The following is a 42,239-nucleotide window of genomic DNA, read 5'->3' on the forward strand; positions in this document are numbered from 1 at the left end:
TAGTTAGGTAGTTTATTCATGACATTTCGCATGTGGAATACGCGTGATTTCAATGTACGGCCAAACATTTCGGATAAGTAGCCTTCAGGCTCTCCCGCTCTCATGTATTCATTCACCACATCATGGTCAACTCGGCCGTAATTCTTGATGGCAGAGTACTCTTCACTGATCATCTTTTTTTCAGCTTTTATATGGTGCGTCGTTGTCCAATCCATCAAGTCATCCGCAATTTGTTGTTGCGCCTGATAGGAGAGTGAATCCCCTTTAAACTCAGGAAATCCCTCACTTTGTGCCGAAAAACTTGTCAATAAAGAGAGGCAAAGCACCCAAATTAATTTTTTCATTGCTTGGTCCTTAGCTTATGTACAAACGAGAGAGTGCCAAAATGACGCTTCTACTTCTTCGCCTGAATAGAGGTTATATTTCTGAGTGTTTTTGGCGGCAGATGCCTTTACCGTTTCCACGCCAATGTAGGTATGGTAAGAGGTTCGCTCTATCTGGGTGATTCGAAAGTGTGCATTTGGCGCAAATAGAACCTCTGCTTCTTTGCTGTATTCCGAAAGCCCAGCAATGGTGTGCCCCCCCTGATTGATCTTGACTTCAAACAGTACTCGCTTGAGCCTTTGCGGGGAGTTGGGATGCACTACCGAAAAGCGCTTAGCGACTTCTGGGAGAGTAGAGGTTGAAGTAAATGCGGGCTCGACTAACACGCCCCCCTCTTCGAGCTTGTTAAGGAGAGATAGTTTTACCCAAGTCCCTCTATAGGCGGTCCCTTTGTATTTTGGCAGCTTGCTGAGAGCCGATTTAACCGTCCGAATGTACCGCCTCGCATCCTACCCTGCGACACCCCATGTTGAGGTGTCAGTGGCTCTTAGGTAGTCATTAGCGGTCTGATAGCCAGAAATGGAAAAGTCTTCCACTGCTTCCTTTTCATTGGTCGTTATGAAGGAATAGCGCCAATCATTGGAAGCATTTGACCAGTCTTTGAAGTCTTCTGCTAGCTGGGTCACTTCCTCCTCTGAACGGTTTGGCTGTTTGAGCGCATCAAACGGTTGAGAGAAGGCCGTAAAACTCAGACAACAGAGCAGTAATAAAAAACGAGTATTCATAGTGTCCGCCCTTTATTGGTAGCTGTTAGGGCTTAAATCACATGGAATGCCGAAAGTGTTCTGATTGATGACGGCATACTTCAAAGCCCCAAACATATTGAGCTGTTGGCGAGTGACGGCGTCGTACCATTCTGAGATAGGTGAAATCCAATACAGGTCATCATCAGCTGCAACATCAAGCAGTGCGCTCTTAAGGTATGGGTAGTAAATCATGCAGCTAAGACCCGGTTTATCGGTAAAGTTTTCGTTTGTATTGCTTAACTTATCGAGTTTTTGATTGAGCTTAGACGTTGGATTAAAGATGGCATCGATAGAACGTTCAATGCGCGCATCGTAGCTATCAGGGATAATATCTGAAATCAGGTAGCGCATTAGGTGCACGGGTAACATCTCTGAGAACAGCGCGGTGACTTCACCTTCCCCTGATGCGTAGTGTCCAGTAGAGATATATTGAGAGTGGATGATCGACGTATAGCGCTGGAATTGACCCACTTGCGAATGTAGCCATTCAATACCGTTACTGTCTGAAACACTGATTGCTTCAGCAAGGCGAGTTTTTACGATCCCTTTCGCGAGTTGTAGCGTGTTGCCTTCCAGGTGAGCAAGATCCAGTGAGGACGATTTCAGTGCAGAATAAATCAGTGGCGCATTTTTTTGAAGATCAATGCTACCTGGGTAAGTGAAGCTGTAAAACTCGATGGTTCTCTAGCGCAGTGGTAATCAAGCCATCAAGCTTTTGATAGCGCTCCGAATGCACATAGGCGCCTTTGTCTGAGTAGTTTGCGTGCCAATTGTTGACGTAATGAAGCGACGCTTGTCGTGAAAGGTTCTCTTTTTGAAGGTAAGACAAGCTCCACCCAGCACATGCACTACCGCCACCACATTCACCTTCAAGCATTGCGCTTGAGTCCAGTAACCAGTGATAAACCTGTTGTTTGTCGAATTCAGCTTGCTGTTTCAGACGTTGTTGCGCAGAAAAGTCCAACAGTTGTTGTTCCAACCAACGCTCCTCTGCTTCGGCATTCCAACCATGATCAATTAGGTTACTAAGTGAATCGAAAAGCACGCGTTTTACTGCTTCTTTGCTTGGCGGCAAGATCTGAGCAATAACGGTATCTTCAGATGGAATAAATGGGCGAGTTTCTGCTGGCACCCAAGCGTACTCAACGCAACTCCTAAAGTTTGGGTCGCCTCCCAGAATGCCAATACGCACGCATTTTTCGTAACCACTTTGCAGGACGATCTCTTTGTTGCGTATTTCTTGTGTTGTTGCTGGGCGCCCCAGAATACTGCGTGTCATCTCGTCAATGGCGCTGCGCTCGGCTTGACCCTTGAAGAAATTATGCATGGTTTCTAACGAACCTGAACGGAATAGTCGCTCTATGGCGATGTCACCTTGTGTGAACATCTCTCTTTGCAGCTTACTCATCAGTAGATTGACATGATTATCTGCCGTTTCGATGATCTGTGTTTGAGCCGCAAGTGTGCGTGATTTGTTTGGTGCATTGAATGCTTGATTTTATTGAACCAACATCTTATTTTTAAACTGGTCTTACTTGTCTTTATTATTGCTTGGGCCCTGGCGTGTATGGGTTTGTATGTTGACCGTTACCCTTGGTTAAAGTGTGGCCATATATTTCTCTCGCTCTAAATAAATCATAAAATGAAGGTTTATTTAATTATATTTAAAATAATTGTACTGGTCTGATTTGTTGAATTCCGTAACGGTAGATGGGAAATAAATAAAGATATTTCTAATTAATATTATTCTATTTTCGTTTTTTTAAATTAATTGATGAGATGGGTTTATTCTAGGTAAAATAAGCTTTATATACTTGTGGTTCTTATTGCTTTAAATGAACCTCTCTATTTAGATCTAATTTTCTAAATTCTATGATCTATCAATTAATTCGGCCTTCTCCAAAAAACGCAGCCAGTTCGGCTGCGTTTGTTTTGGTTCTTTTGGCTGTGAGCCATGTCATGCTTGAGTTTAGCTAGTCAGCTCTAGAGAAGATCAGGAACAAAGTTAGCGATGATAGAGACATCGCTGAAGTTGCGATAGCCGCGCACCATGATGCTGAATTCACCCGAAGGTTTGTTCAATACACATTGTTCGTTGCTGCTATTCTGGTACGGGCGGCAGTCAAAGTCCGCTTTCGATACCACACTGTTATATTTGACATATAAGTCGGCATCGCCACTGCGAGGCCCAGTCATGGTTACGGTCAATTGCCCTGCGTAATCCGTCTTTACGGTAAAGAATTGCTCTTCACCATAACCTGCGGATAGTCCTTCAACAGGGACGTCATATTGAAGCTCTGTTGGACCAGCAACGGGCGAATCTAGGCTGGTTTCAACGAGATAAGCAATCGCCAATTTAGCGAACTTCGAGGCATGGGTTGCAGTCGGATCTGAGTTCTCAATCGTATCATGCTGCGTGTGGATGTGCGGGTTGTAATCGTTGAACATACTCTCGAACGGCATAGCTGCTGGGTAGCCAACATTGTGCCATGAGGCGTGATCGGAACAGGCATAACCACAACGGTCGAAACTGTAACTGATGTCGCTAGCATAGGTGTCAATCAACTCACTTAGGTAAGCCGTTAGGTTGCTGTCCGTGTAGTCGGTGATGAAGGTGATATCGTGTGCGGATCCGTTGTAGTTAGTCATGTCTAACTGAAGCACAGAGACAACATTTGCTTGTTCGTCTCTCAGAGTATTAGCCACATCTTGTGAACCACGCAGCCCCACTTCTTCTGCTGCATAGCCATAGAACTTGATGGTTTTGTCTGGTTGAATACCACTAGCTATCATCAAACGCAGCGATTCAGTAACGGTAGCAATCCCCGATGCATCATCGTCTGCTCCTGGAGATATTGTCCCTTCGCTCGTCCAAGAACCAACAGTTGAGTCGAGGTGTCCGCCAACGACAACGATCTCTTCTGGATACTTCGCGCCAAGTAAGGTTACTTCGACAGACTTTTGCGGGTACTCTGCGTGCGTGATTTGGCGTGCCGAAGCGTATGGCACATCTTTGATTTCCTTGTTCCAACGCTCTAGTAGCCAATCTGAAGCAGCAACACCCGTAGAAGTGGTATAAAAACGGTTGGTGAAGTTGGTTAGATTTTCGATGGTCGTAGCCATGTTGCTTGGCTCGACCTGAGCGAGCAAATCATTCACTGTATCTTGATGGCTGATCACCGGTTTTTCGAAGGTGCTCATTGTTAGTGGCATTGCTGAAGCTTTAAGCGCGCTTGCTTTGTCTTCGTGCACCATGTAGCCACCACAACGGTGAGTCTCTTCGTGCATATGGCTCGAGAGCGCAGCCAGTTGCTTCGCATTGATTTTTGCTACGACCGAGTGTTTGTTTCCGTTTACTGTAGGATAAACCGTTGCGCCGTGCTCCACTATAAGGTGCTGAGCGTCAGCATCGGTGGTTATCCAAACTTCTGAGTTTTCTGGTGGTGTAATACCTAGGGATGCGTAAGCCGTTGCGCTGCCAAATAGCGCCACTGCGAGAGTACTTTTTTGAATAGCCATTTGATGTCCTTTTTATCGTTTATATTGTTGTTTTTCTTATTGCTTTAGCTATGAGGGTTTTCATTACCCATATAGTCAAAGGGCTCCTTTCGGAGCCCTGAATTAACTATCGATTATTGTGTTTTGATGAAACGGTAGTGCTTGGTTTCTGAACAAACATCGCTTGAGGTACATACTTGGTACTCCACATCTACTGTGCCGTTGTGACGGAACTTATCAACGTATGAGTTGAAGTCTGTTGCACCAACATTTTTGCCATTACGCTTAATCACGAAGTAATCGTTAGTGTCGTAATCCCATGCGAGCTTGACGCGAGCTTTACCATTCGGGTTCTTGTTACCGAACTTCAGTTTTAGTGGGAAACCTTCCGCAGAGTCACCTTCAATCGTGATTGATTTGCTTGTTGATGTTGCAACGCCAGCGTCGTCAGTTACGGTCAGTGTTACCACGTAGTCGCCCGCTTCAGCGTAGGTGTAACGAGTTACTTCCCCCATTTGCGTGTTGCCATCGCCAAGGTTCCATTGATAAGAGACGATTTGGCCGTCGCTATCTGAGCTGGTGCTGCGAAGTTCGACTTCTTTACCAACCACAGAGTGCTCAAATGAAGCTACAGGTGGTACGTTATTGCCGCTTGCTTCATATGACGCTTTCAGGTTGGCACCTGTGTAATCTGAGTAGCCCAGAATGTTAACGGTGTAGCGACCTGCTGTTGGGTTCTCGATGACACAAATTTCATTGGTTACGCTTTCACTCTTACAGATGTTCTCTTGTGGGCTTGGTGCATAATCGAGACCGACATACATATCTGGATCACCCGTAGAAACAGCCAGATCAATCGTTAGTTTGTCTTGGCCTGCAGGTACTTCGATATCAAAGTAAGTCTTGGAACCTGTTTCACCAGCCACTGGTGCTTCAACACCATTTTCTAGACGCTGATATTCAGGCTCTGGCGGTAGTGGTGGCTCATCACATGGCGTCACTCCTACCAATGCGAATGCAGAAACTACGTCATCGGTATTGTAGCCAAGATCGGTCGCAGAGTTTTTCACGCCACAAGCACCTTGCCAGAAATCACTGTTTTCCGACCAGTAGATCTGGTTAGCCAATACGAACAACTCGAATGCTTTCTTCGTGTCCCAACCTTGTGTCGTTGCAAGATGGTAAAAGGCCTTGTTGAATACACCTGAACTGTAGTGCACGTTCAAGCCATCGTAGTATTCCGATGCGTTGTTGATTGATGAACCGTCACGTGATGGGTCATCCATGTAACGTAGAGCACCGTCACCTTTGAAGATATTACGACCGACCATCCAGTCGTTGGTGCCTTTCATGTAATATTCTGCAGCTTCGCCAGCGATGTCTGAGAAGGCTTCATTCATACCGCCAGATTGGTTTGCGTAGATCAGGCCTGAGTTTTGCTCAGTGAAACCGTGGCTCACCTCGTGGGCAGACACGTCTAAGCTCACAAGTGGGTAGAAGAAGCTTTCACCATCACCAAAGGTCATCGCTTTGCCGTCCCAGAATGCGTTCTCGTAGTTAGAGCCGTAGTGGACACGCATCATGAGTTTGAAAGAGAGTGGTGCTGTATCGAACCAGTTTTTATACATGTCGAAAACGATGTTACCGAAGTAATGAGCATCGTTCAGAGGAGAGTAGGCTCCGTTCACTTCTTTATGTTCGTTGCGTGGGCATTCGTAGCTGTAAACAGTATCACCTTCTGTTGCGCCATTTAAGTCAACCGTGACAACGTTGTCCGACTCCATAACACATTGAGTACCGTTTTCTTGTACATCAAGATAGTGATAGTCCGTACCATATTCGTACATACCTGTTTTTTCGTTACCACCAGGCCCTGTACCGATCTGTGCATGAGCAATACCTTCCCAGCGGTCGATGATTTCACCCGAGTGAGCATCTAGCATAGTGAATGGGCGCGAAGGTTTTTCGTTACCTTTCACAAGGTAAGAAACCACGTACACGAGGCGTGTCTTATCAGTTCCTTGGGCTCCAACACCTTGCTTCGACGTGCCTTGGTAGATAAACAGCTCATGTTGTACGTTGTCCAATGAGTTGCTAGCTACGTTCTGGGCTTGTAGGTCTTTACTTGCCAGCTCAACTGCTTGAGCGCTGTTGATGGACGGCTTAACGAAAGATCGCTCCAGAGTCGTGGTTTTTAAGTAGCGACCTTGAACAGTCTTAAGCGCACCACCTTGAACACTTTGGGTTGCGTTGAGGTAATGCCCCCATACTGGCGTCCCCCAAATGTTTTGTTGGATCTTAACTTTGTAGATACCACGCTTTTTCAGGTTAACTTCCTTAACCACCTTGAAGCTTGAGGCATTACTGACGCCTAGCTGAGTATTTAGCCCAGAGAAGCTAGTAAAATTGATCGGTTGATTAATGCTAACGGATTCACCCGCGTGCACTGATAAAGATAGAGTACTGGCTATAGCACTGGCTATAGCAACGGCAACTAAACGCTTTTTCATTTTCATTGTTATTTTCTCTTTCCATGTAAAATCCATGAAAACGTAACAAAAATATTACATTGAATTCACATTCTTCGGTCGGATTAATTAGTAGCATGGCAGAGTTCTATTTTATTCATGAAAGTTATATTTCTCGTATTTACAGGTGGTTATGATTTCTGTTTATTTTTCTATGTAATCATATATTTTTTTTATAAAATTATGATGGATTTATTAACTGCTATTTTTCGGAGTGAAATAAGACTATTGTGTGAATTGATCTGTGCCTCAATTAATTGAGTTCAAGCTGATAGAAGAGTAAATTGTTGAAATGCGTACGTTGTACTTTGCGAGGGTTTAGTGATTTTTAAAATGTTTTTGACGAAGCTCTTTTCTTTTAGACGCTTATTGCTTAAGTTGTCATTTATTTTTAATCGCGTTTTTTGAGGCGTTTTTTGGCACAGCGCTCAAAACGTCAGGAACAAAAAACCAGCGACGAATGTCACTGGTTTTGAAGATTCTTGCTTGGGTTAGCTTGCGTTTAAAGTTACGTAAGCTCTCGCAAACTACTGTTTTTTACCGCCAACTTGAACGTAGTCGATACCGATAATGCGGTTGATGATACCAAGGGCAGAGCTTGTGTCAGAGTTTGTTGAACGGATGGTATCAACACTTGCACCTTCAGGAACCAGTTCCATTGCACGATCTTGTGTATTACCAGGAATTTGGAAGCCTACGATGTTGAAGCTTTCAGCGTGCGCTGTGTACACCTCATCGTTGTGGGTAATACCTGAACAACCTGCAAGAGAGACAATACCTAAAACAACTAATAACTTTCTCATAAACATACCTTTAGAATAACTGGAATCTAGAGGGGCAGCCTTTGGTACTCATGACTCGTAACGCTTGTCGGAGCGGTTCTTCGCCGCACTCAAGTGACAAGCCATTAATAGTGACGCCAAGGTTATCTAGATTGAATAAATGGATAGGGAGACAACGTCTCCCAACCGATGTGAAAATTATTCCAGAGGTGTTTTGTCATTACTGTATGGCTTTGTCAGCTGCTTCATTACAGAGTGGGAAAGTGATAGTGAAGACCGCCCCTTTCAAACTTGGGCTTTGAGCGATTTGGACGGTTGCATTGTGTTGGGCGCAGATTTTATGGACGATAGATAATCCTAAGCCATGACCACTCTTAGCTTTGTTACGTGCTTTGTCGCCAACATAAAAGGGATCGAACAGGTGTGATCGGTGTTCTTCTGCAACGCCATCACCATTGTCATGTACCGCAATTTGTAGCTGATCTTGGTGTTTGGTTACTTCAATTGAAATCTGTGTGCGTGCAAATTTCATTGCGTTACGCACGAGGTTATCCAAAGCACGATTGAGCAGGGTTTCGTCGGCCACTATCGATTGCTCGTGTTCAGGTAAGCAAAGCTCAATATTGAGCGCGGTCTCTCTACTCCAGCGCGTCGTCGCGTGCTCGAGAAAGTCTTTTATTTCTAATGGCTGCTGTAGACTTTCGAGATCAGTGCTATCGAGCTTTGCATAATACAAGAGCTCATCAACCATCTTTTCCATCTCTTCCGTGTCTTCAACAATGCTCTCAATGGTTTTTTCTTGTTCTTCGTTTAACGGCGTGTCTTTCAGCATTTCAGCTTGCCACTGAATACGAAATATTGGTGTGCGCAGTTCATGAGCGACCGCATTGGTGAGCGATCGATTACTTTCAACTAAGCGGTGAATTCGATCGGCCATGAGGTTGAAGGACTTGTTCAATGAACCAATCGCAATGCCGCTTGAGGTTTCAGCGCGCGAAGAGAGGTCGCCTTCTGCAAAGCTGAGAGTGGCAGATTCAAGCTTCTTAACTCGGCGGAAGATGATCAGTACGTGGCATAAGCCATATAAGATAAAACTTCCTAAAAAGAACAACCAAACAAGATCATCCTCTAACTCTATCTTTTGCCTCACTATGGCTTCATTGTTGGGGAGGTAGTGATAAGTGTTGTTACTGTTTGCTAAGCGAAACCATAGGTCACGTTCGTCATCGTGAAAGATAAAGGTATTCGGGTTGGCAGTGAAAAATTCTGAAACGGGACCTGGTATTTCATCATCTGGACTGAAGGTCACCAGCTTATTTCGCGTTGTGTCGACAAACTGATTTATGGCTTGATGAGCAGCTTCAAGCCCTTGATTCTTTGCGATGTTTTCTATGAGTTGTTGATGGGCTGCCGCTTCATAATCTTGCAGTACATATTCGTAGTCAGTATTGAGCTGATAGACACTGATTTCATAGGCGATAATACCTGCCATAAAACAAACTAACAGCCCTACTAGGGACTCCAAATAGATACGTCGCATAATCGTTCTCTTTCATTACGCTCGTATTGAGCGAGGTTAGTGCCAAGCGGTGGAAACAAATAAGTAACCTTTACCGCGAATGGTCTGAATTTTTTCTGCTGGCGCATGGTCGTCACCCAGTATTTTTCTCAGGCGTACGACCTTGTTATCAATGGTTCGATCAATCCCGTCATACTCAATGCCGCGCAACGTTTGTGTTAAATAGTCACGTGATAGTGGTGTATCAGGGTTACTCGCTAATAGCCAAAGTAGGTCAAATTCACTGTCTGTAAGTGACAAAACCTCTCCCGCCAATTCGCACTTCTTGTAGGTGTTTTTCAACACCAGTTGATCGAACTGTAGGCTGTCTGAGTCTTCGACTGAAGAGGTATTAGTGTCTTGGCGGCGTAATAATGAACGAACTCTTGCAAGCAGAACTCTTGGTTTAATTGGTTTGGTGACATAGTCATCAGCCCCTGTCTCTAAGCTGGCGACATGATCAAAGTCGTCATCGCTAGCGGTGAGCATCAGAATTTTACCTTTGTAATGTGTACGCGTCTGTCGGCAGATTGTAAGTCCGTCGCTTACAGGAAGCATCAGGTCCAGTAATACAATGTCTGGTTGTTCAGTGAGGATAGTCTGTGCAGCGTTGCTGCCATCATCGAGTACTGAGACGTCAAAATCTTGCGCGATGAAGTAGTCTTGCAACATTCTTTGAAGCTTACAATCGTCTTCCACGATGATCATTCTAGGTTTTGTCATTCCATTATCAGCCTTATCGTGTGTTTAACTTAAGAGATTCCGTGAGTGCAATTATCTGATTAGGTAATCATAGTGGCATATTAGCTTGGAATGCTTCACGAAAAATACCTGATGCGAATGATTAAACACTTTATAAGTTAGTTCAATGCTGAATTGACATTTATAACAAAAATAAAAAACGACGTTCAAAAAGAATTACACTCTCATACATTCACGAGACAGATGTGTATGTCTTTAAACAATAGAATCATACCCATCAAAACATGATGGGAATAACTCAATGAACCACTATCGAAAGGCATTACTGGCGTTATCTTTGACTCTTTTAGCGGGCTGTAATTCAAGTTCCAGTTCGAATAAGCCTGCTACTAAAGCGCAAGCGAAACCTAAGGCTGATTACGTATTTTCATCGGCTAAGCTTGGTGAGTTGTATCAAGTGCGACAGGAGGTCCAAGAATCAATGAGGCTGACCTATGATGGTGTTCAGTATGAAAAAATTCTGTTTGCTGATGATATTAGTGATAAACAAAAAGTGGTTAGGCTTGCGGATAGCCTAGGTCAAAGTGTGGATCTGTACCTCCCTGATGCTGGAGCCGATGACTGTGTGATTTACCGCGAGGGTGATTTATTTGATAAATTTGATTGTGGTGCCGCTCGACGTTCAATTGGGAATGACAGCACGTTAATTAACATGACGACGAATACTAATAAAAAAGTCGAGCTTGAGTATCACAATGAACTGTTCCAATACGTGACTAGCTTAGGGTCTACAATTTTAAGTAAAGCTAAAAGTGGTAATAAGGTAACGATCACCACGTCGTTTGCTTTCAATGCTTTTTACCGCGATGTGCTCAATAAGACTGGCGCTGTTGACCGAATTCACTCGAGTCTGGGTGCATCAACTTATTCTCAGCTGTTTGATATTGTGAAATTATACCAAGGCAGTGAGATGACACTGAAGTTTACCAACCATATTGGTGGCAGTGTCGATGATGATATCAATATGTACACTGGTCGCATGATCCACAATAACAACATGACGACGATCGTCACGCCTATGGGTTCGGTGTTCTCTGGCGGCACGGACCTGTTTGCTGCAGGTAATCCACGAGTTTTGCAACGCGCTGATTCCACCAAAGCTATTGAACTTAATAAGCAGGTTGGTGTGCACAGTTGGGCTGAGGGTGATAAAACAGCCAAAGAATTCCCATACACCAATGAAAGCCATCGTAAGCAAGCGACCTACTTTAAAAAGGTAATGGGAGACAAAGGAATCGATTTTTATATCTTCACTTTAGATTCAGCTCCTGCTTCTGGTGAACACTGGGTGACTAAGGCCGACTCAGAAAAATACGGTTTCATAACCCGTATTGAGTAGCTTTGACTCGCATTAAAAATTAGGTGTGTATGTTGAAAGGTTGGTTGTGCTTTGTCATCACCAGCCTTTTTTGTTTTGAAATTGAAGGCGGTATCTCGTGAATTCAACGAGAAAACATGGATGTGAGTAAAAACCGCATTTATTCGCTAAGTAACAACTAATTTCTGCAGATTTAGTTTTTAGAAAGCACAATCACAGCACTTTGATGTAGATAAACTTAATATCCGCAAGCCTTACAAGCCGAAGACGATTATGCTTGGTGATGTAAGGAGCAATGTGAATGACTAATAAGGACGAACATTTATGCAGTTACTGGCTGGCACTCTGACACACTATGCTAATCCTCAAGCTCGCCCTGAATTGGAGTACTCAAGTGAGCAACTTGATATTCTAAGTGTTGCGCGCTCTGAGCAGGCAATTAAGGACATATCACAATGGCCGGGTTATTCCGTCACCCCTTTGCATGAATTGAATCGTATTTCTGCTGAGATCGGTGTAAACAAGTTTTGGTACAAAGATGAATCGCAGCGTTTTGGCCTAAAGAGTTTTAAAGCACTCGGTGGCGCTTATGCGGTTGCGCGTCAGCTTCAGGTTGAAATCGCTAATCGTTATGGGAAGAATCCAACCATCAGTGAGCTGCTCAACGGGGAATGGAAACCAGAAGTTGCTGAAATTGTTGTCAGCTGTGCGACAGACGGAAACCATGGGCGTTCAGTGGCATGGGGCGCCCAGATGTTTGGTTGTGGTTGTGTTATTTACATTCATCGCGATGTGTCGGAAGGCCGTAAGCAAGCGATGGAAGCGTTCGGTGCAAAAGTGGTCCGCATTACAGGTAATTACGATGAATCGGTTCGTTTGGCTGATTCTGAAGCCAAAGCGAAAAACCGCGTGATTGTGTCGGATACCTCTTATGAAGGTTACATGGAAATCCCGAAGGACGTGGCACTTGGCTACACAGTGATGTTGGCTGAAATTGTCGAGCAATTGGATGGTGAAATCCCCACTCATGTTTTCGTACAAGGTGGTGTGGGCGGTTTGGCATCTGCTGTCTGTGGTTACTTCTGGGATTTGTGGGGTGCTGAGCGTCCACGTTTTGTAATCGTAGAACCTGAGCAGGCCAACTGTTTGCAGAAGAGTGCTCAAGCGGGCAAGCCCGTTGTAGTTACCGGCGATCTAGAGACGCTGATGGCTGGGCTTGCCTGTGGTGAGGTTTCGAGCTTGGCATGGACGATTCTCCAAAATGGCGCCGATGATTTCATGACGCTGAGTGAAGAGGCGATCCCGCAAGCGATGCGCATGTTGGCAAGTGGCGAGAAAACGGGAGTAGTGATAGAAGGAGGTGAATCAGCAGTCCCAGGGTTTGCCGCAGTTATCATCGCTAAACAAGATCCGAACTTCGCTGAAAAACTGAATTTAACTCAAGACAGCCGAGTGCTAGTAATTGGTACGGAAGGGGCAACTGACCCGTATCTCTACCAACAAATCATCGACAATAAAATCTAATAACGAGAAGTACATAGTTAGCAGTTAAGAGCTAATCGCGCACAACTCACTTAAAAGAGTTTTCAGGTACCAGTGATATGAATGACACCTTGTTCAACAGTCATGATGATAGCCCTTCAGGCTCTGAGTCGTTCAAAACCAGCAATAACATGCCGTGGGTTATTAATATTCGAGACGAATGGGATCACCCTGAAGAACTGGTTGATATCAGTGATGCGTATACGTCATTCCCTACATGGGTAACAAGCAGCGGTGAAACTGATGGTGAATGGTATAAAGCACCGATCACTAACAAAGTTATATCAGCGACGGATGAGTAGGAGAGCACCATGAATAAGATCAGCAAATTAATCACCATGGCATCCTTCTTACTCATAGTCATTGCTTGTGGCGGCGGTGGAGGAGGTGGTAACACGAGTGCATCACCTGCACAGACACCAGATGCGACACCGTCTCCAACGCTTGCTCAACTGCCTGCTTCAGCAACCCAACCAGCCGCGATCAGTACGTCTGACATTGTGGCACCTGTTGGTTTCTAATTTGATATTGGGGAGAAGATCAGCTTGTCAATGGATTACACGGCAAAGACGGCAGGGGCTCTTCATTTGTACACTGAGTCAGTATTTGTCATGAGTAATAGTGAGGTTGTTGCGGAGCCTACTTCTCGAATCACAACCGTTTATCCAACACACACCGATGTCGCAGAGTTAGAAGTCAATGGCAACTGGGAGTAGATCTATGCTCGTTGGGTGCCAATGAGCAGTCAGGAGCAAGAACAGAGCTGGGTCATCACACTCGATCAGTCGAGCAATAGTTGCCATTTGGCTTTCTAGTAACGTGTCGCTTCTCGATAAAATATCGAGCGATATTATTGATAGTATTTCCAACTAAAAGTACTTAAATATTTGGGTTCTTTTATTTTTTACCTGCTTTCCCTTTATTTATTTCAAATAAAAATAGCGCTGAAAAGAGGGCTCTCTCATTTAGTAAGCCTACCTCATCTGCTGCTTAAAACTTAGGCGTTTTAATCAATGTCTGTTGAGCCATAACCATCATAGTTCAAACTTTTAATGAATTTAGTTAGTGCTCTAAATGAATGTTAAGTGATTGTTTTTATGTTATTTGTTACCGGTTTGGTGATGCTTTGTTAATAATTTGTTCTAAATAATCATTTGAACCCTAACTAAATTTCTGTCATTTTATATTTAACTGAACGTTCAATAAAAATAAAAGGACTGAGAAATGCCGAAGGTTGGGATGCCTGTTATACGTAAACCACAGCTTGTTCAAGCCACTATGGCTGTGATAGATCGAGTGGGTTTACATGCCGCGAGTATTGCGTTGATCAGCAAAGAAGCGGGAGTCTCTACTGGTATTATCAATCACTATTTTGGCGGCAAACATGGCCTGCTTGAAGAAACCATGCGCGAAATTCTTCGCCAACTCTCTAATACCATCACCACTTCATTAAAAGCCCTCCCTGTTGATGCTCACCAACAGAGGATCAATACGATCATCGATGGCAACTTCGAAGGCTATCAAGCCGAGAATAAGGTCGCGAAGGCGTGGTTGGCGTTTTGGTCTTACTCCATGCATAACGAACAGTTAAAACGATTACAGCGCGTGAATGAAAGACGTTTGCTCTCGCATTTACGCCTTGAATTGAAAGGTATTTTGGATCATGAGCAAGCGGATCTCGTTGCTCACGGGATTGCTTCTCTGATTGATGGTTTATGGCTGAGAGGCACGTTAAACCCTGATGGTATCGATGCTAAGAAAGCCAAAGCCATTATCAATGATTACCTTGAAAAACAATTGACGTTTTACTCGTGTCATACCAAGTAGACCGCAGTTAAGTCGTAGAACGGCACTAGAACGGCCAATACTTAACACTCAATATTCAAACTAGACCATCACAGTCTAATAACAATTAAGTCAGAATCTCAAATGGAAATGTACTCGTTATACATTGACGGCGCAGCAGTGAAAGCTACGTCTGGTGAAACCTTTGATAGCATCAACCCTGCAAACGGCGAGCCTATTGCCACGCTAGCCCAAGCCTCTGCAGCGGATGTTGATAGCGCTATCGAATCAGCAAAACGTGGCTTCGCAGTGTGGTCAGCAATGACAGCAGTTGAGCGCAGTCGTATTCTTTTAAAGGCGGTAGAAATACTTAGAGCTCGAAATAATGACCTTGCAAAACTTGAGGTTGTTGATACCGGTAAACCACTACAAGAAGCGATTGAAGTGGATGTAGCCTCTGGCGCGGATGTTATTGAATACTTTGCTGGCCTGGCGCCGACGCTGCAAGGTGACCAACAACCGCTTAGCGAATCTCAGTTTTTCTACACACGTCGTGAACCGTTAGGCATTTGTGCGGGCATTGGTGCGTGGAACTATCCAATCCAAATTGCGATGTGGAAATCAGCTCCGGCGCTTGCTGCGGGCAATGCGATGATTTTCAAACCGTCTGAAGAAACCCCTCTCACAGCTCTAAAGCTTGCAGAAATTTTTACCGAAGCTGGCGTTCCTGATGGCGTGTTCAACGTGGTTCAAGGTGACTACCGTATTGGCCAAATGCTTACGGCTCATCCTGACATCGCTAAAGTGTCTTTCACGGGTGAAACCGGTACGGGTAAAGCAGTGATGGCTGACAGCGCTAAAACGTTGAAATCAGTGACGATGGAGCTTGGTGGAAAATCACCAATGATCGTGTTTGATGATGCAAAACTGGACGATGCCGTTTCGGCTTCGATGGTCGCTAACTTTTACACCCAAGGCGAAGTATGTACCAATGGTACTCGTGTCTATGTGCACGAAAACATTTATAACGCATTCATCGAACAACTTAAAACGCGCACAGAGAAACTGGTCATTGGTAATCCAATGGAGATGGAGACTCAGATCGGTGCGTTGATCTCTAAAGAGCACCTTTCAAAAGTCCTTGGTGCGATTGAGCTGGCTAAACAGTCTGGCGCAACTTTGTTGACGGGTGGCTACCAAGTAACGGATAACGGCCTCGAAAACGGCAATTTTGTTATTCCAACGGTGTTTGTCGATTGTGATGACTCTATGCCACACGTCCAGCAAGAGATCTTTGGCCCTGTGATGTCGGTAATGAAGTTTACCGACGAAGACGATGTGATTCGCCGTGCTAACGACACCAAATATGGTCTGGCTGCAGGTGTATTCACACAGAACCTTTCTCGTGCTCACCGCGTGATCCACCAAATGCAGGCGGGTATTTGTTGGGTAAATACGTGGGGCGATTCACCGGCAGAAATGCCTGTTGGTGGCTACAAACTTTCGGGCATTGGTCGTGAAAACGGACCAGAGACTCTACTTCACTATACGCAGACTAAGAGCATTCTTATCGAACTTGGCGATTACGCTAGCCCTTATGCCTAACGCGTAACACTCGATTTAACGGGCTAGCCTGTCAGAGCTAGCCCAACTGACTCATCTCAGGGAATAGATAACATGGAACAACGCTACGATTATATTATCGTCGGCGCGGGTTCGGCCGGCTGTGTGTTAGCTGATAGGCTAACGGAAAGCGGTGAACATAGCGTTTTATTACTCGAAGCTGGTGGCACGGATAAGAGCATTTTTATCCAGATGCCAACTGCGCTTTCTTACCCAATGAATACTGAAAAGTACGCTTGGCAATTTGAAACTGAGCAGGAACTAGGCCTTGATGGGCGTGAATTGCACTGCCCCCGTGGCAAGGTGCTAGGTGGTAGCTCATCAATCAATGGCATGGTTTACGTACGTGGCCACGCGTGTGACTTCGACCAATGGGAAGAAGAGGGCGCAGCGGGTTGGAATTACCAAGCGTGTTTACCTTATTTCCGCCGTGCTGAATCATGGAACAAAGGTGGCGACCAATACCGTGGTGACAATGGTCCTGTCGGCACATGTAACGGTAACGATATGGCGCTTAACCCACTTTACCAAGCCTTCATCGACGCGGGTAAAGACGCCGGTTACCCAGAAACACAAGACTACAACGGCTATCAGCAAGAAGGCTTCGGCACCATGCATATGACGGTAGACAAGGGGGTTAGAGCCTCAACCTCTAACGCTTATCTGCGTCGAGCATTGAAGCGCCCAAATCTTACGTTGAAAAAAGGTATTGTAGCGCGCAAGTTTCTGATCGAGTTTCAATCGGACCAAAGCAAGAAAGCCGTCGGTGTGGAATTTGAAAAGTCAGGCAGTATCCAAACTGCTATGGCGAACAAAGAAGTGATCTCTTCTGCGGGCTCCATTGGCTCTGTTCAACTACTGCAACTGTCTGGTATCGGCCCGAAAGCGGTACTTGAAAAGGCTGGCGTAGAAGTTAAGCACGAATTGAATGGTGTGGGGGAAAACCTTCAAGACCACTTAGAAGTGTACTTTCAATACCACTGCAACGAACCTATCACGCTTAACAGCAAGCTTGGCTTAGTGAGCAAAGGGATGATCGGTGCTGAGTGGATTCTTACTCGCAAAGGTTTGGGGGCGACTAATCACTTTGAATCGTGCGCCTTCATTCGATCTCGTAAAGGATTGAAGTGGCCAAATATCCAATACCACTTCCTACCGGCAGCCATGCGTTATGACGGCCAAGCCGCCTTTGATGGTCATGGCTTCCAAGTACACGTTGGTCCTAATAAACCAGAAAGCCGCGGCACGGTTGCTATCACATCAGCAGATCCGCATGCCAAACCTCAGATTCAATTCAACTACATTTCGACCGAGCAAGACCGCCAAGATTGGCGTGACTGTATTCGTCTAACGCGCGAAATTTTGTTGCAACCGGCAATGGACTTTTACCGTGGCGAAGAGATTCAGCCAGGATCGGATGTGACTTCTGATAAAGCGATTGACGAATGGGTTAAACAGAATGTTGAAAGTGCTTATCACCCATCTTGTTGCTGCAAAATGGGTGCTGACGATGACCCAATGGCAGTGCTTGATGAAGAGTGTCGTGTTCGTGGCATCGACAGCCTGCGTGTCGTTGACTCGTCTGTTTTCCCAACCATTCCAAACGGAAATTTGAATGCGCCAACTATCATGGTTGCCGAACGCGCATCTGATCTGATTCTGGGGAAGCCAATGCTCAACGAACAAAACGTGCCAGTTTGGATTGCACCTGAATGGCAAGAGAAACAAAGAATCAAAAAACCAGTTAGGGAAGCGTAACGCGCAATGACTGGGTGAAACACGAAAAGAAATTAGCAATAAAAATCATTAGTTAAAAGTCAGAAAAACTGCCTCTACCGTTTGAGAAGAGGCAGAAAAAGGAAAGATTAAAAGGAGCCATTATGACGACTCTAAACATGCACAACGTGACCACAAAAACGTTAGCCACACTAGCGATTAGTTCATTTGCATTTGCAGCCAACGCTGCCGTTGAACCACAACAATGTGAAAACGTACGTTTTGCCGATGTTGGTTGGACTGACATTACCGCTACCACCGCTGTCACCACTGAGCTTTTAAAAGGCTTAGGCTACACCACTAAAACCGACCTGCTTTCAGTACCTGTGACTTATTCTTCAATGGCTAACGGCGACATCGATGTGTTCCTAGGGAACTGGATGCCGACTATGGAAGGGGACATTGCTAAATACCGTGAAGCGGGCACTGTCGAAACGGTTCGTGCCAATCTAGAAGGTGCTAAATACACGTTAGCGGTACCTAAATACGTGTATGACGCGGGGGTTAAAAGCTTCGCAGATTTAGCTAAGCACGCCGATAAATTCAAAGAGCGTATCTACGGCATTGAGCCAGGTAACGATGGTAACCGCCTAATCCAATCGATGATCGATTCTGACGCTTTTGGCTTAAAAGATTTCAGCCTAGTTGAATCAAGCGAAGCGGGCATGGTGTCGCAAGTATCACGTTCAGCGCGTCGCAGCCAATGGGTCGTTTACCTTGGTTGGGCACCGCACCCGATGAACAGTAACGTTGAGATGGAATACCTTTCTGGCGGTGATGACTTCTTCGGCCCGAATTACGGTGGCGCGAATGTTTACACCAATGTTCGTTCAAACTACCTATCTGAATGTTCAAACGTCGGTCAGCTTCTGCAAAACCTAGAGTTCACTCTAGAGATGGAAAACCAATTGATGGAAGCGATTTTGAACCAAAACGTGAAACCTGAGAAAGCGGCTCAGCAATGGTTGAACAGCAATCCACAACAAGTGGAAGCTTGGTTAGACAACGTTAAGACACATAAAGGTGAATCAGCAACTCAAGCGCTTACTGAATACCTAATACAGGTAAAAGCATAGTTCTACCTATCGACCTATTTACTAAAGCTATATCAAGCATAAAGGTGGGCTCCGGCCCGCCAATAATGAAAGGCAATATTGTGAATTTTATTACGGAAAACAAAATCCCTGTCGGACAATGGATGGAAGCTGGTGTCGACTGGTTAACTATCAACGCAGCGGGCTTTTTTGATGCTATTTCTATCTTTTTAGAAACCGTTATTCTGTTTTTAGTCGATGTATTTAAATGGATGCCGCCTGCGCTCCCTATCGTGATTACTGCTGCGATCGCTTGGTATTTACACCGTAAATTGTCGTTGGTGATCTTCGTTGTCGCGGCGCTTCTGACCATTCTCAACCTTGGCTATTGGCAAGAAATGCTGGAAACTTTTGTTCTCGTCTTTGCGGCGACAACGATTTCCGTATTAATTGGCGTACCGGTTGGCATCATGGCGGCGCACCGTCCTTGGTTATACACCTTACTGCGCCCCATTCTCGACTTAATGCAGACGGTCCCAACGTTTGTTTACCTTATCCCAACCTTGGTGTTATTCGGCTTAGGTATTGTGCCGGGGTTAATCTCAACCATTATTTTTGCTATCGCGGCGCCTATACGTTTGACCTACTTGGGCGTGACTAAGGTGCCAGAAGAGCTGATTGAAGCCGGTAAAGCGTTTGGTGCTAGCCGTATGAAATTGCTCGTGAAAGTGGAATTGCCGGCAGCATTGCCAAGCATTATGGCAGGTATCACTCAGTGCATCATGTTGTCGCTTTCTATGGTCGTGATCGCGGCGCTTGTTGGTGCTGACGGGCTTGGTAAGCCAGTGGTTCGTGCCTTGAATACAGTGAATATCTCACAAGGTTTTGAAGCGGGACTGGCGATTGTACTTGTCGCTATCATTCTTGATCGCTTGTGCAAAACGCCTAATCAGAAGGAGGCTTAATCGTGTCTATTCCTCAGCAACAAAAGACAGTGGACGCAATTACGATTAAAAACCTCGATGTCGTTTTTGGTGATAAATCGAAGCAAGCTCTTGAGTTACTCGATCAAGGCAAAACTCGTCAGGAGATCATTGATGAGACAGGCCAAGTCGTCGGCGTAGATAATGTGTCGCTAACGGTTAAAGAGGGCGAAATCTGCGTGCTGATGGGCTTGTCTGGGTCAGGGAAATCTTCATTGCTTCGTGCGGTAAACGGTTTGAATGAGATCAGCCGCGGCTCGTTGGCAATCAAAGATGGCGATAAGCAGGTTGATTTGGGTGAACAGTGCGATGAGGCGACACTGCGCCACCTTCGAACTCACCGTGTTTCTATGGTGTTCCAAAAGTTCGCCTTGATGCCTTGGTTAACCGTGTTAGATAACGTGGCGTTTGGCCTTGAAATGCAAGGCGTTGCTAAGAATGTTCGCCGAGCTAAGGCGCGTAAGCAGCTTGAAATGGTGGGTCTCGCAGAATGGGAAACCAAATTCCCTCATGAGCTTTCTGGCGGTATGCAGCAACGTGTTGGTTTAGCTAGAGCTTTCGCCATGGACACAGACATTCTATTGATGGATGAACCGTTTTCAGCGCTTGACCCATTGATTCGTGCACAACTTCAAGATGAGCTGATCACACTGCAGAACAAGCTCAATAAAACGATTTTGTTCGTAAGCCACGACTTAGACGAAGCGCTGAAGATTGGTAACAACATTGCGATAATGGAGTCAGGCAAGCTGATTCAACATGGCAAACCTGAAGAGATCGTACTCACACCGAAAACGGAATACGTGAAGGACTTCGTTGCTCATACTAACCCATTGAATGTACTAAAAGGTCGTTCACTGATGCAACCTCTGGATTCTTTAAAACAAGAAGATGAAAGCTGGCAGATCTGCGATTCAAAAGACCTATGGGTTGAGCAGAGCGAAGGGGAGCTATCTGTAAAAGGTGAATCGGATTTGGCACTTGTCGAGTGGAATGAGTCTGATGATTTAACCGAGATCAGCGGGTCGAGTGTGGTTGTCGTAAGCCCTGAAATCGGTATGCGTGATGCAATCAAGCTCAAGCAGATCAGCAACCATCCGATCTTGCTGGTTGAAGACAATCAACTGGTCGGAATCTTGGATAACAGTGAGTTCTACAACGCATTGACGGGGAATTTCCAACTCAATAATGCTGCTTAGTCGTTTGAGTTAAGCACACTCGCTTTTTAATGATAAATAGGTAGTGAAACCTCGCTACCTATCTGACTCTACTCTCTTTTTATTTTTCTTTTGTTCGCAACTTTTCTTTGATGGTTCGCCGCTTCAAACCGGAATATCAGTACTCAAAGTACAAAAGTGTTGTCACGCTCAAACTCAGAGGCATAGAAAAGATTGAGAATAGTATGAACATCAGTACAATGCGGAAAAATTAATGAAGTAATTTATCAATTTACAGTGTAATTCCCGAGCAGCTTTGGCTCTATTACTTGGAGTTTCGAATCGCTTGAACACTGTGAAAACATTCACCGTATATTAGTACAAAGGTCTGCATCTTGGACAAACATGACGAAATCCTGGTCGCTATTCGCCAAATTATTCGCGCTATCGATTTACATTCGAAGAAGCTGAGTAAAGAGTATGGTTTGACTGGCCCTCAATTAATCTTAATGAGAGCAATCCAAGAAATGGGTAACGTGACGATCAAAGAATTGTCTAATCACACCAATGTAAGCCAAGCGACCACCACTACGATCATTGATCGTCTAGAGGTGAATGGCTATGTACAACGTATCCGTAGTGTTTCTGACCGCCGTAAAGTGCATGCAAACTTGACCGAAAAAGGTCAAGAGCTGCTAAACAATGCGCCACCACCACTGCAAGATAGCTTCGTTAACAAATTTCAAAACCTTGAGCCGTGGGAGCAAAGTCTGCTGCTTTCTTCGATGCAACGCGTGTCATCTATGATGAACGCGGAAGACATTGATGCCGCTCCAGTTCTTCAGCTTGAAGGTATTGCTAATATCGCGAAAAGCTAGATAACACAACCTGGGAACACGAGTTAAATTCAACCCTCGGTACTTATGAATCGGTTAGCTTCCACGATGGTGAGCTTTACCTATTTTGTTTTTAACTTCTCAGAAAAATTGAGTCTTGTATTTCCCTCCACATGAGTTAGGTTACCTGGCTATTTAAAGCTTACTGATTTTTCGACACGTATCTTTATCTGATGATCAGCTACGTCATACAACCTTCTGTAAGCCACAAAACTTTTTTCAAAATAAGCGCGTTCTATTAACTGGAAAAAGCCCTCTTAAATCGCCTATTTGGTGCCTTAAATTGGCTAAAAATGGGTGCTTTAAGTTGCTGTTTTTGTTGGTTTTTAATTTGGTGTTTTCTGAAGATCTCAGTGGTAGTCTTAGCTTACTTTCTTTAGGGGGCTAAATGGACACTAATAACAGTACTTATCATCACCACAATTTCGCTCAACAAGATCTGTCCGATATGACTTTCACAGCATGTACCTTTATTCGTTGTGACTTTAGGCGTTGTAACCTACGTGACACGACCTTTATTAATTGTAAGTTCATTGAGCAAGGCGATATCGAAGGATGCCACTTTGGTATCGCAGACCTGCGTGATGCAAGTTTTCAGAGCTGCCAGCTCGCCATGGCGAATTTTAGTAACGCCAATTGCTATGGGATTGAGTTACGTGAATGTGACTTGAAAGGGGCTAACTTTACGAGAACGAACTTTGCCAACCAGGTGAGTAATCGTATGTACTTTTGCTCAGCGTATATCACAGGCTGTAACTTGTCTTATGCTAACTTTGAACAGGCTTGTTTAGAAAAATGTGAGCTGTTTGAGAACCGTTGGATAGGGACTTACCTTGCAGGAGCGTCATTAAAGGAGTCGGATCTGAGCCGAGGCGTATTCTCTGAAGATGTATGGGGACAGTTCAGTATGCAGGGAGCAAACTTGTGTCACGCTGAATTAGAGGGGTTAGATCCTCGAAAGGTTGACACATCGGGCATTAAAATTGTCGCTTGGCAACAAGAGCAACTGCTTGAAACTATGGGTATTGTGGTGATGCCTGATTAATAGGGTTAGCGAAATCTTTGATTAACCGAGAAAAGACGGTTGTTTTGCTTCTAACCACTCTGGCTGCACATGGTTTATACCTGCTTTATCTATGAAACTTATCTTGTAAGAGTTTTAGGTAAGGTGTTGATTTAAATAGTCAAAGCAAGATTAAAATAAGGCACTTTCCTAGCAGGAAAGTGCCTTGCTCTTATCGGTTGAGTGCTTTACGTACTCACAATCTATTCACCGACTTTGGCCCAGTTCGAACTAACCTCTAAGCTAAATCACGCCCTAATCTTTGATGGGCACCCGCGTTCTTCTGCAGCTTGAAGCCTTGCTAAGTGTGGCGTAGTCAAAGTTATATGGCACAGAATGGTTGGTTTTTATTAATGTTTGTACAAGGCTGAGATTCTCGTTTGTTCGTGTTACGCCCCAATTCAACCACTTGTTTACCATTGACATCAAACATCGAGAAATCGTATGTCTCAACTTGATCTGTGTCCCATCGGTCTAGCTTGAGTGTTTTATTCTTTAAGTCTACTTGCGAAACCCATAAAGTTGGAAAGTTCGCGTCATAGGCGACGTCCCATTTTGTATATCCGCTACGCATCTCATGAGCAACACCTTCAATAATATTACTTAATTGTTTGTTGTCGCGGATACCAAAACGCTCTTCATACGCTTTTACTTCCTTAAGAGCGTATTGAGCACGATAACGACGATCTATAGAGTTGATTGAAGCTGTTGGGAAGCGCTTTTCACTTAATAATTCTCTGTCCATTTCTGTCATAGTATCAAACGTTGGATTGTTTGAAATGACATCTAAAGAACCTGTTCCTCGGTAGAGTTTCTTTTCACCATTTACCATTTCAACAAGGATGGTCTCACCAGAGTTATCAGCAAAAATGAAGTGAGCCAAGAAGTGGTTTACAGTTGTATTCGCATCATACAGACCAGGTACGCCACCAAGTTTTTGGTCACGGATGTTGGTGTTATTGATAATAGACTCAACTTCATCAAGGCTTTTTGCATTCGCAATAACGTATTGCACGAATCGCTGACCATCGATGTCTTGATTACCTTTTACTCGCGCTTTTTCATCTTGCCAGTCTGTATTGAGATAATGAATTTGACCAAGAACACCATGTTCGTTGATTGCTTCTGTGACAAACTCTGCGTCGAAGCTTGCAATCTCAATCATGGCATGTTTTGACTTGTAAATTTGATGGGCTCCCCCTGATTTGCTGAGGCCGACACCGTATACCGTGGGTGCACGTGTATCAAGGACAGTTCCTCTCGGTACACCGCGCACAACCCCTTGATCGTAACCTTCCCAGTCCATTGAACGTGTGACCATCGTCGTATCTAAAGTATCCGAGTGGTATAAAGCTCGTGTACAAGCTTGTGCTGTACCAGAAATGGCTTCAATCGTTGTGGCAACTAGGGTGAGTGTTAATAATTGTTTTTTCATGATTTAAGTAACCTAAAAGATAAGTTCGTATGTGTCGAATGCTAGGTGTTATGCGCTCGCTATATATGTCATTGGTCGATAGAATTTTGCACTCTTCAGAGTTGTGGCTAATTCAACTTTTATTTCTCAGAAACATATAATAATGAGAAATTGAAGTGTTCTTGTGATTTCGTTGCTATTATGCAACTTTGTTTATATTTGTTCAATTGGCCATCAACAAGTTAAAGCTCTTCATAAGCGGCATTGAATCACTTAGTAGTTTAGGTTTAATATACGGTTTCGCGGCTGCACATGTTTATACTCAGTTCAATCTAGAGAAAATTATGACTATAGAAAATGTGCTTCCTGAAGATTATGCAGAAATGCTTAAGGTTTGGGAGAATTCAGTCCGAGCAACTCATGACTTTATTACAGAAGAAGATATTGAGTTTTTTAAACCTATCATCATGGAACATGCGTTCCCTGCGGTTTCTTTGAAATGCGTTAAAAATGAAAGTGGTTCGATTGTTGGCTTCGTGGGCGTCCATGATGCAAAAGTCGAGATGCTTTTCGTTTTGAACGAAGTTCGAGGACAAGGAGTGGGTACGGTGTTGTTGCAACATGCGATTGAGCAGTTGGCAGCGACCAAAGTTGACGTGAATGAGCAAAACCCACAAGCGGTAGGCTTCTATCAGCACATGGGGTTCAAAATTGAATCACGCTCACCACTTGATGACATGGGGAAACCATTTCCAATTCTGCATATGACGCTGTAAGACTCGGTTGTCGTATCACCCGGTTGTAACCAACCACAGTCGCTAGAAGAAAAGCCCAAAGCTAATAACTTTGGGCTTTTCCGTATTTGATAGCCAACATTTGAGAATGCTTTGAAAAAGATAAATGCTTTGCTATCTCGAATTTGATTAGTGCATACCCGAACGCATTTTGTCGGCGAGGGCAAAGAACACAAACAGCACAAAACACACCAAAGCAACACTAAGTGAAATTAGTATCGTTGTGGCATCTTTTGTCATTAATGGAACCACGATAGAAGCTAATGCTATCAAGATTACAAGGATATGAACGATTCGTCCGGGGATTGGATTTTTATGACAGAATGAAGCCCATAGGTAACGCATTATTAACACCAGAACAAGATTATTGGGTCTATTTTATTAGCTTAATGAGTGTTTTGTAAATAGCTTTTCATCCGGGTGATCGTAAATATGATCTAAGTAAACGATTTAAATCACAGTGATTTATTGTTTTTTTATAAGGCTAAAAGTATGCAAGTGAAAATAATAGTATTCTGTATCCTTTAGCTTGGTAAGTTAAAATTCGGCAAATTTTGGTTTCTTGACCGAATACCTCACTTATTAAGTATGTTTTTAATATATTGTTTTTGCATCTGCATGCATATTGTAAATGTAAATGTAAATTAAGTGGGAAGTGGTTTGGATCTGTGAATCGTTTTGTGTAATTTATTAAAGAGAATGTTCGAATTGAGAGCACGGTAAGCTTGTCGTAGATTGGGTTTGATATACTCAAAGTTCATTCTACGAAGATGATGGAGATGATATGTCGAAAACCGCGAAGATCATGAATGAAGATAAGCTGGTTAAGAAGGCTCTAGAAGTCGGTTTTAAAATGGCAAAGTTGCAAGGTTTCGATTTGCCGAACTCATCTCAACCAATCAAGGTTAAGGCAGTTTATCTATTTCTTGTTGAAGTTAATCAAATTATTCCGTTACCAGACAGTAAGTTGGACGGTGCAAATATCAAGAAGCGCCTGGCTTTATGGATACACAACGCATTGCCTGATAACGACCCTCTGAAGTAAGCAAAGAGTAATTCGTTTTTATCTTTGAGACCTAGCGACCATTTGTTAGGTTTCTTTGTATTATGGTGACCAGTTCAAGTTCAAGTTCGAGATACTTCAATAAAGTAGTATCAAACCTTGGTAACCATCTATCTGTACTTCATCTATATATTCTCCCACTCTACCATCAGCACTTACGGGCTTCATTGGTGGGTCAAATCGAATAGAAATTTTCTCTGCGGCATAAAAGTCAGCATTTTTCCCATAAAAATCGGTGCGATAGGGAACGCGTCCATGATCAAATTCTCTGGCAATCACCATGTCTTCTGGGCCGCCTTCGACAACCTGTTTATCTGATTGATAAAGGAAATAGGCATGAGTAGGTAATAGTGAAACCTTGCCATTCGGTAGATCTGGGTGATCGATGCGGGGTTGTGACGCCTTACCAACAATCAAGTAATTCTCAGGTTGTGGAGTACGGGTTGAGATCATTAGTGTAAGTGTTTGGAAGCCCTTTGGTATGGCTTCTGAAGGCACACCCAAGTCAACTTTGAGCAGTGCTATGTGCCTGTAAGCTATATTTTTGGTACGCGAGCTTTCCAGAAATTATCTGTTGTGGTGTTGTCGCTCCCATACACGTAACTACTTTTCCACTGTTTGAAGTAGCTGTGCATGGGATGGTGGTTGAGGTAATAGATAGCGAGCGTCGAGTATTGGTCTTGTTGCCAATTTTCTTTGTTGTTCCCAAAACTTCGATAGCCCGTCATAGCTCTTGCCACTACCGTCATGAGTGCTTGCTCTTATCCAATCAGAAGGCACTTGCCAGGTAAGTGCTTGGTTCTGAGTCATGTTCTCGGTGTTATCTTCACTGACAACAAGGTGAGACCATGTAGTGACTTGATTGTTGGCGTTTACCTCAAAAGGATATTCAATCTCAAAATTCCCACCTTGTGCAAAGCGTGAAAACTCAAAATCTACACTATCGAATTGTTCAGAGTGATAAAGGTAGAGTGCACCACCTTGTTGGAAATGTTCAAAGACATCGGTATCCCAAGGTGGTAGTTGGTAAAGGGCAAAACCTGCGTGCATTGCGTCTGCGGTATAACTGATAAGCATGGGTTTACGGTTTAATAGGGTATTCTCGCCATGAGTTGGGTTTGTCTCTGCAAGGATTGTGTCTTCTGAAAAGTGTAAAAAGAAATCTTCGTAATCGATGTCGTATCGTTCAGCTATTTCTCTAATCTCGTCTTCGAGTAAACCTGAGTTTAACTCTAACTTTTGGTTGTACATGTAGCCAACGGCCGAAATATTGGTTTTAAGGTTTTGGTTAGCATTAGATCCAAATATCAAACCACTATGGTTGAGCTCCCAATCAATCACATCGTGGGTAGATATTTCATTGCCTTGTAAATCACTCTCTTGCTTATGTTGACTGGGCAGAACGATTGCGTAGTTAGGCGAAATAATATTGGGAACGGTAAGGCTGGTAAGAAATAGGACAGAGAAAAACCGTGTTGTTTTCATTAAGTTTCCTAACCATTCACTCTTTATGTGTTATACCTATTTGGTAAGTGTATCTAATCTTAATATCTGTGCTCCGTTTCGTGGTATGCCTGGTGTTGAGGTGCGTATTCTTTTACTGATTCGGCGCGTTACTTGCTTCTTCTATTGGCGGAAGCGTTTTGTTAGCGGTGGAAACTTGACAGGTTAACGCTTACTAACAAGTATTAAATTGATGATTTTTAATCCTTAATCCATAAATTTGCCAATTTTGAATGCTGTTTGTGGCGTAGGTGTGGATATTCATTTTGACGTTCAATATGACTGGACTTACTAAATAGCGAGGGAATACCTCTTATGATGTCTTTACTGTTTCTACTATTACTCGTGGCGATGTTATGCGCTTTTTTCGACAAGAAGACCGCAGCTTATGGCTTTTTTGCGGGCTCCGTGATCCTAGGGTTGTATTGGTTTAATCACCATGCGACTGATTCATTACCCATCTTATTGTAAGGAGCTAACATGAATCGAGATCAGTTAACGATCCTAAATACGCTTGGCCTACTCGGTATGACAGCCGTTCTGTTGATAGGCTTTATCCTTCAGTTTGTTCTTCATGAGCTGCCTTGCCCGCTGTGTTTATTGCAGCGCATCGGTTTCGTGATGGTCGCGTTTGGCTTTATGTTGAATGTAGTTTATGGACCTCAACCTCGTCATTATGGCATTGTTTTGATCGGTGCCTTGTATGGTGTCGCTACCTCACTTCGTCAGGTCTCGCTGCATGTGATTCCAGGCACACCAGGCTATGGTAGTCCTATCTTTGGAATGCACTATTACACTTGGGCTTTCGTGTTATTTGCTGCGACCATATTAGCGGTTGCCGTCATTCTAATATTGACCAATAAAGAGCCATCGCAAGAAGCTTATAAGATGAATAATTTGGGGCGTGTGGCGTGCTTATTAGCCATCGTCGTGGTTGCACTCAATGCTATCGCTACCTTTGTTGAATGTGGACCTTATCAGTGCCCAGACAATCCAGTGAGTTATTGGCTACTGAGCTAGCTGTCCTGTCAGTTTATTTAGTGAAAAAGAGAGCCACAGCGCCAGCTGTGGCTTTGTTGTTAATGTATGACTCCATTAATCGGGGCGTGGTCACTTTGAGCATATTGTGGATTACCTTGGTAAGGCGCCGTTAAACACTTCGCCAGTGAGCATTTTTTCGAGCTCTGTTTTTGTGTTCATGGTTTATATCTTGCGAATCAATATTGGTATCAGAATACTGATAAATAGACAAAAAAAAGAAAGGCGTCAGCCTTTCTCTTCCTATTTTGTGCCTTTAAGCACTAGCGTTAAGTGAGCCTAGTTCTTCAGAAAAAGGCTCTTTTGACCGTTAGATTTGCTTAACAAAACCCATTAGGTGCTGCTTTACTTCGTCTGAAGCAAATGCGCTTTCTACTGAGTACTTGTAGATTTCTGCGTAATCTTCTTTCGTTAGGTCGAAAGTTTCACACACGCGTTTCACTTCGTTAGTCATTGTTGTGTTAGATACAGTGCGGTTATCTGTGTTGATTGTTACAACGATGCCATCTTTCTTGAATTCAGAAATTGGGTGATCGCTGAATTTGTGAATACATTTAGTTTGAACGTTACTTGTTGGGCAAGTTTCAAGCGCAACCTGCTTCTCTTTCACAATGTTGTACGCATCTTCGTTACCTTGGATGTGAACACCGTGGCCAATACGCTCAGCGTCTAGCATAGTGACTGCGTCGTAAACGTTTTGACCGTGCCATTGCTCACCTGCGTGAACCGTCACTCGGTAGCCTTGCTCGATAGCGTATTGCGTGTATTCAGGGAACTCAGCACAGAAACCTGGCTTTTCACCGCCAGCAATATCAAATGCTACAACGCCTTTATCAAGGTATGGCTTACCTGCATCGATCACGTCTTTGATTGAATCTTTAGGGAACATACGCAGTACAGACATAATGTAGTTGCCCTTGATGTCGTATTTCTCTTCAGCACGTTTCATGCCTTTCACTGCACTTGCAATGATCGCGTCAAGAGACAGGCCTTTATTCACGTGTAGGATTGGTGCGAAACGAACTTCTAGGTACTTAACGTTTTCTAGTGCTGCGTCTTCGTAAAGCTCAAAAGAGATACGCTCAATCGCTTCTTCAGTTTGCATCACTTTTAGTGGCAGGCTGAAACAAGCTAGGTACTCATCTAGGTTTTTGCAATCTTCTGGCACAGTTAGAGATTGAACAACCGCATCGCGGTCTTCAGGTAGTTCGATATTGTACTGTTTTGCTAGATCAATAATCGTATCTGGGCGAACACTTCCGTCTAGGTGGCAGTGTAAGTCAATCTTTGGTAGTGCTAGAAAATCCATGAGTATTCCTTAATTCTATTATTCTTTGAGTGTGTTAACTCACATGCGCTCAATTTACCAAGAGCATGATATGATTTAAAGTGACAAATAATCATCATTAACCTGAATTTGGGGAATATCATGGTCGATGTTAAAAGCTTACTTAAATGCGATATGAATTTGCTGTTGTGCTTACACGTTCTGATTGAAGAACGCAGTGTGAGCAAAACGGCAGAGCGGCTGTTTTTGAGCCAATCTGCGGTAAGCAAACAACTCACCAAGCTGCGAGCTTTGTTTGACGACCCGCTATTTGAGCGTGAGTCTAAAGGATTATTCCCAACCCCAAAAGCACTCTTGTTAGCGCCTAAGATCCACCAAATCTTGCTACAAATTGAAAAGCTAACTGTCCCTGAGGTGTTTGACCCTAAGGAGAGCGAGCGTACTTTCACTATAGACCTTGTTGAAACCGCCTACACAGCGGTTTATCCGCAATTTATGCCGACAGCGCTTGCAGATGCACCCCATATCACCATCAACAGCTCAACGTGGAGTAGTGATAGTTTCAAGCGTTTACTCAAGCGCGAAGTCGATTTTGGTATCGGTATTTTTGAATTAGATGAACGTGCTTCAACCCATGTGCAATGTATTCCGGATGAATTAGATTTCGTTGAGTTGTGCTTGGATTATTCCGTTTGTTTGATGCGTAACGATCACCCTGCTTTACAAGAGGAGTGGAACCTCGACACCTTTCTTAAGTATCGTCACATACAATTGGTGACGGGCGGAGCGGGCGACTGGTTATTGATGGAAGTACTTAACGCAAAGCAGTTAGAGATCAACAAGGCCGCGAATGTATCTGATATCACTAGTGCCATTAAACTCTGTAAGCAGAGCGACCTGTTGATGTGCTATCCATACAACTCGGTGCGCGATTATATCGATAGCGGTGAATTAGTGATGAAGCCCGTTCCCATCGATTTGGTACCAGGTGGGTTATTCTTGTTGTGGCACCGTTATTTTGATTCTGAGCCTAGCCATCGCTGGCTGCGAGAGCTGATTGTTAACAAGACGCAAGACACTCAAGAGTGATGGTGTTTAAACGCATTGTAATTCGTAAAATATTTTTCGTTTTTCGTTCGTCTTTTCAGACTGGGTATCGTCTTAATTGGGGGCGTAATTCCCGATAATAGTGAGAGAGCAAAATGAATCTAATGGCTGCGTCATTGATTCCACAACAAATAATTGAGGATGCCTGTGAGTGAGCGATCATGCACGGTGTCGCTTTTCGACAAGCTGATAATACCGCAAGGCACTGCCCATGAATCTGAATATTGACATGGGTAGAGTGAGCGTTTTCTTATCGAGCCTTGTTTAACGGAAGTGTATGGGTGAGATCTGCCACAACCATGGTATTTTGGTTCTGAGTGTGATGGTGGTTTTGCAGAGTACACCAAAGTTGCCGCGAAACATGCATATGCAGTGAACAGTTCTATATCAGATGTAGAGCTGGCATCTTTCCCATGTTCTTACTCGACAGCAGAAAACATGCTGGCTCGATCTAATGTGACTGAAGGCGTTCGCGTGTTGATCTATGGTGCATCAGGCGGTGTGGGTTCTGCGGCGATTCAATTGGCAAAAGCTTGTGGTGCACATGTGATTGCGATTACTAGCCAAAGTAAAAATCAACAGTTGCTAGCGCTCGGTGCTGATGAGGTCGTTACCCGAGTGCTGATTTGGTCGAAGCCTTGGGTGAAAGCACCGTTAACGTTGTGATCGATTTAGTAGCCGGTGATAAGTGGCCTGAATTCCTTGAAGTCTTAAAGGCGCATGGTCGTTATGCCGTGTCTGGTGCGATTGGTGATGCGATGGTCTTGATGTACGTATTTTTTATCTAAAAGATTTGAGCTTTTTCGGTTGTACGGTGTTAGAGCCGCAAGTGTTTCAAAACTGAGTTAACCGCATTGAAAAACAGCAGACTAAGGCGATTGTTGCGCAGCCTTTCCCGCTTGCCGATATCCATACAGAACAAGATGAATTTTTGAATAAAAAACACGTTGGTAAGATAGTATTGGAAGTCGCTGAGCGCTAGTTTAATTAGCTTCATAGTCCCAATTTATGAGATAGCAAGTGTTATTAGCTCGCTTTTTTGTTTTAGGAGATACATCATTTTGCTTTAACAGCTTGATGAGTAATAGATTATATACAGCTAAACAATTAATGGTTCATTTATCACTGTATGGTTTATGAGTCGCCTGTGCGATAATCACCAGCGTTATATATCCCGATTTATGTTGTATTCATCTAGGAGCCGTATTGATGTTTAAAAGGGTATTACAGGCACTATTTTCCCCTTTCGCTTCCAAGCAAGGTAAGCAAATAACTTCCTCACAAAGTGCCTCTCAAAAAGTCGTCTCCGATCAGGGCTGCTCTCCAGTACAAACGACTGTTAAGCCTTCGATCTTTGTTCCGTCTTCGTCAAATGAACCATCATCATTAATCGTCGATAAAGCGATGAGCCTTCACGATGGAGAATTTCTTGATTATCTGTTTGGAGAGTCACGTCTGCGAACGGAATCTGATCCATTTAGTGACTTTGTGGCCTGCCAAGTTGAACGTTTGATTCGTTCTCCTAAAGCGCTTCTCAATGAACTGCCTGTAATGCCGGCTTCTGTCACGACATTAATGGGTGAACTACAGAGTGATGAGTTTGATGTTGATGCCCTGCTAATGGTGATTGAGCGAGAGCCGAGCATGGCTGCGGATGTGATTAAATTAGCGAACAGCGCATACTACAAACGCAGTGAAAAACAGGTAACCGATCTAAAAACCGCATTCTTAAATATGGGTTCACAAGGTTTGGTAGAGGGTGTAGTGAATTCGTACATGAAGAATTTTACCCCGGGCAACAATATTTATTGGCGCCATTTCGGTGAGAAAATTTGGAACCACAGCATCCAAACGGCTTCTTTTTCAAAGGAGTTAATGAAAGAATCGCCATCTCAAGAAGAGCAGGCTAGCGCCTATTTTATTGGGCTGATCCGTAACCTCGGTAAGATGATCATTTTCCAGATGATGGTGGAGGCTTTCAAACATGTTGACCCTTCTGTGCCGCCTAACTCATTGGCGTTGAAGCGTTTAATCAACAGTTACTCTATTCGTCTCACCTATACCATTGCTAAGTTCTGGGGGTTACCGGATTCGGTACTGACAGCTATTGGCTATCAAGAGTCGAGCCGCTACGCATGCACACCGCTCGGCCAAGCCGTGTTTGAGGCTAACTCGTTGAGTGAGCTGACGTATTTATTGGATGCTCAGGCGATAGATATCGAGCAATTTAAGAGCCGATGTAAGGAGAGACTGACGTCATCCGCAGCCTACAAGGTGGCCAATCGCATCTATAAAGAGTCTATGGTTGCGTTGGCTGGATAAGCCATTGGCGTTGACTGTGGTCGCAGATTTACAGCGGTCTTTTGTGAATGGTCTTACGAATGAGTAAGACCATTTTTTTTATTGAAGCCGCTTCGATGTGCGCGAATTTGGTTTAAGGGATTTCAGATAGTTCTTGCTTTAAGTCATCAATTTTACGCTGCTCTTTTTCTATCTTGCGCTGATATTTTTTAATTTTGTCCGACCTGTTGCCTTGTTTGGCTTTTTCTAAGTCGGCTTGGTATTCAGCCAAATCTTCCTCATTAGATTCGATTTTTTCACGAAGGTCGTCTTTCAAACCTTCGTTGGTGCAGTTTTCTTTTGCCTCTTTTAATGCCGTTGTGAGTCGGTCGACTTTGTATTGATTGTCGTATTGCTTAGCTTGTTCGATTTGATACTCGATCTCACAAAACTTTTTCTCACAGCCAGTAAGTGAGTTGCAGGTCGTGCTTGCCATACTGCTAAAAGAAAATGCACTGAGGAGCAGTATTGAGCCTTTTAGGTGTCGGTTCATGATTTACCTTCTACTGGTTCTATGGTTTTAGCCTAGTTTCATTACAACTTAACACCCGCACGCATTGCTTATGACAGAGGAGTGTTAATGGTAAGTCTATATGTACAATGACTTATCTCTATTAAAGATAGAATCAAATATGGCTAACCCACAACTTATCGAGGTCACACCAACCGAATCCATTTACTCTTGCTCCGCGTATTTTTTCAGATACTTCTAGATTGAATGCCTCTTGCTTAAGCTCGACCACAACTTCAGTCTTGTATAGCCAGCATTTGAGTTTCAAGAGCGTTATGGCGGCTTGCTCGAAGTCTGGTTCGCACTGAATTGAGGTTAAAGCCTGCTCGATGTTTGCGAGCATCTCAACGGGTAGCGACAAATCTTCGAAAGGGAAACGGGTGAAGAAGCCTAACCAAGAAGAGAATGAGTGGTTTTCATCGATAATGCTGCATAAAGCAGCGTCTTTTATCGTTGAAAAATCCCCATACTCGACGGTGAGTTTAGTCTCACCAGGCGCTGAAGATTTCTTGAAAAAAGCTTGGCATTCCGAGGTGTCTTCGACGGTGAATGTTCGGTTGGTAGAAGACAACTTTGGATTTTGAATTTTGAAAAAAGTAGAGCCGTGAACTCGCGCATGTGCACAGCTGTACTCGCCAACTTTGAGTGTCTTTTCAGGCATTTTTACGCACACCTGATTTTGAGCACACGCTTTACTCTCTGCCCACTCTGGGTAAACCCATAATTCGACTCGATTTAGTATCGGAACCTGACTTGAATAAGCATCATTGCGGTTCAGTCTTAGCATCTTGTTTGAGAATATCGCCAATGAGAATGGACCGGAACCGACCAACCTATCGACAGAATTAGGCTCAAAAATCGATGCTTCGGCTCTAGCAAGTAATCGGGGTAGATGCCAATCCGTCTTGCTGAGTTTTATTGTGATAATGTTGCCTGAAGACGCAGAGACTTCAGCAATATGTTGATAGCAGCGATGCCATAACTTGCTTGAAGCGAGTAAACTCAGACAGTGTGCGATGTCTTGAGCTTCCAGTGTTCGGCCATTGTGGAATTGCACACCATCACGAATTTGGAAACGCCAGATTGTTGCGTCTTCATTGGGTTGCCAATGATAAGCCAAGTCGCTATATAATTTACCTTGTTGTACAGAGGTGAGACGTTGGCAAATCTGCATCACTAAGAAACGTTCGGTACGTCTCAGCACACGCTGAGGGTGAAGCGCTTCGAGCTCACGGTGAAAGGGAATGTACGCGACGCTCTGCGCCGATTGACTAGCGCTATTTAGAAAGGCTTGCAGTTCCTTACCAGCATTCCGTCCATTAAAGCTTAAGGTGCTGAAAACCTGCTCGATGTTGCCGGAATCTGCTTGGCTTTGTGCGTATTGGTAGCACGCTTCCATCGGTTCAATCAGACACGTGAGTTGTGCCTTTTTATTGCGTCCTGAACTGGCTTGCCACTCAATCCAGCCTTGCGCTGTCATTGCTTTGAGTAGGGTTTGAACGTGACGCTCACTCACATGTAGAAGCGTTGCGATTTGACTGACTTGGCAGCGTGATACCCCAGGCCCAAAAGCCTGAAATATCTTTTCGTACAGTTCAAGCTTGCGCTTTATGTTGCCCAATTCGAATTCCTAAATGTTAGGTTGAGTTAAGTGTTGGTAGCCGGCATCAGCGAGTGCTTTTTCCATGGTTTCAAGAACCTGTGCACTTATCTTTGAGTTTAGGATATCAGACTCAAGTTTTCCCTCTAATACAAGTTGCGAGAAGTGCTCGATTTGATACTCGAACCCATTACCTTGAATGGGGTGCTCGATGGTGAAGGTTTCTTGTTTGTACTCCACCGTTATATGGGCTGGGTTCCACCACTTCTCTTTAATCGTAATGGCGATATCTGGGCCTGTTAATCGCGCTGCGCGTGGCAAGTTTCTTACCGTCGAAGCTGATATGGTCGCGTTGATCCCTCCAGAGAACTGGAAGCATGAATCGGTATCTACATTCGAACCTTCATAGAGGCTCGACATTTCGACTTTAGGTAGAGAAGGCGTAATCTCAAGAGTGCGACATAAATCGTAGAAGAACCACAGACCATACACTCCAACATCAAGTGTTGCCCCGCCGGCTAAATCCGGGTTGAAGATAAACAGGTTAGGGTCGTAGTCGTGCTCATTACCAAAGCTGGCTTCTATCGAATCAAGCTTAATCTGGTTGCTGGTTAAAAACGATGTAAGCTCGCGATAAGCTGGGAATACGACGGTCTTCATTGCCTCTAGCAACATTACGCCATTTTGTTCTGCCAGGGCTTTCATTTCTAGCCAATCACCAAGGTTGGTAAAAGCAGGTTTTTCTACCAAGACGTGCTTATTATGGCTTAGAAATAGTTTGGCTAGAGGTTTGTGATACGGGTGTACTGTGGCAATGTACACTGCTTCAACATCGTGATCTTGAGCCATGGCTTCATAAGAACCATAAGCTTTATCGCAATCAAACTTATTAGCAAAAAGAGCCGCTCTTGATTGGTCGCGTGCTGACACCGCGTAGAGTTCGCCAAATGAGCAGTGCTCTGTTAGCGCTGTGGCGAATCTATTCGCGATATTGCCGAGCCCTGCGATACCCCATTTAATCTTACGTTGCGTGTCACTCATCACTTACTCCAATCGTTGTTTTGTCTCAGTTTACTTAGGGCGTCACAAACAAATAGAGAACAGATCTTTCAATCTGTTCTCTATTTTTGTTATTTTAACCGAAGCGGTGGCTTTAGATTTGTGCGGAACGCCTCCAATCCGCTAGGGCTTTAATATGTTTTGGTCCGATGCCACAACACCCGCCAATAATATTCGCGCCAAGGGCATGCCAGCGTTTTGCATAGGTTAAGTAACCTTGGCCATCTAACTCGCGCATTTCTTGAAGCATGTCATTCGCTTCATGTTCACTGCTGATCGGAGCAAAGTTATTTGCATAGATACCGATTTCTAGATCTTGGCCTAACTCATCCATTACCTGTTTGGTTTCTATAATCGCTAGATCCATCACTTCCGGTACTGAACAGTTGAACATGATGCCTGTCGCGTTAGACTGGCAAACAAGCTTGACGGCTTCTTTTACGCTCTCACCAGAACGAATAGATGCAGAGTCGCCTTTGGTATCTTCTAAACTAAAGGCGTAGTAACACGGTTTCGTTGATTGCTTGAGTACCCCATGAATGGATTCAAACTCTTGTACGCTGCATAGGGTTTCGACTAACCACAGATCGATATTTGGTTCTTGTGCATCGTAGAGGGTTTGAATGATAGATGCCGCTTCTGCGACTTTGAATAAGTCTGGTCGGTAGCTGCCAAATGGCGGTGGAACAGAGCCTGCCACTTTGACCGTGTGAGGCGCTTGGTCAGCAACTGCTCTAGCTAATTTGCCAGACAGCGCTGCTAGCTCAAATCCTCTTTGTGCAAACAGTTCTTCACCCAAATGAAAAGGCACACACGCATAGCTATTAGTGGTTATGATTTCAGCGCCAGCATCGATAAAGTTTTGGTGCGCTTGGCTAACAAAACCTGGGGCTTCAATCAGCGCTTGAGCGCTCCAAAGAGGCTGTGAGAACGGCGCGCTAATTTTTTTGAGCTCTCGGCCCATGCCGCCATCAAGTATGGTGAGTGTTTTCATATTCAATACTATCTAAAACAATTGCTGAAGTTCTGCTGTCACCATATCAGACAACCTTGCTTGACTAAAGTAGTCCCAACGCTAGGTTATTAACTAAGCCGATACCGCATTTATGGGAATAATAAAATAATGCACCACTGGCGCTATGTTGTATTGGATTAGGGGGATATATTATTAGGGTCAATGATTAACTTGAACCCAACAAGCTGTAGAGGAAATTGCATTGAAGTTAACGAATAAGCTCGTGCGTTACCCGCACATTGATGTTGATCGTGCGTTTGAAAAAGAAGATGAGCTATTGCAGCAGATTCAAAATGGTGAGATTGGGCAAGCCTTAATGTTGTGGCAAGCCAAAACACCGACACTTGTTTTGCCTGCTGGTAACAAGTGGCCAGTGACGTTGGAGTCTAGAAAGCAACTCGATTCACAAGGTTGGCAACTCTCTTCTCGTAAAACGGGTGGTGCGCCCGTTCCCCAGCTACCCGGTGTGATTAACCTATCGCACATTTATCATTGGCCGAGCGATGAAGCGTATAATATTCAAAAAGCCTATCTACATTTATGTGATGTATTAACTCAATTTTTTAGAGAGTTAGGCGTTGATGTCGATGTGCACGCAACTCCAGGTTCTTATTGCGATGGCGATTACAACCTTAACATCAACAAGCAAAAAATAGTGGGGACGGCTCAACGGGTTTTGCTGAAACGAGGAGGCGGTCAAATAGTACTGTCCCAAGCCTGTATTTTGTTAGATGCATACTTAGAACACATCGTTGAGCCAGTGAACTTTTACAATCAAATTTGTGGTAACCCAATCGTTGTAGAGCCACACGTTCACACGCTTTTATCTGAACATGTGACGCCCATGCCCAACGTAGATTCACTCTTTCAGCTGCTGAGCCAAGCTTTTATTAAGCATGTATAGTGCTCTGTACCTGCCGGAATCAATGGGATTCGGCGGATAACTTTTCTTGAAGGTAAGGAATCTAAATGATTCCTTACCTGAACGATCGCGTCATAACTCAAGTCAGAATGAGTTATGACTAATCTAAATTCTGCTCTACAATCTAAGCACGGGTGTTTGTTGAACACTTTCATGCTTTTTTCGGGATTTTAGATACACTCATCCTGCGAAATGCCTAAGGCATCATAGACCTTAGGGTGAAGCTCACTAAGTTCGGTAAGGATGGAAAACGTACATACAGCAGTAGTGGTGTCGCTGTAAATTGCGATGTCAAACTGCTGAATAAATTCGATTAGGTTACTATGAATTAAGCCCAGCTTTTGCAGGGCTTTTTCGTTATGCTCTACCAACGTTATCAATCCATCCGCTATTTGTTGAGCTGTTTAATCAAGAGCTTTCAGCCTGCTTAAACCGGCTTTGACGCCAGTAATTGACTGAGGAGATAGCCGCTAAAAAGGCAACGACAGCGGTCATCACATGTATGACTGACTCCGACGTCCCTTCATACGCATTACTGCCTAAATCAATCGCTGCAGAAACGATAAATAGACGAATAGCTGTTACCAGTGATGCTGCGATCCCTGTTAGATCTGGAAAAACTTGCATCGATTTCGCAAAGAACAATCCAATCGATAACCCTGCACCTATTGAAAACAAGCACATCGTCCCTGTTAGGATGAATGGTGAGTTAAGTTGCTCAGACGGCAATAAGAAAAAGATGAGCGTGGTGGTAAATATTAAGCCAAGCCCAGTACTTTTTAATTTATCGATACCAAACCTATCGATTAAGCGTGCGTTATTCAAACTCACCAAGACGAATGTGCCCAGTGTTGCCATTTGGAAAAACGGGAACTGATCAGGGCTGACTTCTAATTGTTCTATATACAATAACGACATGTTGGAAACATATATCATATAAGCGGCAAGAATTAAGCTCGTCACTAGCGTGTTGTACCAAAAGGCTGACGAAGACAATACGGTTTTATAGTCGCTTGCTATTCGCTTAGGCGCGACCTTCTTCCGTTTATCTTTACTCAAAGATTCAGGCAAGAAGAAGAAACAATTGGCTGCAGAAAGCAGTACTAAAATGGCGATAAAGACAAAGTTTGCTTTATACCCCATATGGAGACTTATCCAGCCGCCAATAAAAGGTGCAAAAGCCATCAAGCTGACCACTAACGTGTTGAGATCGGCAATCAGTTTGGCGGCGGATTCTTCATCAAACAGGTCAAAGATCATTGCGGTACCGACGATCACACACGCTGAACTGCCAAAGCCTTGAAGCAGTCGAAACGCCAGTAATTGCTCGATACTCGAAGCATAAATACAGCCGATACTTGCAGCAAGAAAGACACTAAAACCAAACATTAGTATCTTTCGGCGACCAAAATGATCCGATAGTGGTCCATAGAGTAAGGAACCAATACAGATGCCGATAAAGTTATAGCTCAGAATGCGCTGCACCATAACCGCGTCAGTGTTGAAGTCGTTCAGTATATCGGGAAATGTGGGTAGATAAATATCCGTCTCCATGGCAGCACCAAGGAATATGAATACCATTAAAAATCGAAACCACTTCCCCTCATGAGAGATGGGAAACATAGTTAATCCAATGAGTTATTATACAAGTCATAAGCGCAGACGCTGCAAGTGTAGGTAGGCTTAGAATGAAATTTTGATATTGGGAGGCGCGTAATAGAGAGGAGTGTTACGCGTGGTTGTCATTCCCGTCACTTGGTTGTGATCAAGCAGGGTGTAAATGTAACATAATATTTCATCATTTCAAGGTGTCGATTGCTGTTTTCACGCTCCCCTATGCAAACGATTAAAGCCGTGTCATTTTAACTTCTCCAGAAGTGTTAATGATTTGTGACTCAAGAGAAAAGCAGAGTATGATGTAACATTACCATTTAGGATTTGGTTGTTATGAGTGCATCGAAGGCGAACTGGAAAACGCCGCAAAACTTTTTATTATTGATTTCTATTGTTGTACCTATTGCGTTTTCGAGCTGGATGGCTCTGCTGAACAACTTCGTGATAGAGAAAGCGAATTTTGACGGTGCTGATATCGGTTTGCTACAAAGTGTTCGTGAAATCCCAGGCTTTTTAGCTTTTACTGTGGTGTTTGTGCTGGCTTTCATCCGCGAGCAGCGCTTTATGTTGGTATCGCTCGCGATGCTTACTATCGGTACTGCGATTACTGGCTTGTTCCCTTCACTTACCGGCCTTTTGTTTACCACCATTTTGATGTCGACAGGCTTTCATTATTTTGAAACCCTCAAGCAATCTTTGTCCCTACAATGGCTGAGCAAAGAAGAAGCCCCAGAGATGCTGGGTAAAATGATCTCGGTTGGTGCTTTCGCATCTTTGATCACCTATGGCTCTATTTGGGTTATGTTGGAGCAGTTAAAGCTCGATTTCGCTTGGGTCTATGGCATTACTGGCGGCCTAGGTTTTGTTCTGGTGCTAGTGATGACTTTTGGCTTCCCTGAATTTCAAACCAAGATTCAACAAAATAAGAAATTGGTGCTGAGAAAGCGTTACTGGCTCTACTACGCGTTGACCTTCATGAGTGGGGCCCGACGACAGATATTTACCGTATTCGCAGGCTTTTTGATGGTAGAGAAGTTCGGTTACTCAGCGGCAGACGTTACTCTACTGTTCTTAATTAATTACCTGTTTAACTTCTTGTTTGCTAAGCGAATCGGTAAGTTCATTGGTGTAGTGGGCGAGCGTAAAGCGCTTATCTTCGAGTACGTGGGTTTGATAGGCGTGTTTGTCGGTTACGGCTTGGTGCAAAGTGCAGAATGGGCGGCAGCTTTGTACGTGGTCGATCATCTATTCTTTGCTCTCGCTCTAGCAATCAAAACTTACTTCCAGAAGATTGCCGATCCGGCTGATATGGCTTCCACCGCGGGCGTGTCTTTCACTATCAACCATATTGCGGCGGTTGTCATTCCTGTTGTCTTCGGTGTGATTTGGCTATCTTCGCCTGCGACAGTGTTCTACATTGGTGCAGCAATGGCTGTGGTTTCTTTAGCGCTGTCTTTGAATATTCCTAAGAAGCCAGAAGAGGGCAACGAAGTACGAATGTTTAGCTGGCGCTAATGTCACGGCCACCTAACGCGA

Annotated in this window: 41 protein-coding genes and 2 pseudogenes; 22 read left to right on the plus strand and 21 right to left on the minus strand. The window is 44.0% G+C overall.

What is annotated here, in order from left to right:
- From ACTRWI_RS14120 to ACTRWI_RS14165, 10 genes are all read right to left on the minus strand, one after another.
- On the minus strand, positions 1-344 hold a 344-nt coding region (locus ACTRWI_RS14120; RefSeq protein ID WP_499132250.1), incomplete at its 3' end, for a hypothetical protein.
- A gap of 15 nt (positions 345-359) precedes the next feature.
- Positions 360-818: an ADP-ribosyltransferase gene (locus tag ACTRWI_RS14125; RefSeq protein ID WP_499132304.1), complete on the minus strand. Its 459-nt coding sequence runs from the start codon at positions 816-818 to the stop codon at positions 360-362.
- A gap of 15 nt (positions 819-833) precedes the next feature.
- Entirely contained in the window at positions 834-1,109 is a 276-nt protein-coding gene (locus tag ACTRWI_RS14130) for a hypothetical protein (RefSeq protein WP_499132252.1), read from the minus strand.
- A 12-nt stretch (positions 1,110-1,121) separates the two neighbouring features.
- Positions 1,122-1,601 (minus strand): hypothetical protein, encoded by a 480-nt coding sequence (locus tag ACTRWI_RS14135; protein WP_499132253.1) that lies wholly within the window; start codon positions 1,599-1,601, stop codon positions 1,122-1,124.
- A 175-nt stretch (positions 1,602-1,776) separates the two neighbouring features.
- On the minus strand, positions 1,777-2,538 hold the full coding sequence (locus ACTRWI_RS14140) for a hypothetical protein (protein ID WP_499132255.1): 762 nt from the start codon (positions 2,536-2,538) through the stop codon (positions 1,777-1,779).
- A 575-nt stretch (positions 2,539-3,113) separates the two neighbouring features.
- Positions 3,114-4,649: a M28 family metallopeptidase gene (locus tag ACTRWI_RS14145; protein ID WP_499132256.1), complete on the minus strand. Its 1,536-nt coding sequence runs from the start codon at positions 4,647-4,649 to the stop codon at positions 3,114-3,116.
- Positions 4,650-4,762: 113 nt separating this feature from the next.
- Positions 4,763-7,144: a M4 family metallopeptidase gene (locus tag ACTRWI_RS14150; RefSeq protein ID WP_499132257.1), complete on the minus strand. Its 2,382-nt coding sequence runs from the start codon at positions 7,142-7,144 to the stop codon at positions 4,763-4,765.
- 539 nt (positions 7,145-7,683) lie between these two features.
- A complete protein-coding gene (locus ACTRWI_RS14155; RefSeq protein WP_499132258.1) occupies positions 7,684-7,959 on the minus strand; it encodes a tRNA modification GTPase in 276 nt (91 codons plus the stop codon).
- A gap of 199 nt (positions 7,960-8,158) precedes the next feature.
- Positions 8,159-9,478 carry a sensor histidine kinase gene (locus ACTRWI_RS14160; RefSeq protein ID WP_499132259.1) on the minus strand — a complete coding sequence of 440 codons (1,320 nt, stop codon included), beginning with the start codon at positions 9,476-9,478 and terminating at the stop codon, positions 8,159-8,161.
- A gap of 36 nt (positions 9,479-9,514) precedes the next feature.
- A complete protein-coding gene (locus ACTRWI_RS14165) occupies positions 9,515-10,219 on the minus strand; it encodes a response regulator (RefSeq protein WP_499132262.1) in 705 nt (234 codons plus the stop codon).
- A 280-nt stretch (positions 10,220-10,499) separates the two neighbouring features.
- Between ACTRWI_RS14165 and ACTRWI_RS14170 the strand changes: the two genes are divergently transcribed.
- The 13 genes and pseudogenes from ACTRWI_RS14170 to ACTRWI_RS14230 all read left to right on the plus strand — a co-directional run bounded on the left by ACTRWI_RS14170 (position 10,500) and on the right by ACTRWI_RS14230 (position 23,417).
- Positions 10,500-11,597, plus strand: coding sequence for a hypothetical protein (locus tag ACTRWI_RS14170; RefSeq protein ID WP_499132264.1), 1,098 nt, complete (start codon positions 10,500-10,502; stop codon positions 11,595-11,597).
- Between the two features lie 303 nt (positions 11,598-11,900).
- Positions 11,901-13,100, plus strand: a complete 1,200-nt coding sequence (locus tag ACTRWI_RS14175) for a diaminopropionate ammonia-lyase (RefSeq protein WP_499132265.1) — start codon at positions 11,901-11,903, stop codon at positions 13,098-13,100.
- A gap of 50 nt (positions 13,101-13,150) precedes the next feature.
- Positions 13,151-13,420: pseudogene (locus ACTRWI_RS14180) on the plus strand (LruC domain-containing protein); the annotation flags it as partial.
- 9 nt (positions 13,421-13,429) lie between these two features.
- Entirely contained in the window at positions 13,430-13,639 is a 210-nt protein-coding gene (locus ACTRWI_RS14185) for a hypothetical protein (RefSeq protein WP_499132266.1), read from the plus strand.
- A 24-nt stretch (positions 13,640-13,663) separates the two neighbouring features.
- Positions 13,664-13,834: a hypothetical protein gene (locus tag ACTRWI_RS14190; RefSeq protein WP_499132267.1), complete on the plus strand. Its 171-nt coding sequence runs from the start codon at positions 13,664-13,666 to the stop codon at positions 13,832-13,834.
- Positions 13,835-14,342: 508 nt separating this feature from the next.
- The gene (betI, locus tag ACTRWI_RS14195; RefSeq protein ID WP_499132268.1) at positions 14,343-14,945 is read left to right on the plus strand and encodes a transcriptional regulator BetI; all 603 of its coding nucleotides are present in this window, start codon (positions 14,343-14,345) and stop codon (positions 14,943-14,945) included.
- A 102-nt stretch (positions 14,946-15,047) separates the two neighbouring features.
- Positions 15,048-16,508, plus strand: a complete 1,461-nt coding sequence (betB, locus tag ACTRWI_RS14200; protein WP_499132269.1) for a betaine-aldehyde dehydrogenase — start codon at positions 15,048-15,050, stop codon at positions 16,506-16,508.
- 72 nt (positions 16,509-16,580) lie between these two features.
- Complete coding sequence (gene betA / locus ACTRWI_RS14205; protein WP_499132270.1) at positions 16,581-18,284, plus strand: choline dehydrogenase; 1,704 nt, start codon at positions 16,581-16,583, stop codon at positions 18,282-18,284.
- Positions 18,285-18,406: 122 nt separating this feature from the next.
- On the plus strand, positions 18,407-19,378 hold the full coding sequence (locus ACTRWI_RS14210; RefSeq protein ID WP_499132272.1) for a choline ABC transporter substrate-binding protein: 972 nt from the start codon (positions 18,407-18,409) through the stop codon (positions 19,376-19,378).
- An 80-nt stretch (positions 19,379-19,458) separates the two neighbouring features.
- On the plus strand, positions 19,459-20,301 hold the full coding sequence (gene choW / locus ACTRWI_RS14215) for a choline ABC transporter permease subunit (protein WP_063524984.1): 843 nt from the start codon (positions 19,459-19,461) through the stop codon (positions 20,299-20,301).
- A gap of 2 nt (positions 20,302-20,303) precedes the next feature.
- Positions 20,304-21,518, plus strand: a complete 1,215-nt coding sequence (gene choV, locus ACTRWI_RS14220; RefSeq protein WP_499132274.1) for a choline ABC transporter ATP-binding protein — start codon at positions 20,304-20,306, stop codon at positions 21,516-21,518.
- A 353-nt stretch (positions 21,519-21,871) separates the two neighbouring features.
- Positions 21,872-22,354 carry a MarR family winged helix-turn-helix transcriptional regulator gene (locus tag ACTRWI_RS14225; protein ID WP_499132276.1) on the plus strand — a complete coding sequence of 161 codons (483 nt, stop codon included), beginning with the start codon at positions 21,872-21,874 and terminating at the stop codon, positions 22,352-22,354.
- A gap of 406 nt (positions 22,355-22,760) precedes the next feature.
- Positions 22,761-23,417 (plus strand): QnrS family quinolone resistance pentapeptide repeat protein, encoded by a 657-nt coding sequence (locus ACTRWI_RS14230; RefSeq protein WP_499132277.1) that lies wholly within the window; start codon positions 22,761-22,763, stop codon positions 23,415-23,417.
- 340 nt (positions 23,418-23,757) lie between these two features.
- Here the strand turns inward: ACTRWI_RS14230 and ACTRWI_RS14235 are convergent, their stop codons facing one another.
- Entirely contained in the window at positions 23,758-24,870 is a 1,113-nt protein-coding gene (locus ACTRWI_RS14235; RefSeq protein WP_499132279.1) for a linear amide C-N hydrolase, read from the minus strand.
- Positions 24,871-25,193: 323 nt separating this feature from the next.
- Here ACTRWI_RS14235 and ACTRWI_RS14240 point away from each other — a divergent pair, with 323 nt between their 5' ends.
- Positions 25,194-25,625, plus strand: a complete 432-nt coding sequence (locus ACTRWI_RS14240; protein WP_050632689.1) for a GNAT family N-acetyltransferase — start codon at positions 25,194-25,196, stop codon at positions 25,623-25,625.
- Positions 25,626-25,772: 147 nt separating this feature from the next.
- On the opposite strand, the gene ACTRWI_RS14245 is transcribed toward ACTRWI_RS14240, so the two are convergent.
- Positions 25,773-25,988, minus strand: coding sequence for a hypothetical protein (locus ACTRWI_RS14245; RefSeq protein ID WP_499132281.1), 216 nt, complete (start codon positions 25,986-25,988; stop codon positions 25,773-25,775).
- Positions 25,989-26,427: 439 nt separating this feature from the next.
- Here ACTRWI_RS14245 and ACTRWI_RS14250 point away from each other — a divergent pair, with 439 nt between their 5' ends.
- Positions 26,428-26,688, plus strand: a complete 261-nt coding sequence (locus tag ACTRWI_RS14250; protein ID WP_499132283.1) for a DUF5062 family protein — start codon at positions 26,428-26,430, stop codon at positions 26,686-26,688.
- 96 nt (positions 26,689-26,784) lie between these two features.
- Here ACTRWI_RS14250 and ACTRWI_RS14255 read toward each other — a convergent pair whose 3' ends face one another.
- Together ACTRWI_RS14255 and ACTRWI_RS14260 are read right to left on the minus strand one after the other, a co-directional pair.
- A complete protein-coding gene (locus ACTRWI_RS14255) occupies positions 26,785-27,159 on the minus strand; it encodes a hypothetical protein (protein WP_499132284.1) in 375 nt (124 codons plus the stop codon).
- 150 nt (positions 27,160-27,309) lie between these two features.
- Positions 27,310-28,191: a hypothetical protein gene (locus ACTRWI_RS14260; protein ID WP_499132286.1), complete on the minus strand. Its 882-nt coding sequence runs from the start codon at positions 28,189-28,191 to the stop codon at positions 27,310-27,312.
- Between the two features lie 336 nt (positions 28,192-28,527).
- On the opposite strand from ACTRWI_RS14260, the gene ACTRWI_RS14265 reads away from it, so the two are divergent.
- Together ACTRWI_RS14265 and ACTRWI_RS14270 are read left to right on the plus strand one after the other, a co-directional pair.
- Positions 28,528-28,680: a DUF5993 family protein gene (locus ACTRWI_RS14265; protein ID WP_499132306.1), complete on the plus strand. Its 153-nt coding sequence runs from the start codon at positions 28,528-28,530 to the stop codon at positions 28,678-28,680.
- A 9-nt stretch (positions 28,681-28,689) separates the two neighbouring features.
- Positions 28,690-29,229, plus strand: coding sequence for a disulfide bond formation protein B (locus ACTRWI_RS14270; RefSeq protein WP_499132288.1), 540 nt, complete (start codon positions 28,690-28,692; stop codon positions 29,227-29,229).
- Between the two features lie 328 nt (positions 29,230-29,557).
- Here ACTRWI_RS14270 and add read toward each other — a convergent pair whose 3' ends face one another.
- Entirely contained in the window at positions 29,558-30,556 is a 999-nt protein-coding gene (gene add, locus ACTRWI_RS14275; RefSeq protein ID WP_499132289.1) for an adenosine deaminase, read from the minus strand.
- Positions 30,557-30,676: 120 nt separating this feature from the next.
- Here add and ACTRWI_RS14280 point away from each other — a divergent pair, with 120 nt between their 5' ends.
- The 3 genes and pseudogenes from ACTRWI_RS14280 (at position 30,677) to ACTRWI_RS14290 (ending at position 33,964) form a co-directional block, all read left to right on the plus strand.
- Positions 30,677-31,624, plus strand: a complete 948-nt coding sequence (locus ACTRWI_RS14280) for a LysR substrate-binding domain-containing protein (RefSeq protein WP_499132290.1) — start codon at positions 30,677-30,679, stop codon at positions 31,622-31,624.
- Between the two features lie 258 nt (positions 31,625-31,882).
- Positions 31,883-32,624: pseudogene (locus ACTRWI_RS14285) on the plus strand (zinc-binding dehydrogenase); the annotation flags it as partial.
- Between the two features lie 227 nt (positions 32,625-32,851).
- A complete protein-coding gene (locus ACTRWI_RS14290; protein ID WP_499132292.1) occupies positions 32,852-33,964 on the plus strand; it encodes an HDOD domain-containing protein in 1,113 nt (370 codons plus the stop codon).
- A gap of 112 nt (positions 33,965-34,076) precedes the next feature.
- On the opposite strand, the gene ACTRWI_RS14295 is transcribed toward ACTRWI_RS14290, so the two are convergent.
- The 4 genes from ACTRWI_RS14295 to ACTRWI_RS14310 all read right to left on the minus strand — a co-directional run bounded on the left by ACTRWI_RS14295 (position 34,077) and on the right by ACTRWI_RS14310 (position 38,146).
- Positions 34,077-34,475 carry a DUF1090 domain-containing protein gene (locus ACTRWI_RS14295; protein WP_499132293.1) on the minus strand — a complete coding sequence of 133 codons (399 nt, stop codon included), beginning with the start codon at positions 34,473-34,475 and terminating at the stop codon, positions 34,077-34,079.
- 133 nt (positions 34,476-34,608) lie between these two features.
- The gene (locus ACTRWI_RS14300; protein WP_499132294.1) at positions 34,609-36,114 is read right to left on the minus strand and encodes an SgrR family transcriptional regulator; all 1,506 of its coding nucleotides are present in this window, start codon (positions 36,112-36,114) and stop codon (positions 34,609-34,611) included.
- A gap of 9 nt (positions 36,115-36,123) precedes the next feature.
- Complete coding sequence (locus ACTRWI_RS14305; protein WP_008216023.1) at positions 36,124-37,134, minus strand: Gfo/Idh/MocA family protein; 1,011 nt, start codon at positions 37,132-37,134, stop codon at positions 36,124-36,126.
- Positions 37,135-37,246: 112 nt separating this feature from the next.
- Complete coding sequence (locus ACTRWI_RS14310) at positions 37,247-38,146, minus strand: homocysteine S-methyltransferase family protein (protein ID WP_499132297.1); 900 nt, start codon at positions 38,144-38,146, stop codon at positions 37,247-37,249.
- A gap of 223 nt (positions 38,147-38,369) precedes the next feature.
- On the opposite strand from ACTRWI_RS14310, the gene ACTRWI_RS14315 reads away from it, so the two are divergent.
- The gene (locus ACTRWI_RS14315) at positions 38,370-39,071 is read left to right on the plus strand and encodes a lipoate--protein ligase family protein (RefSeq protein ID WP_499132299.1); all 702 of its coding nucleotides are present in this window, start codon (positions 38,370-38,372) and stop codon (positions 39,069-39,071) included.
- 188 nt (positions 39,072-39,259) lie between these two features.
- Here ACTRWI_RS14315 and ACTRWI_RS14320 read toward each other — a convergent pair whose 3' ends face one another.
- Together ACTRWI_RS14320 and ACTRWI_RS14325 are read right to left on the minus strand one after the other, a co-directional pair.
- Positions 39,260-39,460 carry a hypothetical protein gene (locus tag ACTRWI_RS14320; protein ID WP_499132300.1) on the minus strand — a complete coding sequence of 67 codons (201 nt, stop codon included), beginning with the start codon at positions 39,458-39,460 and terminating at the stop codon, positions 39,260-39,262.
- A 37-nt stretch (positions 39,461-39,497) separates the two neighbouring features.
- Complete coding sequence (locus ACTRWI_RS14325; protein WP_499132301.1) at positions 39,498-40,712, minus strand: multidrug effflux MFS transporter; 1,215 nt, start codon at positions 40,710-40,712, stop codon at positions 39,498-39,500.
- Between the two features lie 324 nt (positions 40,713-41,036).
- Between ACTRWI_RS14325 and ACTRWI_RS14330 the strand changes: the two genes are divergently transcribed.
- On the plus strand, positions 41,037-42,218 hold the full coding sequence (locus ACTRWI_RS14330) for an MFS transporter (protein WP_499132303.1): 1,182 nt from the start codon (positions 41,037-41,039) through the stop codon (positions 42,216-42,218).
- Positions 42,219-42,239 lie beyond the last annotated feature (21 nt).

The organism is Pseudoalteromonas sp. G5_S1_14_S5, assembly GCF_054968605.1.

Coding starts and splice junctions, on each gene's coding strand:
- ACTRWI_RS14130 (WP_499132252.1), bottom strand. CDS start 1,109: ATGAATACTCGTTTTTTATTACTGCTCTGTTGTCTGAGTTTTACGGCC.
- ACTRWI_RS14140 (WP_499132255.1), bottom strand. CDS start 2,538: ATGAGTAAGCTGCAAAGAGAGATGTTCACACAAGGTGACATCGCCATA.
- ACTRWI_RS14145 (WP_499132256.1), bottom strand. CDS start 4,649: ATGGCTATTCAAAAAAGTACTCTCGCAGTGGCGCTATTTGGCAGCGCA.
- ACTRWI_RS14150 (WP_499132257.1), bottom strand. CDS start 7,144: ATGAAAATGAAAAAGCGTTTAGTTGCCGTTGCTATAGCCAGTGCTATA.
- ACTRWI_RS14155 (WP_499132258.1), bottom strand. CDS start 7,959: ATGAGAAAGTTATTAGTTGTTTTAGGTATTGTCTCTCTTGCAGGTTGT.
- ACTRWI_RS14160 (WP_499132259.1), bottom strand. CDS start 9,478: ATGCGACGTATCTATTTGGAGTCCCTAGTAGGGCTGTTAGTTTGTTTT.
- ACTRWI_RS14165 (WP_499132262.1), bottom strand. CDS start 10,219: ATGACAAAACCTAGAATGATCATCGTGGAAGACGATTGTAAGCTTCAA.
- ACTRWI_RS14170 (WP_499132264.1), top strand. CDS start 10,500: ATGAACCACTATCGAAAGGCATTACTGGCGTTATCTTTGACTCTTTTA.
- ACTRWI_RS14175 (WP_499132265.1), top strand. CDS start 11,901: ATGCAGTTACTGGCTGGCACTCTGACACACTATGCTAATCCTCAAGCT.
- ACTRWI_RS14185 (WP_499132266.1), top strand. CDS start 13,430: ATGAATAAGATCAGCAAATTAATCACCATGGCATCCTTCTTACTCATA.
- betI (WP_499132268.1), top strand. CDS start 14,343: ATGCCGAAGGTTGGGATGCCTGTTATACGTAAACCACAGCTTGTTCAA.
- betB (WP_499132269.1), top strand. CDS start 15,048: ATGGAAATGTACTCGTTATACATTGACGGCGCAGCAGTGAAAGCTACG.
- betA (WP_499132270.1), top strand. CDS start 16,581: ATGGAACAACGCTACGATTATATTATCGTCGGCGCGGGTTCGGCCGGC.
- ACTRWI_RS14210 (WP_499132272.1), top strand. CDS start 18,407: ATGACGACTCTAAACATGCACAACGTGACCACAAAAACGTTAGCCACA.
- ACTRWI_RS14230 (WP_499132277.1), top strand. CDS start 22,761: ATGGACACTAATAACAGTACTTATCATCACCACAATTTCGCTCAACAA.
- ACTRWI_RS14235 (WP_499132279.1), bottom strand. CDS start 24,870: ATGAAAAAACAATTATTAACACTCACCCTAGTTGCCACAACGATTGAA.
- ACTRWI_RS14240 (WP_050632689.1), top strand. CDS start 25,194: ATGACTATAGAAAATGTGCTTCCTGAAGATTATGCAGAAATGCTTAAG.
- ACTRWI_RS14245 (WP_499132281.1), bottom strand. CDS start 25,988: ATGCGTTACCTATGGGCTTCATTCTGTCATAAAAATCCAATCCCCGGA.
- ACTRWI_RS14250 (WP_499132283.1), top strand. CDS start 26,428: ATGTCGAAAACCGCGAAGATCATGAATGAAGATAAGCTGGTTAAGAAG.
- ACTRWI_RS14255 (WP_499132284.1), bottom strand. CDS start 27,159: ATGATCTCAACCCGTACTCCACAACCTGAGAATTACTTGATTGTTGGT.
- ACTRWI_RS14260 (WP_499132286.1), bottom strand. CDS start 28,191: ATGAAAACAACACGGTTTTTCTCTGTCCTATTTCTTACCAGCCTTACC.
- ACTRWI_RS14265 (WP_499132306.1), top strand. CDS start 28,528: ATGTCTTTACTGTTTCTACTATTACTCGTGGCGATGTTATGCGCTTTT.
- ACTRWI_RS14270 (WP_499132288.1), top strand. CDS start 28,690: ATGAATCGAGATCAGTTAACGATCCTAAATACGCTTGGCCTACTCGGT.
- add (WP_499132289.1), bottom strand. CDS start 30,556: ATGGATTTTCTAGCACTACCAAAGATTGACTTACACTGCCACCTAGAC.
- ACTRWI_RS14280 (WP_499132290.1), top strand. CDS start 30,677: ATGGTCGATGTTAAAAGCTTACTTAAATGCGATATGAATTTGCTGTTG.
- ACTRWI_RS14290 (WP_499132292.1), top strand. CDS start 32,852: ATGTTTAAAAGGGTATTACAGGCACTATTTTCCCCTTTCGCTTCCAAG.
- ACTRWI_RS14295 (WP_499132293.1), bottom strand. CDS start 34,475: ATGAACCGACACCTAAAAGGCTCAATACTGCTCCTCAGTGCATTTTCT.
- ACTRWI_RS14305 (WP_008216023.1), bottom strand. CDS start 37,134: ATGAGTGACACGCAACGTAAGATTAAATGGGGTATCGCAGGGCTCGGC.
- ACTRWI_RS14310 (WP_499132297.1), bottom strand. CDS start 38,146: ATGAAAACACTCACCATACTTGATGGCGGCATGGGCCGAGAGCTCAAA.
- ACTRWI_RS14325 (WP_499132301.1), bottom strand. CDS start 40,712: ATGTTTCCCATCTCTCATGAGGGGAAGTGGTTTCGATTTTTAATGGTA.
- ACTRWI_RS14330 (WP_499132303.1), top strand. CDS start 41,037: ATGAGTGCATCGAAGGCGAACTGGAAAACGCCGCAAAACTTTTTATTA.